Genomic DNA, 57,040 nt, shown 5'->3' on the forward strand with positions numbered 1-57,040 from the left:
CCGCTTCGGACAGACAGATCTCACTGTCCAGACCGATGATGTTGCTGTTGTCTATGGCTGCCATTATGCTGTCCTGACCTGTCATGTTCTCAACGCCGCAGCGGCTTCATCCACGGCGTTGATAGCTTTTTTTATGTCTATTTTATGCGGGGCAACTGTTCCCACTGATGGTATGGCGGCGGCGAAGACAGCTGCCATTCCAGTGTGGTCGCACCTTCACCCCAGGGGTTGTCGCCTGCCACCCGCTTCCGGGCGAAGGCCTCGAACACGCCGAACAGGAAGATCAGCACCGCGACGCCCGAAAGATAGGAGCCGTAGGATGAAATCCGGTTCCAGTCGGCAAAGGCATCCGGGTAATCAATATAGCGGCGCGGCATGCCGGCCAACCCAAGGAAGTGCTGCGGGAAGAACACCATGTTGACGCCGACGAACATGACCCAGAAATGCAGCTTGCCGATGAACTCGCTATACATATAGCCCGACATTTTCGGGAACCAATAATACCAGGCGGCGAAAATTGCAAACACGGCACCCAGCGACAGAACGTAGTGGAAATGGGCCACCACGTAATAGGTGTCATGCAGCGAACGGTCGAGACCGGCATTGGCCAGCTGCACGCCTGTCACACCGCCAACGGTGAACAGGAAGATGAAGCCGATGGCCCAGACCATGGGAGTGCGGAAGGACAGCGAGCCGCCCCACATGGTGGCGATCCACGAGAAGATCTTGATGCCGGTCGGCACCGCGATCACCATGGTTGCGAAAACGAAGTAGCGTTGGGCGGCCAACGACAGGCCGACCGTATACATGTGATGCGCCCAGACCACGAAACCGACGGCGCCGATGGCGACCATGGCATAGGCCATGCCGAGATAGCCGAAAACCGGCTTTTTCGAGAAGGTCGAGATGATGTGGCTGACGATGCCGAAACCGGGCAGGATCAGAATATAGACTTCCGGATGCCCGAAGAACCAGAACAGGTGCTGGTAGAGGATCGGATCACCACCGCCTTCTGGGGCAAAGAATGTCGTGCCGAAATTACGGTCGGTCAAGAGCATGGTGATGCCACCGGCCAGAACCGGCAGGGACAGAAGCAGCAGGAAAGCCGTGACCAGAACCGACCAGGCAAACAGCGGCATCTTGTGCAGGGTCATGCCCGGCGCGCGCATGTTGAGAATGGTGGTGATGAAGTTGATGGCACCAAGGATAGACGAGGCACCCGACACATGCAGAGCAAAGATCGCCAGATCCACCGCCGGGCCAGGCTGGCCGGAGGTCGACAAGGGTGGATACATCGTCCAGCCGCCGCCAACACCGTAAGCGCCCGCCGGGCCTTCAACAAACATCGACAGCAGGAGCAGCACGAAAGCCGGAACGATCAGCCAGAAGGAGATGTTGTTGAGACGCGGAAACGCCATATCCGGCGCGCCGATCATGATCGGGATCATCCAGTTGGCAAAACCGCCGATCAGCGCTGGCATGACCATGAAGAAGATCATGATCAACGCATGCGCGGTGGTGAAGACGTTATACATGTGCTTGCCGCCATCGATGGCGGCATCGCCCTCGAAGCCGTAAACCATGGCAGCCAGACCGTGGAAGATCTGGATGCCAGGCTCCTGCAATTCCATGCGCATGGCAACCGACAGCGCCCCGCCGATCACGCCCGCGATAATGGCGAAGATCAGGTAGAGCGTGCCGATGTCCTTATGATTGGTCGAAAACAGCCAGCGGGCGGCAAAGCCCGGCTTGTGATCATGTGAATGATCGTGTGAATGTTCGGGTGCATGAGCGCCCTCGCCGGTATGTCCAGCCATTGTCCTCACTCCCCTCAGTTCGAAACGGTCATTGTGGAAACGTTCTGAGCCAGCTGATTGACGGCCTTCGGGCCATCCGTCGCTGCCATCAGAGCCTTGTTGGCCGCGCCAAGATCGCTTGCGGCGGCCGTCATCCAGGCATTGTACTTGTCAGCCGAAACGACGCGGATGGCGATCGGCATATAAGCATGGTCCTTGCCGCAGAGTTCCGAGCACTGGCCGTAGAACAGGCCTTCGCGGTCAACGCGGAACCAGGTCTCGTTCAACCGGCCCGGCACGGCGTCGATCTTGACGCCGAAAGACGGCATGGCGAAGGAATGGATCACGTCGGAAGGCGCTGCCGTCACCAGCATGCGAACGGTCTTGCCGACCGGCAGGACCATTTCATTGTCGACGGCCAGAAGACGCGGATAGATCTTGTGATCCTCCTTGCCGGCGCTGGCGCGGTCCTGGTCCTTCAGCAGGTAGCTGTCGAAAGCCAGCTGCTTTTCGCCCTGATATTCATAGTTCCACTGCCATTGAGTGGCCGTGGCCTTGATGGTCAGGTCGGGCTTTTCCGGAATCGTCAATTCATAGGTGAGCAAATTGAAGGACGGGATGGCGAGAAAGAAAAGAATAAGCACCGGCCCGAGCGTCCAGATGATCTCGATCACGGTATTGTGGCTAGTGCGGGACGGCACCGGATTGGCGCTGGCCCTGAACCGCACGACCACGACGATCAGCAGAACGAGAACCAGCAGCGTCACCGGAACGATGAACCACAAGGTGTAATGGTTGAACCAGCGGATCTGCTCCATCACCGGGCTGGCATGGGGTTGCAGGTCCATCTGCCAGTCGGCCGGCTGGTCTGCCATCGCACCGACGGCACTCATCAGACAGAGAACCATGGCCCCCGCCAGACCTGCCATCAGACGTGCCGTCCCCGTGACCAGACCCGTGGCCAAACTTGCCACCACTTTTAAAAGAGTTTTTATCACGGTTGCCTCTCCCTCCCGCGTTTGACCCAAATCAATGGCAAACGCACAATCCCTGATATGATACTAATTTAAAATCACAATTTTGCCAATTTCGCAACAACCGTACGTCCATGCCGCTGCGGCATTTTTGCTCATCCCACAAAGATCCCATGGAGTTTAAAGCCGGACCGGCAGCAATTCCCGGTCCTGTGCCGCAAATACCCGCACGCGCATTGCGCGCAATCCAAGAGATCATTCCCCTGAAATCCGCCGTGACAGGCGCCTGTCTTGTCCCTGAACTGGCTCTGCCCTTGATCGCAACGCAGGCAAACACCCCAATTATGCCGCACTCGGCTGGAAAGGAGACTGTTGATGATCACACCCGTCTCCGGTTTTTCACTGGCCCGCTTTTCACTGGCCCCGTTTTTCACTGGCATGGGGCATGAACCGCAGATTGGATTTGTTTCGACGATCATCGCAGGTTACAGGAAGATGCGGCGCGGGAACGCAAAGATCGATGATGTCCAAGGCTTGGGCCTTGATCCTTTGTCCGGCGCAGGCGAGAATGACAAGATTGAACAGAATTCCAGAGGTATCCATGGGTTTCCAGAGAATGTTGCGGGCTAGACTTGTCGCGGCGGGGCTCGTTGCGGCAGGGTTTGCAACAGCATTGCAGGCGGGCGCGGCGTTGGCACAGCAGCCGCAAGCAGGCACGGTGCGCTCCAATCACGGCGCCTGGTCGATCATTTGCGATACGCCTGCCGGTACCTCGCAGGAACAATGCGCCCTGATGCAGAATGTGATTGCCGAGGACCGCCCCGAAGTGGGTCTTTCCGTGGTTGTGCTGAAGACCGCCGACCGCAAAGCCCGCATCCTGCGCATTCTGGCGCCGCTTGGCGTGTTGTTGAAGGACGGCATGGAGCTTTATGTCGACAATAACAATGTCGGTCGCGCCTTCTTCACCCGCTGCTTTGCCGAGGGCTGCTATGTTGAAGTGGAAATCGACGATCAGCTGATGAAAGTGCTGCGCTCGGGCAAAAGCGCTGTATTTGCGGTGCGCGAATCCTCCGATCAGGACCGGGTCGGCATTCCCGTCGAGCTGAACGGCTTTGGCGAAGGCTATGACGCCCTGCCTTAAGCGCTGGCCTCCTCGCTTGCTGACCTTGCCCTTGTTCGATGCGCAAAGCCCGATTACATGCTCAATGACATGGAATGGGTAAGCCAAGGAGACAATCATGACCACCGATCTCATCAGCCTGTTCGATTGTGACGAGCGTAGCCTGTCGAAAGCCGTCGCCTCGGCGCTGGAGGGATCGGATGACGGCGAATTGTACATTGAACATGCCCAGGCCGAATCACTTTCCTTCGACAATGGACGCTTGAAGGGCGGCAGCTTCAACACCGACCAGGGGTTTGGCCTGCGCTCGGTGGCTGGCGAAGCGGTGGGTTATGCCCATTCCGGCGAGTTGTCACTATCAGCGCTGTCCCGGGCCGCCGACGCCGTCAAGGCCGTTACTCATGGCTATAGCGGCTCCTATGCCAGCGCCCCGCAGCGCACCAATGTCCGGCTCTATGGCGACGAAAACCCGATTGGCAGCCCTACCTTTGAAGAAAAAGTAGCGCTTCTGTCGGAAATCGATGCCTATCTGCGCGCCAAGGACCCGAAAGTGCGCCAGGTCTCCGCCTCGATTGCCGCCAGCTGGCAGGTGGTGGAAATCCTGCGCGCCGATGGCCACCGGGTCCGCGATGTGCGTCCGATGACCCGCATGAATATTTCCGTGGTCACCGGCCAGGGCGAGCGGCAGGAATCCGGCTCCTTCGGCACGGGCGGGCGGATGTCCTTCGCCGACTTCCTCAACGACGAGAGCTGGAAGGCGGGCGCGGATGACGCGCTGCGTCAGGCGCTGGTCAATCTGGAAGCCATCGAGGCTCCGGCTGGCAGCATGGACGTCGTGCTCGGCAATGGCTGGCCGGGCGTGATGCTGCATGAAGCCGTCGGCCATGGGCTGGAAGGCGATTTCAACCGCAAGAAAACCTCGGCCTTCGCCGGACTGCTGGGCGAAATGGTCGCCGCGCCCGGCGTGACCGTGGTCGATGATGGCACGATCAACAACCGGCGCGGCTCGATCACTGTCGATGACGAAGGCACGCCGTCGGCCTATAACGTGCTGATCGAAAACGGCCGGCTGGTCGGCTATATGCAGGACCGCCAGAATGCCCGGTTGATGGGCATGACACCAACCGGCAATGGCCGCCGCCAGGGCTATGCCCACCAGCCAATGCCGCGCATGACCAATACCTACATGCTGTCAGGCGACAAGAGCCCGGAAGAAATCATCGCGTCGGTCAAGAAGGGCATCTATGCCGTATCCTTCGGCGGCGGTCAGGTGGATATCACCTCGGGCAAATTCGTGTTCGGCTGCACGGAGGCCTATATGATCGAGGATGGCAAGATCGGCGCGCCGGTCAAGGGCGCCATGCTGATCGGCAATGGGCCGGAAGCGATGAAGCGGGTATCGATGATCGGCAACGACATGAAACTCGACACCGGCATCGGCAATTGCGGCAAGGCCGGCCAATGGGTCCCGGTCGGCGTTGGCCAGCCGCATCTGCGGATGGACCAGATCACGGTTGGCGGCACGCGGGCGTAATGTCGAACGCGCTGGTTCCAGAATTTGCAGTCACGGACTGGCATAAGAGCCGGGAGTTCTACACTCGACTGCTTGGCTTTTCGGTGCGTTACGAGCGGCCGGAAGAAGGGTTCAGCTACCTTGAACTGGATGGCGCGCAGTTGATGATCGATCAGATCGGGCTTGGCCGGACATTCGAGATTGACGACGCACCGCTGACAAGACCATTCGGACGCGGGCTGAACGCTCAGATCCGCGTCGATGATGTGCAGGCTATTCTCGACCGGCTCGAAGCAGCCGCCATTGCCCTTTATCTGCCGCTGGAAGACAAATGGTATCGCACAGGCAATATGGAGGGCGGCAACAGACAATTCGTCGTTGCCGATCCAGACGATTATCTGCTGCGCTTTTACCAGGATCTCGGCGAACGAGAACTCTCATTGGATCTATAGCGACACATGCTGCCCCGCATCCCCAAAGCCGTTATCTTCGACATGGATGGCCTCATCCTCGACAGCGAAATCCTCTATCGTAAATCGGTGATTTCGGCAGGTGAGCAAGCGGGGCTGCTTGTCGGGCCATCGGTCTATGAAGGCATGCTGGGCCGCCCCTGGGACGGGATCGTGCATTTGCTGAAGGACCATTATGGGCCGGATTTTGACGCTGAAGCCTTTCGGGCAGTCTGGGTGGACCATTTTGATCGGTTGACCGCCCTGGAACTGAAGCTAAAGGCGGGTGTGGTGGCCCTGCTCGATATGCTGGATACCAAGGCCATTCCACGGGCTATCTGCACATCTTCCGCACATTCCCAAGTCCAGCACCATCTTTCCGGCTTTGGCATTCGAGAGCGGTTCGATCACGTCATTGCTTTAGGCGACTACGCCAGGGGCAAGCCTGCGCCGGACCCTTATCTGACAGCAGCCGAGCGGCTTGGCATTGCACCAGGCGATTGTCTGGCATTGGAAGATTCCCACAACGGCATTCGCTCGGCCGCCTCGGCGGGTATGATGGCGGTGATGGTGCCCGATCTTCTGGCCCCGACCGATGAAATTCGGGCGCTGGCAACATTGGTCATCGATGATCTGCACCAATGCTGCGGCTTTTTTGCATAACGCGCTTTCGGAACGCCAAATACTATAACTTTGGTAGCATTCCACATTTGAGATATTTTCAAAGAAATACGAAGGGTCATTTCAATGAATCTTCGTATTATAACCTTCAAGCCACAGACAAGCTTCTGGCCTTAGACCTACGGCATACCATCGGGTTATCGCGCGGTGCAAACTGCGTCCGTATCTTGCCAGGAGTTCACAGGTGCACACACTCGTCATTGCCCGTTATGCGGAAGAGTTGGAATGGATCGCGCAGGTCCCCAGCAATTTCGAGATTTTTATCTATAACAAGGGCGAGGAGATTACCTCGCCGCAGGTGCTTGAGCGTGCCAATCACATCATTGCGCGCCCCAATGTTGGGCGGGAATCTGAGACCTACCTCCATCACATGATGGGTCAGCGCCAGCGCAATCACGATTTTACGGTCTTTGCTCAGGGTGACCCCTTCACGCACAGCCCTGACTTCCTGCAATTGCTGAACAATTGGACCGACTGGGAGAAAATCCAGACGCTCTCCTGGGCATGGGTCGAAGAGAAAAACGTACCGCCGCAGAAGTTTCTGGATGCCTATCGCCCGAAGCTGCGGGGCGGCCCGCGGGTCCGCGAAGAATATTTCTCGCTTTACACCTGGGGTCCGGTCGATTTCATCGACAATGGCGCCCTCGGCATGGGCACAGTCTACCGCCTGCTGAACGGTGGTATGGAAGCTTACATCAATATCGCCGCGCATATGTTGCGTCGCTGCCGCCTGGACCACATTGCCGACGAAGCCGACAAGCATCTGCTGGGGACGTTTTCCTACGGTGCAATTTTCGCGGTTCGCAACGATCTGGTCACAGCCGTTTCACCCGACAGCTATGCAAGGCTCTATGATTTCGCCAACGCGCCCGTGGTAGCGCATGGCTATATCCTGGAGCGCATGTGGCTGCATTTCTTCGGTGCGCCTTTTACGCTTCGCAGGCTCTGATACCAAGGCGAAGGTCTCCCATACATCGAAGCCTTGAGATCTTCGCAACTGGCAAGGCAAGGCAAGGCGCGGGGCGGATTTTCAGTCCGCTGCCGCAACCTTGGGGTCAAACCGCCATTTACGCCGGATGGCGCTTTCCAGATCCAGCCGGTGATGACGGGCAAAAAGCAGAATATGTCCGAAAAGATCGGCAGTTTCATCGGCGAGCAGTTGGCGCAATTCGTCTTCGCTCATGCCCTTTTGGCGACTGCGGCCGCTGACCCGGTTTGCCGCTTGAACCAATTCCCCGGCTTCTTCCATTAATTTCAGCAGGAACCAGGTCTCGTCCCGTTCGACACCATTGACCGCCGCATAGGTGGCCGACGCCTTTTCAAAACGCTCCATCAGATCAGACAGCATATCGTTCTCCTTTTGTTCTTGACTTTATCGCGCACTTCCGCAAGATTGTCGAGAGTGCAAAACAGAGCGGTTAAGGAGATTGGACAGCCTTGGATATGGCACCGAAACTCGACAGAAAATTCGGGTGCCCTTCATCTGATAGCAAGGCGTCGAAGATGCTGGTGGGAGAATAACCGAAAACCATCCATCGGCTACAAAATGATAGCGCCGTCTATCGATAAGATAGACGGCACGACGGATACAGATAGGAGATTGCAGCAGTCGTTGGAAACGCTTAGCCGCGGGCCGGCATCAGCACGCAATCATAGCTGCTTTTCACCAGTCGCTCACAGGCGCTTTGAGCATCGTCCTTGTTGGGAAAACCGGTGAAGCGGGCGCGGTACACGGTAGCACCATTGCGGGTGACGGCTTCGGTATAGATATCCCGGTCGGCCAGCGGTCCACCGATCTTGTCGCGGACCATTTGCAGCAGGCTCATGGCTTCCTCGGCGCTGGCGGCAGCCGCGATCTGGATCTGCCAGGTTCCGTCGCGATGCAGCGGAATGGGCTTCAGGGGACGCGGATGGGCACCCGCAATCAGGGCTTCCGTGGCTGCGGCGGCATTGTTGGCGCCACCACCGGCATAAGCATTGCCAAAGCGGGAGCCGAGAACCGGCGCATCTGCCTGCGCGCTGACCGAAGCAACCTCTCTGCGGTCGATTGGGGTGCTACGGTCAAGCGGCAGGGGAATGCTGCCAGTGGTCTGGGCGACGACAATGGGAGCGGTGGGAGCGGCGCTGGCGATCAGCGAATTGCCGTCGGAAGCCTTGCCGATATTCTTGGTGATCAGTTGCGCCATCAGATTATCGCGGCTGGCGCCGCTACGACCGCCCATGATCACGCCGATCACCCGGCGCTTGCCATCGGCCACGGCGCTGACCAGGTTATAGCCGGATGCGTTGGTGTAACCGGTCTTGATGCCGTCCATGCCCTTGTAGCGGTACATGAGATTGTTATGGCCGTTGATGGTGCGGCCACGAAAGGCAAAGCTGCGGGTGGAAAACAGCGCGTAGTCGCGGGGAAAGTCGCGCAGGAGTGCTACGCCGAGGGTGGACATGTCGCGGGCGGTGGTGATCTGCCGATCGTCGGGAAGGCCGGACGCATTGACGAATGTGGTATTGGGCATGCCGAGCTGGCGGGCCTTGGCGGTCATCATCGCCGCGAAATTCTCTTCCGTCCCGCCGAGCTTTTCGGCCATCGCGGCGGCGGCGTCGTTGGCCGACAGGGTCACCATGCCCAGCACGGCCTCGCGCACGGTAATTTCGTCACCCGGCTTAAGGCGAAGCTTGGTGGGGGGACGTGATGAGGCATATTTGGAAAACGGCACCGGGCTATCCCAGCTCAGCGTGCCACGGCGTATCGCATCGAAAACCATATAGATGGTCATCATCTTGGTCAGGGAGGCCGGGTGATTGGGCATATCCGCATTTTCCGAGGCGATCACCCTACCGGTGCGCGCATCCAGCAAAAGCTGGGCGCTGCCTGCAAAAACCGGGCTTGCCATCATGCTGATCGACACGAACAACGATAGCGCGATCAGGGTCCTGCTCATTCGGCCTCCAGACTGGTTACACTGCAAATACTTGGGCAAATTCATCGGCAAATTCACGAAAACGACCTCGAACACTTCACGGAACCGGCACGAGGACGGGCCGGCATTAGACCCAAAATGGGGCAGGAAATTGTGCAACGCCTTCATCTTGCCCAATATTGTTAATGAAGAGTTGCCCAATTATGGCAACTCTGTGGAATCTGCAGGGTTTCCCCCTTCGTTCCTATCAGAATCGAGAAGAAATACAGCCCCCTCGCCGCGCTCGCCCGCCATATCCTGGGGATTGAAGATGTTGCAATGCGTCATCGACAGGCACCCGCAGCCGATACAGCCGTCGAGGTCATTGCGCAATTTGCCGAGCATGGCGATGCGCCGGTCCAAACTATGCGCCCAACGTGTCGCAATCCGGCGCCAGTCCTCCCGGCCCGGCGTCTGGCCTTGCGGCAGATCTTCCATGATCGTCGCGACCTCCTTCAGGGGAATGCCGAGCGCCAGAGCGGCCCGGATGATCGCCACGCGGCGTAGCACGTCCCGGTCGTAGCGCCGCTGATTGCCACTGGTGCGCCGGGCGCGAATCAAACCCTTGCGCTCGTAAAAATGCAAAGCCGAAACCGCAACGCCGCTGCGCTCAGCCAATTCACCGACGCTCAAACCCTGCATCCGCATTTTTCCTCTTTACCTCAACTTAAGTTGAGGTTGTAGCGTGGCGATCATCAATTGACCAGAGCAGATGGCAAGGACTAAAAAATCATGGAAATTCAACAGACTAACGCCGAAGCCGCAAAGGCCGATGCGACGAGGCCAGAGAATGGTCATTGGCGCGATCTGTTTGCCCCCGGCCTCAGAGCGGCAACCGTCATGGTCAGCCTTGGAGTTGGCCTGCATGCCTTCAACGCTTTCCTTGTCTCGACCGCCCTGCCCTCGGCTATTGCCGAGCTTGGCGGCGCGCAGTGGTTGCCCTGGACCAGCACACTCTATCTGGCAGCGTCGATTATCGCTGGCGCAAGTTGCGCCAGCCTGAAGGCCCGGGTAGGCACCCGGGGCGCATTGGCTATCGTCACCTTGGTTTTCCTGTCGGGTACACTGACCGCCGGTCTGGCGGGATCGATGGCAGGCATCATCACCGGGCGCGTCTTGCAGGGGCTTGGAGAAGGCGCTGTCCTGGCTCTGTGCTATATGCTGATCTCGACGCTCTTCCCGCGCAGGTTGATCGCCCGTATTTTCGGTATCGAAGCCGCCGTCTGGGCGGTGTCGGCCTTTGGCGGGCCGGTGCTGGCCGGGCTGTTGACTGAGGCCATTTCGTGGCGTGCGGCCTTCCTCGTCAACGTTCCAGCCGGTGTCGTCTTTCTGATCCTGGCCAGGATTGCTGTTCCAAAAAGGGAAGAAAGTGGCAAAAACCCGGCCAGTCCGGGCGGCTTGCCGATAGGGCGACTGAGCCTGCTGCTGGTCGGGCTGGTGCTGCTGCTGGCGGCAAATCTGACGGAGCTGGAGATTTCCCGTAACACCATGATCGGCATGGCACTTGCGGCTTTCACGCTGTTCGTAGCGCTCGACAGAAACAGTCTTCAGCCGATCCTGCCCAACGGCGCCTTTCTGGCGTCAACACCCGTCGGGCTTGGCCTGTGGATCGTGTTGCTCATGCCCCTTTCCGAAGCAGTCTTGGCGTCTATCTCGTCTATACGCTGCAACATCTCTGGTCGATGGGGCCAATGGCAGCGGGGGCGTTGAGCGCGCTGATAGCTGTCAGCTGGAGCCTGACGGCAATTATCACCGCCAATATTTCCACCCAAAAAGCGAGAGAAAACCTGATCCTGCTGGGTGTCCTTACCGAGGCTTGTGGCCTTGGCGGCACCACGCTTGCCATTGTCACCGGTTATCTGCCGGGACTGATCCTGTCGCTCATCGCCGTGGGCATGGCCTTTGGCATGGCGTGGGCAGCGCTCAGCCAGACGATGATGGAGGCGAGCCCACCTGAAGACCGCGACCGGACCTCGGCGCTTTTGCCCACATTGCAAACCGCTGGCTATGCCATGGGGGCCGCACTGGCCGGTCTCATTACCAATCGCTCCGGCTTTTCCGGCACGGCATCGCCGGAGGTGCTGCGCCATGCGGTTGGCAATAGCGTCCTGTTTGGCCTGGCCTGCCTTGCTCCGGCAATTCTGCTGGCCCCCTGGATGGTGAGAAGCCTGAAGAACACCTGGTGAGGTCATCCGCAATCCAACAGCTTCATCGCCAGCGTCAGGCTTAAAAACGAAGCCAATGCATAATTCCTTAAATCGGTACCATTAATCTGGCAGGTATTGAAACGATAACCCTTTGGGCCGGATGGGACTGCCCATTCGATAAACCGATCCGGTCCATTCCGGGCACCAGTTATAGAGCAGCTTTTTTCAAAGACAGCGCAGCCGAGGCTGCCGGAACATCACGTATGGATGGTACTATCTTCAAGCATGGGCTGATCGCGGGCGGACTGGCCGCGGCGGGGATGGCGCGCAGGCTCGGTGCCTTGAAGGATGCTCGCGGGCTCGGCGCAATTTTCACCCTGCATCAGGTCCGCCCTTATCTTCCTTTGGTGCCCGATCCCAACCGACACCTGGAAATTACCCCGCAATTCCTGGATACCGCCCTTCGCGCCCTGTGGCGGGAAAATTACGAATTCATCCGCCTGGAAGAGGTGCCCGCACGGCTTGCTAGAGGGCCAGGTCAAAGGCCGTTTGCGGCCTTCACCCTGGATGATGCCTATTACAGCAGCCGTGACTTCGCCCTGCCGGTATTCGAGCGGTTCGATGCGCCCTTCACGGTTTTTGTCTGCCAGGGCCTCAGCGAGCGTAGCCATGGCCTCTGGTGGGAAACCCTTGCGGCCCTGACCCGCAAGGCTGAGCGGCTGAAATGGGATTTCGACGGCAGGAGGCGCATCCTTTCCACCGATACGCCATTGCGCAAAGCCGCAGCGTTCCGGCAGATCGCCAGCCAGATCTCGGGCTTGGACGAGGAAGACATGATCGGCAGGCTGAACCGGATGGCGGCAGAGGTCGGCATAGACAGCCGCGACATCGTTGCCAAAGCCGTCCTGCCTTCGGAGGCGCTGGCCGATTTTGCCGCCCATCCGCTGGTCAGCCTGGGCGCCCATTCGGTCAGCCATCGAGGCCTGACCGGGCTTGATGATGAAACGGTGCGGCAGGAATTGAACCGCTCAGCCGACTATCTCGAAACCCTGACCGGAATGCGTCCGGTCAGTTTCGCCTATCCCTATGGCGATGGCCGTAGCGTCGATCGGCGTACCATCGCTTTGGTGCGCGAGGCAGGCTTCAGTCTGGCCGTCACCACCCGGCCCGCGACACTGTTTGCGAGCGACGGAGCGCGCCTGCACGCCCTGCCGCGCATTTCACTCAATGGTCATTTCCAGACGCCAGCCACGGTCCGGACGCTGGCATCGGGCATTCCCTTTCGCCTGATGTCACGTAAACCCTCGGCGTGACATAGGAGAAAATACAGTCCTTGCGACATCAAGGATACATACGCACCTTGTTCCAGGGCTGGTCCAGCGCCTCGCGGCGAAACTCGATCCGGTCATGCAGCCGGAATTTACCGTCGCGCCAGAATTCGATGGTCAATGGCTTGATCCGGAAACCCGACCAATGGGCTGGACGCGGAATAGAGCCGAGCGCATAGCGCGCCGTATATTCGGCAACCGCTTTTTCCAGCGCGAACCGGCTCTCCAGCGGCCGCGACTGTTTCGAGGCCCAGGCGCCGATCCGGCTGCCGATCGGTCTTGTCTGGTAATAGGCATCGGCCTCGGCGTCGGACACGACCTCCACTTCGCCGCGCAACCGCACCTGACGTCGCAGAGATTTCCAATGAAAGCACATCGCGGCTTTCTTTTGGGAGAGAATCTCCGTACCCTTCTGGCTTTCGAAATTGGTATAGAAGACGAATCCAGCTTGATCGAAATCTTTCAAAAGCACCATACGCACATTTGGCAGGCCGCTTTCATCGACTGTCGCCAATGCGACAGCGTTGGGATCGTTGATCTCGGAGGCCTTTGCCTCTGCGAGCCACGTTTCGAACAAGCCAAAAGGCTCATGCTCCTCGGTAAAGTCACCGGTTGTTAACTCATTTTGCGACATATTATGTTAAATGCTCCGCATATGCCCGCGCCGCCACCGACGCATGAAGGACAGGACAGGTCTTGAGAGACATAGCAAAGCCGGATCGATGCAGAAAGGGACGCTGGGCCACCAGCAGTCGTTTTATGGCCATGGCGGCGCTTTGCCTCATGTTGGGCGGCTGTGTCGGCGGCGTCATGGACTTCGGAGGCGATACGCCAAAGGTCGATCGGTCGATTTCGACAGGCACCATTCCAAACGAACCGGAAAAACGATCGGACCAGGATACGGTGCGCAATGCGGTCTCTTCCGCCGATCTTGAAAAACTGGGTCCGAACCCGGTTCCCTGGGCCAATACCACAACGGGAAGCGCCGGTGTGATCAACTCGATTTCCGAGGATCGCAGCAACGGCGTGATCTGCCGGGTGTTCGTCACCAGCCGCCATGCCTATGACGGTATTGCCAAATTCTATGGCCGCACCTGCCTGGCTGGCGATGGCCAGTGGCAATTGGTGAATTTCGACAAGCAGTCCTGAAATCGGCAATTCCGTGCTCAAAAACCCCAAGGGAGCGGCGCATTGCGCCCGCTTTCGATGATTTGATAATGATCAAACCGGTTGACGACATCGCCCGTGTCATAAATTCCTCTGGGATCAAGCATCATCCAAGGAATTATTCCCCAACCGTAACCACTGGTTAGCATCTGCTTCCTAATATAACTGTGTCCCGTGGCGGAGCAAATAGAGACAATGCTTGCCACGTATGAGCGTGAATGATTCACCTTTCTGCGGGATTGCTGAGCAAAAAGCCTTTTGTTCTGGAATTTCCGCAACAGATTGAAAGTGTTACGGTACATCTTATTTCCCCTCACGGGTGCGATGTCGTGACCCGGACAGATCTCAATTGAACCGCTCTTGTATTTGGTTGGTGGTAAAATGCGTGATCCCTACTCCATTCTCGGCGTGCAGCGCGATGCGGGTACTGACGAGATCAAGGCTGCCTGGCGCTCGAAAGCCAAGACCTCTCATCCCGATCAAAACAGGGAGGATCCGACGGCAACCCAACGGTTTGCGGAGATCGGGCAGGCCTATGACGTTCTCAAGGACCCCGCCAAACGAAGCCGCTACGACCAGCAACGCTCGAAGATGGACGCCATGAAACGCGAACAGACGATCATGCAACAACGCGAGGAAGCCCGCGCCGCCGCAGAGCGCGCCCGCCAGGCCAAGGCCAATGCGGAGCGCATCATGGCCGATCTGGCACGCATCGAGGCAGAAAAGGCCAAGGCTGAAAAAGCCGCCGAAATGCTGAATGTCAAGGTCGAGGCCGCCCGCGCCCGCGCGCAATCCGCCGAAGCCCAGGCCGCCAATGCGTCGGCAGACGCAGCGGCAAGCGCCAACGCCTCGGCCAAGGCCCAAACGCAGGCTCAACCCCAGACCGCCGCAAAACCGGAGACCGCGAAAGCCGGTCCGGATGCAGCCGAAGCGACGACCGCCAGCCGCCCCGCCAGCCCGGATGCGGCAGACGATGCCGTCTCGAAGATTTTTGGTGCCGCCCAGACCGACCAGCGCCAGACCGAGCAGCGAAGAGGCGAAGACGAGCCAAGCGAAGACGGCAACCGGTCACGCGGCTTCGCACTTCCGGTTCTTGGTCTGATTTCGTCGCTGGTGCGCCGCATTCGCAAACCGGCGCCGCCGGTTCTGGAAAAGGCCCCCGACATCATGGTCGAGGCCACCATTGCCATTGACGACCTGTTGCAACACAACACCATTTCCATCCAGCTCAGCGATGGGCGCGAGTTGAGGCTGCCGCTGGAGGCCGGTTATACCGATGGCAGCATTGCCCGGCTGTCCGGCAAGGGGCTGAAAGTGCCGGGCATGTTAACAGGCGATGTGCTGGTGACGCTGCGGGTGTTGAAAAGCCCTGCCTTCAGCGTCGATGGCTATGACATTCACTGCGTGGTGCCGATCAAGCTTGAGGATGCCGTGCTGGGATGCGAGACGGTGATCGAAGGGCCGCAAGGACCGCTCGACATTACCGTTCCGGCCTGGAGCGGCTCGGACCAGAGCATTCGCATCGACGGCGAAGGCCTGCCCAGCGGGCCGGACGAACGGGGCGCATTGGTGGTTGAAATCAGGGTCGTGCTCTGGGAAAAACCGGACGAAAAAGTCACGGATCTGATGAAAGTGATGAAGCACGGGCTTTTCCTGTAGTTTCCGCCCCCCGGAAAAATGACGGGTTAAACCGAATTTCGCTGTAATCACACAGCGATAGCCACACCCTTTGTTACCGCTCCTTACAGTATTTGTTACCCCTCTCCCGTGAAGAGAGGTGAAGCACAGCTTGAACCACGCATCGGCCTATGCGATAGGCAGGTTCGATAGAAGTCTCAAGGAGCAAATAATGGCTCAAATTTCGGGCCTCATGGCAGGCAAACGTGGCATCATCATGGGTGTTGCCAATAATCGTTCCATCGCATGGGGCATAGCTAAGGCCTGCCGGGATGCGGGCGCGGAGATCGCGCTGACATGGCAGGGCGATGCGCTGAAGAAGCGCGTCGAGCCGCTGGCGCAGGAGCTTGATGGCTTCATGGCGGGCGATTGCGACGTGACCGATATGGAAAGTGTCGATGCCGTCTTCAAGAATGTCGAGGACAAGTGGGGCAAGATCGACTTCGTCGTGCATGCCATCGCCTTTTCCGACAAGGACGAGTTGACCGGTCGCTATCTGGATACCAGCCGCGAAAACTTCGCCCGCACCATGGATATTTCTGTTTATTCCTTTACCGCTGTCGCCAAGCGGGCAGAAGCCATCCTCAACGATGGCGGCGCATTGCTGACGCTGACCTATTACGGTGCGGAAAAAGTCATGCCGCATTATAATGTCATGGGCGTGGCCAAGGCCGCGCTGGAAGCCAGCGTCCGCTATCTCGCCGTCGACATGGGCAAGCGCGGCATTCGCGTCAACGCCATCTCGGCCGGTCCGATCAAGACTTTGGCGGCCTCCGGCATCGGCGATTTCCGCTATATCCTGAAGTGGAACGAATATAATTCGCCGCTGAAGCGCAATGTCACCACCGACGAAGTTGGCACATCCGGTCTCTATCTGCTGTCGGACCTGTCCAGCGGCGTCACCGGCGAAGTCCATCACGTCGATTGCGGTTATCACACGGTTGGTATGAAGGCCGTGGACGCGCCGGATATTTCGGTCGTCAAGGATTAAAACCCGGATAAAAAGGCCGGAAACAGGCTTGGAAGGTTCGTCTGCCGTGCTGCTTTACGTCATTCGCCACGGACAGACGGACTGGAACGCCGAAGGCCGGTTTCAGGGTCAGACGGATATTCCGCTGAACGCCACCGGCCGCGGCCAGGCGATGCGCAATGGTGAAAGCCTGCGCCATGTGCTGGGCGATACAGTCGATGCCTTCGATTTCGTCGCCTCCCCCCTTGGCCGCACTCGCGAGACCATGGAGAGGCTCCGCATCGAAATGGGGCTCGACGCCGTCCGCTACCGGCTCGACGACCGGCTGAAGGAAATCTGCTTTGGCGATTGGGAAGGTCATACGACCCGCGAATTGAAAGCGCTGTACCCGGAACGGGTCAAACAGCGCTCCCAGGGCAAATGGGACTTCATTGCCCCCGGTCAACGAGCTGAAAGCTATGAGATCCTGTCCTGGCGCACGGGTGCCTGGCTTGCCTCGGTCCGCCAGCCAACCGTGGCCGTGACCCATGGCGGCGTTATCCGCAGCCTGTTCCGGCTGATTGGCAATGTCGATGCCAACGAGGCCTGCGCCATGCCGATCCCTCAGGACAGAATTCTTCTGATCGACCTTGAAAACAATAGCCTGAATTGGTTGTGATAAATCGGCGTCAGTTGACGACCTGCAAATCGTCCACAACCCGCTTGCCATCGACCATGGTGTAATAAACCACAACCTTGACGCCGGTTGTCAGGCCGTCGAAGTTAAATTCCGCCGGCACCGAATAGGTTTTGCCATCCTCCAGCGTCAGAGTGAGCTTTTCGGTGCTGATCGACTTGATGGTCGATTCCACGTCATCGCTTTGCGCAAGCGCACCCATTGGCGCAAACAGACTGCCAGCCAGCAACAGCATAGCGATAAGGAAGCGCATGGTTTTTGCCCCTGCTTTCGTTCGAGAATCGTCACGTACTTGCAAATAAGCCTCCGAATGTGGCAGAATTTTCCCCTCGACGGCACTTATCCCCGGCACTCATCAGAGGAGTCCTTGAGGATGGCAGCTCGGATTCCGGTTTCGAATATCTCAAGCCGTTGCCGCATTTGAGATATTCGAAATTCTTGTCAGGTGAGGATGCACGGACATCTTCGATAACTTGGTATTAAAGCGTGGCGCGATATTCGAGGATAGCGTCACACCTAGAACTTTCATTGTATCGCAAGGCTCTACAGCATCGGGTAGAAAACCGGTATCCACTTTTCTTAACGCAAATTCTACTGCATACTTTTTTCGAAAAGACAAACGGCAAACAACAGATCAAGACCCATTCAAAAAGGCAGATGCAAGCATTGCCACCATTGAACACAGCAGACTGTCCTGCACCAATGTTCCAGTCATGAACAGGGCCATCCCTTCACTCAGGTTTTATTGACGATACCTATTAAATCCTGCTGATTTCAAATAATATAAATGCTAAATTAACAACCGTTACAATATCATATTGCCTAACATCAAAGCATAGCAACAGGTTTTCCCGGCAAAACATATGGCAAAGACCAACGCCTCTGCTGCCAAGGCCTTTGATGCCAGCGCCTTTGATGCCAACGCCTTTAATGAATGTGAGATATCAGAAATTCTTATCAGCCGAAAATGTGTGAGCATCTTCGATGCCTCGGTATAATGTGTATGGCAGGATAATGACAGAATTCGCAAATCCCGCCGACGTCCCAACACGCCGTTCCGGCAATGTGGCGATGCTGTTATTGGCCCTGACGTTTGTCCTGCTGACAGGCCTGCTTGCCTATATTGGCTATCTCAATATCGCCGATTACCGCAGCCAGTTGCGCGGGCAAGTCCAAGCCGACCTGCAGCGGGTCCGCGGGATGATGATCCAAAGAACCGAGGAAAATTTCTTCGCGCTACGAAATCTCGTCCATGCACTGTCACCGCTCAAAGGCACACTGGCCTCGCCACAAACCGAAGGGGTTGTTCGCGGTATTCTGCGGGAACGGCCGGAATTTCACGCTTTGGCGCTGGCCCGAGGCACTGTCGTGGAACAGGTGTGGACGCCGCAAGGGCTCTCCCTCAAACCCAGCATGACAATCGGCCCGGATTCGGGCACGGATATGCAATTGCAGGATGACGGGCAATTGCAACTGAATATCACCGCCGCCGATGCGACGCCCTCCCCCATCCATGTCCGTTCCATTCTGGATACCGCCAAATTCATCCAGTCCGCCATCGCCGATGGCGCCACCACTCCGAGCGGCAGCGGACCGGCTGTCGAGATTGCCGTCACGGTGCAGACCGCATCCGGTACGCGCACTGTTTTCGGTAGCCCGTCGCTGGCGATACAGGATTTGACCAAGCCGGATTCAGTCAGCCCGGATTCAGCCAGACACGACATCACCGAGCAGAACATGGCCGGGGAAACCCCGGAAATACTGACCATGGCGCTTCAGGGCGGGACGCTGCAGGTTTATGGCCGCCCCCGGGCAGGCTGGCAGCAGAAACCGAAGGATCACAGCAATTTCGTCATGGCGCTGGTTGCCGTCGATCTGGCTTTTGCAGCCCCGCTCTGCGGCATAGCTATGCTTGTCATCTCCCGCGCCAAACGCCGGCGCGCGCTAAAGCAGATGGAAGACAAATACCGGGCCTTGACCCGGCGCTTTGAACTGGCAATGGACAGTTCCAATATCGGCATGTGGGAACTTGCAGCCGGCAATCCGACCCTTCATCAGGACAGCCGTGCCGCACAATTGCATGGAGCAAACGGCGGCGGCGAACTCGATCAGGACATGGCCCGCTGGTTGGACACCGTCCATCCGGAAGACCGCGCCAAGGCGCAAGCCCATGTTCTGGCCTGCCAGCAAGGCGAAAACAGCCAGGACTACCGGGTCGTGCTGGAGGGCGGGGCGATCCGCACCTTGCGCTCTGTCGGCAGCCATGCGGATGCCTATGGCCATAACCGTGTGACCGGCCTCGTCTGGGACATTACCGCCGATGTCGCCATGCAGAATGACCTGCGGGCCGCCAAGGAGAGTTCAGACATCAAGAATGCGGGAGCTGGAACTGGCCCTGGACGAATTGTCCAGCCGCGAGCAGCAGTTGGAAAGCCTGTCCTACCGGTTTGAACTGGCGCTGGATTCCTATGGCTGCGGCGTCTGGGAGCATGATTTTTCCACGGGCCGCACGGTCTGGGACGAGCGCATGTGCTATCTCTATAATATTCCGGCCACCAGCAGTCATATCACCGACGCAATGTGGCTGAGCAAGATCCATAAAGACGACCACGAAATGCTGATGGAGGCCGCACGCAACGCGGTAAAGCAGCACACGCGCCTCAATACCAGCCAACGGGTATTGTTGGACCAGGGCGGCACACGCTGGGTGCGCTCGGTTGGTCAGGTGCATGTCGACCGCAACGGACGCAAGAAGCTGATCGGCATCAGTTTCGATGTGACAGCCGACGTGCTGCTGACCGAAGAATTGCGCACCGCAAAGGCCGAGGCCGAAGCACGCAATATCGAACTTGAACTGACCAAAAACCGGATCGAATTCAATGCCTTGCATGACCCGCTGACCGGCCTTGCCAATCGTCGCAAGCTGGATATCGCCCTGGACAGCCTGACGCGGCAGTCCCAGGCGAACAGAAGCCGCTTCACCATCCTCCATCTCGATCTGGATCGGTTCAAGGAGATCAACGACACGCTGGGCCATGCCGCTGGCGATGCCATGCTGGTCAATGCGGCACGGGTTCTGTCACGCCACATGAACAGCGGCGATCTGGTGGCGCGGATTGGCGGAGACGAATTCGTGGTGCTGCTGCATGGGCCAATCGATGCCAAGTCCGCCGCCGAGCTTGCTGAGCGCATCATCCAGGACATCAACGTTCCCGTGGATTTCGAGGGCTTCATCTGTCGCTGCGGCGTTTCCATCGGCATTGCCGAAGCCAAGGGACTACGCACCGATGCCCGCAAGATCCTGATCAATGCCGACCTGGCGCTTTATGAAGCCAAGCGGCAAGGCCGCAACTGTTTCGAATTCTTCACGGAAAATCTACAGGCCAATATTGTCAGCTCGAAGCGCATTGCCGATGAATTGCTGCATGCGCTGGAAAACGATGAGATCACCGCCTGGTATCAACCACAATTCTGCGCCAACAGTATGGAACTGGTCGGCGCCGAGGCGCTGGTCCGCTGGCAGCATCCGACCCGCGGCATCCTGCCCAGCAACAGCTTCCTGAAAGTGGCGGAAGACCTGAATGTCATGGCGCGTATCGACCAGATCGTGCTGGAACTGGCCCTGAAGGACAAGATGCGCTGGGCTGCCATGGGCGTGAAACTGCCCAAGATTTCCGTCAATGTCTCTTCCCGCCGGCTGCATGATGCCGGGCTGATCGAGACGCTGGAAGGCCTCAGCATTTTGCCCGGCGAAATTTCCTTCGAACTGGTCGAATCGATCTTTCTCGATGAAAGCGAGGATATTGCCACCACCAATATCGAGCGGATCAAGGCTTTGGGCATCGACATTGAAATCGACGATTTCGGCACTGGCCACACGTCGATCATCAGCCTTTTGAAACTGCAACCCAAGCGGCTGAAAATTGACCGGCAACTTGTGATGCCCCTGCTCAACTCCAGCCGGGAACGGGCCATGGTGCGCTCGATCATCGATATTGCCCGCTCTCTGGGGGTTGCAACCGTGGCCGAGGGCGTCGAAAGCATTGCCCATGCGCAGATCCTGCGCGAACTGGGCTGCGACCTCCTGCAAGGCTACGCTTTTGCAAAACCGCTGCCCTTCGAGGAATTCGGCCGTTTCGCCTTGCAGACAGACCGTCAGATGGCATCATAAATCCCACCTCGCGCAAAGCTTTTCCGGTTTTTGCACCATTGCCGCAAAGAAAGCCTTTTCACGCTTGAGGCTTTTCTACTAAGAGTGGGGCCTTGTAAAAAACAGGGTTTACCCCTGGCAAAGCGGACCCGGTTTCAGCATATGTCGCATAATAGTTTCGGCCATCTTTTCCGCGTCACCACTTGGGGCGAAAGCCACGGCCCGGCGCTGGGCGCCGTGGTGGATGGTTGCCCGCCCGGTCTGAGGTTCACGCTCGAAGACCTGCAGGTCTGGCTCGACAAGCGCAAGCCCGGCCAGTCGCGGTTCGTCACCCAGCGGCGCGAGGACGATCTGGTCAAGGTGCTCTCCGGCGTCATGCCGCAGGACGATGGCTCGATGATCACCACCGGCACGCCGATTTCGCTGATGATCGAAAACACCGATCAACGCTCCAAGGATTACGGCGAAATCGCTCAGCAATATCGCCCGGGCCATGCCGATTATACGTACGACCTGAAATACGGCATCCGCGATTATCGCGGTGGCGGGCGCTCCTCGGCGCGCGAAACGGCAGCGCGGGTGGCAGCGGGCGGCATTGCCCGCCTGGTTCTGCCCGGTGTCACCATTCGCGGCGCGCTGGTGCAGATCGGCACGCATAAGATCGATCGCGCCAATTGGGATTGGGCCGAGGTCGACAATAATCCGTTCTTTGCACCAGACCCGAAGATCGTTCCCGTCTGGGAAGACTATCTCGACCAGATCCGCAAGCAGGGCTCCTCGGTGGGGGCCGTGGTGGAGGTGGTGGCCGAAGGCGTGCCGGCCGGGCTGGGCGCGCCGATCTATGCCAAGCTGGACCAGGATATTACCGCCCTGCTGATGTCGATCAATGCCGTCAAGGGTGTTGAAATCGGCAATGGCTTTGGCGCCGCCGAAATCACCGGCGAGGAAAACGCCGATCAGATGCGCATGGGCAATGACGGGCAGCCGATTTTCCTGTCCAACCATGCCGGCGGCATTCTCGGCGGAATTTCCACCGGCGAACCCATTGTGGCGCGGTTTGCCATCAAGCCGACCTCGTCCATCCTCACCGAGCGCCAGTCCATCGATTCACAAGGCCGCAATGTCGATATTCGCACCAAGGGCCGCCACGATCCCTGCGTCGGTATCCGGGCGGTGCCGGTTGGCGAGGCAATGATGGCTTGCGCCCTGGCGGATCATTATCTGCGCGACCGCGGCCAGACCGGTCGTTTGAAGTAAGGAACTCGACATGACCTATGATCAGACCCGTGTCGTTGACGCTATCAGGGCTTTTGAGGCCGGTGAGATCGTCATCGTCACCGATGACGACGACCGCGAGAACGAAGGTGACCTGATTGTTGCCGCCGTGCACTGTACCTCGGACAAAATGGCCTTCATCATCCGCCACACGTCCGGTATCGTCTGCACGCCAATGCCGAAGGAAGAAGCCAAGCGGCTGAATCTGTCAGCCATGGTCGCCGAAAACGACAGCGCCCATACGACAGCCTTTACAGTCAGCGTCGATTTCAAGCATGGCACCACGACCGGGATTTCCTCCGACGACCGAACGTTGACGGTGCGCAATCTGGCCAATCCCAATGTGGGCGCCGCCGATTTTGTCCGCCCCGGCCATATTTTCCCGTTGGTGGCGCGCGAAGGTGGCGTGTTGATGCGGTCCGGCCATACGGAGGCCGCCGTCGATCTCTGCCGGCTGGCCAACCTGCCGCCGATCGGCGTGATCTCGGAAATGGTCAATGACGATGGCACGGTGATGCGTGGCCCGCAGGTCGCGGCCTTTGCCGAAAAGCACAAGCTGAAACAGATTTCGGTCGCCGACCTGATTGCCTATCGCCAGCGCAAGGAAACCCTGATCCAGCTGATGTCGACCTTCGATATCCAGACAGCTTATGGCCCGGCCAAAGCCCATGCCTATTCCCTGCCCTGGGACCCGATGCAGCATCTGGCCGTCGTGTTCGGCGATATCCGCGACGGCGTCGATATTCCAGTGCGTCTGCATCTGGAAAATGTCGGTGCCGATGTGTTCGGCGGTGCCCGCCAGATCGATACCATGTTGAAACGCATCGTCGAAAAAGGCCGCGGCATTATCGTTTATCTGCGCGAAGGCTCCGTCGGGGTTGGCGCCTCGACTACGGCCAGGGCTGGCATGCATGACCGCGAGGCTCATCAGGAAGCCCAGACCCGTGACAGCGAATGGCTGGAAATCGGCCTCGGCGCCCAGATCCTGAAAGACCTCGGCGTCACCTCGATCCGGCTGATGGCCTCGCGTGAGCGCCATTACGTCGGCCTGGAGGGTTTTGGCATCAAGATCTCGGAAACCGAGATCGCCTGAAGCCTGCCTATACACATGATTTCACACTGCTCATAAGGCCTCGCAGACCAGGGTTGCGCGGAGAAATGAGTTTTGCAGGAACCCAATCCATGTCACTCAAGCTTTATCTCGCCGGTCCCGAAGTGTTTCTCGCTGATGCCCGCGAGGTGCTCGATGCCAAGGCGGCGATGACACGGGCCTATGGGTTCGAGCCGATCTGTCCCGGCGATATTTCCATAGAACCGGCCCCGACCTTGCATGAGTTCGGATTGAAAATCAGTGCCGTCGATGAGGATATGATGAACCGGGCTGATGGGGTGATTGCCAATCTCACCCCGTTCCGTGGCATTGCCGCCGATCCCGGCACCGCTTTCGAGCTGGGCTATATGTGCGCGCAGGGCAAGTTGGTTGCTGCCTATACCAATATCATCGACAATCACTATGCCCGCACCGCCGGATTTTATCAGGGCAAGGTGACGCTCGGTCCTGATCAGCGCAAGCGCGGGCCGGATGGCCTGTCACTGGAGGATTTCGATATGATCGAAAATCTCATGCTGCATGGCGGGATCGAACGTCGGGGCGGGCCGATTTTTACCCATCAGGCCCAAGCAGACCAGCTCTATAGCGATCTGACGGCTTTCGAGCTTTGCCTGAAGGCATTGTCGGCGAAGCTTCCCACCGCAGTATAGTTCAAATCTTGCCGGTTTCGAACGCCGAATAGTTGTATAATTTGAATTGATCTTTACAAATTCTAACAAAATTGGCGGAAAATTCCTATTTTCTTCAGTAGAAAATGTTGATAAAACTAGATCTAGTGCAAATGCCTACCGGCTCCACAATTTCTCGGAAAAACCGGATGTGACGCAAGCCTCGCGCAAGCTTCGATCGTTAATAAAGGGTTAACGAAGCGAACAGAAAGGGCCTGCGATGAGGATCGACAGCAGCCTTGGCAATTCACAGTATCAGAGCCGCTACATTCATGGCGCGTCAAGCGTTGAGGATGTTGCCGTAGAGTCTGCGACCACGCCCCGCTCGCGCTCTGCCGGTGGAAACTCCACCAGCACACTGTTATCCGCCTCCCTGGCCAACGCGCTCTGGAGTCTGGATTCAAGCAAGAAAACAGCTGGCGTAAAAACCAGCGCCTCGACGGCCATCGACGAGGCAAAAGCAGCGTCTCCGATCCAACAGATCGAAGCGCATTATATGGAATATATGGATACGGACGAGGAGTAGCCACGGCTCTGCCATGGCTGCGCGAAAGAGGGGTGTGTGGCGGCACGCCCCTTTTTGCGTTCTCTACAGGATCTTGCAGAAAATCGGATCACGGTGCGCAACACCAACGTTTTCAGTTTTGGCTCACCCCCCTCTGGCTTGCCAGCCATCTCCCCCTCAAGGAGGGAGATCGGATGGGTTCAACCGCCCACATCGACATTTACGAGTGCGCGTTCCGAAATCTGAACATGACAGCATAAGACCGAAAACCGGTACCCACTTTTCTGAACGATGCTCTATTGGTGTGGAGCAATTGCAAAACCGTTGAGGAAACCATGCCTGTAGTCAAAGCCGAAAATGCGCCATTGGATATCGGCACCGCCGAGGGCATGAACACTGAACTTGGGCCCTATAGCGCAAGGCGCTTAAGCGATGCAGGCGGCCTGACACAATTTGGCGTGCTGCTGGAAACATTGCCACCCGGCTCCCGCTCGTCTCACAAGCACTGGCATGAACAGGAAGACGAATTCCTCTATATGCTCAAGGGAACTGTCACCTTGATTGAAGGCGACGCGGTGACCGAGATGATGCCCGGCGATGCCGCAACCTTCAAGGCCGGTGTTCCCCTTGGCCATTGCCTGGAAAACCGCTCCAATGCGGACTGCGTCTATCTGGTGGTCGGCACTCGCTCCGCCAACGAAATCGTCCATTACAGCGACAAAGACATGGTGATGACCAAGGTGAATTTCGTCAAAACCCTCACGGATCGTGCAGGTAAGCCATTCAAGAACTGAGCCAGCCATCACCATACACGACCGCCTCCACCCCGGTAAATCGCGCAAGCCGGGTCAATTCCTGGTCAAGCTTTTCCAGCCGTCCGGTCGAGGGCCTGATGCCCGGCTCCAGCCATAGCCGCTTCACGTCCAGTGTACCGGCCTTGCGGTTGGCTTTCATGTCGATCCGGCCGATCAGTCGGTCATTTTCCAGCAGCGGAAAGACATAATAGCCATATTGCCGTTTCGGTTCGGGCACGAAGACTTCGATCCGGTAGAAGAAGCCGAATAGCCGCTCGGTGCGGGCCCGATCGCGGATCAGCGGGTCGAAAGGGCTGAGCACCCGGATACGGGCGGGAGGCTCCGGGGCCACGAGCAGGGTGGGCACGCGGTCTGCCAGTGCCAGCGAGGGGCGCGGCTTTCCGCCATCGGCGGGCGCGATCTCGATCTCCTCAAGCTCGGCGCGATGGGTCTCCAGCCAGAATTTTGCCTCCTGCGGGCTGACCAGATTCCAGAAGGCGGCGATTTCGCCCGACGTGGCAAAACCCAGCCGGATCAGCGCTTCGCGGCAGGCCCAATCGATGAAAGCGTCATGCGTCACCTCGGCCTGCAAATGGTCCTGAAGAATGCAGCGCTCCGTCAGATCATAGATCTTCTGGAAGTTCTCCCGGCCGGAAATCGACAGTTTGCCGGTGCGCCAGAGAAATTCCAGCGCGGTTTTCGACGGATGCCAGTTCCACCAGCCGCCGGATTTATGGTCGCCCTCCTTCATGTCCCGCGACAAGGCCGGGCCGCCCTCGGTGATCCGCCGGTAGGTTTCCTCGAAAGCCGCTTCAAAGCCCGGCTCGCGCCAGGTGCGCCAGCGCTCCAGAATCCGGCTTTCCTCGCGCCGGAACCGATGTTTCCAATAGGGAAAGAAAGCCGAAGGCAGGATTGAAGCATCATGGGTCCAATGCTCGAACAGCAGCCGGTCCTGCTCCAGCAAAGCGGTCAGATCTTCGCGCCTGTAAGTCTGGTGGCGCGAAAACAGGATCTGGTGATGCGCCCGCTCCACCGTGCCGATACTATCGACCTGCACAAAGCCGAGATCGGTAATCAGCGCCAGCAGGCCCTGACGGCTCAACGCCCGCCCCGGTGGCCGGGAAAGCCCCTGCCGCTCCAGAAAACTCCGCCGCGCTGTCCTGTTGTCTATCCCTATCGCCATAAGCTGACGATAAGGTATGTTCTCTTTTTGTTCAAGGTGGTTTTCGCTGCAATACAGGCTTTCAACGCCGATCCGCCACCGCCTTGGCCATGATGCAGAGCAATTCGAACATCATGGTGGCGCCGGCCAGTGCCGTCATACCGCCGACATCGAAGGGGGGCGCGACTTCCACCACATCGGCACCGACAATGTTGACGCCCTCCAGCAGCCGCACCATGGCCTGCACTTCGCGTGTCAGAAAGCCGCCAATTTCCGGCGTGCCGGTTCCAGGCGCCATCGAGGGGTCGATACAGTCGATATCGAAGCTGACATAGGTCGGGCCATCACCGGCAATGGCGCGGGCTTCCGCCATCACGTCTGCCACGCTGCGGGCGACGAATTCCTCCATATAGATAATGCGAATGCCCTGGTCCTTGGCCCATTGATGCTCATCGACTTCGTAATTGGAGCTGCGAATGCCGATCTGCACCATGCGTTTCGGATCGAGCAGCCCCTCCTCAATGGCGCGGCGAAAGGGCGTGCCATGGGTAAAGCGCTGGCCGCCGAAATAGCTGTCATTGGTATCGGAATGGGCATCGAAATGAATGAGCCCGACAGGCCGCGATTTCGCCACCGCCCGCAGCACCGGCAGTGTGGTCAGATGATCGCCCCCGGCGCAGAGCGGCAGGGCACCGGCAGCGACAACTGCCGCAATGCCCTCTTCTATCTGTTGCAGCGCCAGCATCAGGTCGATGGGGTTGACGCTCACATCCCCCGCATCGGCAATATTGGCAAGGCTGAACGGCTCGATTTTCGAGACGTGATGCACCCGACGCATCAGGCTGGACTGGTTGCGCACCTCGCGCGGCCCATGGCGAGCGCCGGCCCGGTTGGTTGTGCCGCCATCCCAGGGAATACCGATCAGCGCGATATCAAGCCCTTCCGCCGAGGTAACGGCAGGCAGACGCATGAAGGTGGCATGTCCAGCAAAGCGCGGCACTTCAGCGGCATCGACGGGCTGATGAAAGGATGAGGTCACGTGGCGGGGTCCTTGGGTGCAGGTCGGATAGCCCATCCGAGCAAATCTCAAGGCGGCTGTAAATGGGGAAAACCCGGATTTGCCTTTGCCCGGGACCGGGCTATAGAACAGGGCAGCAATGATAGGGTATCGACATCGTGCAGATCCATTTCGACCAAGCTGGCGCCAGTTTTGATGGCCATGTGGCGCTGGAGCCGCTGACCATCACCTTCGACGAACAGCGGATCGGGGTGATTGGCCTGAATGGATCGGGCAAGTCCACCTTTGCCCGGCTGGTCAATGGCCTCGTCAAGCCGAGCAGCGGCCATGTAACGCTGGACGGGCTGGATACGGTGAAAGATGCGAAGGCCGTGCAGGCGCGGACCGGCTTTATCTTCCAGAACCCGGCCAACCAGATCATCCTGCCGCTGATCGGCGAAGATATTGCCATGGGGCCGAAATCCCGCGGCCTTAAAGGCAAGGCGCTGGACGAGGCCGTGGACAGCGTTGCCGCCCGGCTTGGCATATCGCATCTGCTGCGCCGTCGCCCGCATGAACTATCCGGTGGCGAACTGCAATTGGCAGCCCTGGCCGCCGTTCTGGTCAACCGGCCCGATCTGGTGATTTTCGATGAACCGACCAACCAGCTCGATTTGAAAAACCGGGCGCTGGTGGCTGGCACCATCGAGGCGCTGGAGGAACAGGCGCTGGTGATCAGCCATGATCTCGATCTGATTGCCGGGTTTTCGCGGGTGCTGGTGTTTCACCGCGCCAAGCTTGCCTTCGATGGTTCGGCCAGCGACGCCATTGCCTACTACCGCGAGATCGCCGCATGTTGAACAGCCTGCATGTCGAGGGCAATAGCTGGCTGCACCGGATGCCGGTTGGGGCGAAACTGGCTATTCTGCTGGTGTTTGGCCTTGGCCTGGCGTTCAGCCTGTCCATGCCGCTCCAGGCCATAGCAGCCTGCGCCACCGGCGCGCTCTATTTCAGCCTCGGACTTGGCGCGCGGGCGGCCTTGCGGCGCATCCGCCCGATGCTGATCAGTATTGCCGTGCTTGGCCTGTTCAACATCTATGCGCTTGATCTCACCACCTCGGCAACGCTGACGCTCCGGCTGCTCGCCATCCTGTTTCTCGCCTCCGCCATTACCGCGACCACCTCGCTTGGCGCCTTCATGGAGACGCTTGACCGGTTGCTGGCCCCGCTCGACCGGCTGGGTCTGGTACGGTCCGCCGATATCAGCCTGGCGCTGGGACTGACCCTGCGCTTCGTGCCTGACATCGCGGACCGATATGAGGCGCTGAAGGCGGCGCATCAGGCGCGTGGCATTCCTGTGAGACTGCACCGGATGCTGGGACCGCTGTTTATTCTGGCCTTGAAAGAGGCCGATTCCATCGCCGAGGCCATTGACGCCCGCGGCATTCGCCGTCACGAAAAGAGAAAAGATTGATGAGGAGATCACCATGACCACGCGAGACCTGGTTCTGATCGCGCTGTTTGCCGCTATCGTCGTTGTCCTCGGGCTTATTCCGCCCGTGCCTCTCGGCTTCATTCCGGTACCGATCACCGCCCAATCGATGGGCGTGATGCTGGCTGGCTGCATCCTCGGCGCCAAGCGCGGGGCCTTGGCCTATGCACTGTTCGTGCTGCTGGTCGCCATGGGTCTGCCGGTGCTGTCGGGCGGCCACGGCGGCCTGAACGCGCTGTTTGGGGCCACCGGCGGCTATATTTTCGGCTGGATTCTCGGTGCTTTCGTCACCGGCCTTGCTGCTGAACGTTTTGCCCGCGCCTCGTCCACGGCCAGCGGCCAGACAATCGGCTTCTTTGCCGCCAGCATTCTCGGCGGTATCGGCGTAGTCTATGCCTGCGGCATGCCCTGGTGGAGCTTTGTGGCTGGCACCCCGATCGACAAGGTGCTGATCGGCTCACTGGCCTTCCTGCCCGGCGACCTGATCAAGGCCGCCATCGCAGCGCTCGCCGCCCGCGCCGTGATGGTCGGCTATCCGCTGCTGCCGAAGCGGGCGTAAATTTCTGTCATCTTTCCCGACTATAGCATCCGCAAAGCAAAACGGCGGTTCCGGTTATGGATGACAGGCTGATAATTTCAGTGGAATTGGTGCAGCGTTTGATCGCTGACCAATTCCCGCAATTTTCATTGCTGGCCATCCAGCCGATCATACCAGGCGGCTGGAACAATCGCAGTTTCCGCCTTGGCTCCGAGATGATCATTCGCATGCCGAGCGCGCAGCGCTATGAACAGCAAGTGGAAAAGGAGCAACGCTTCTTGCCAATGCTGGCGCCGCATCTGCCGCTTCCCATTACCGAACCAGTCGCAATGGGCTGTGCGGATCATTCCTACCCTTTCTCCTGGGGCATCTATCGATGGATTGACGGCGAAACGCCTTTGCCGACATGGATCGCAAACAGCGAGCAATTTGCGGTCGATCTCGGTGAATTTCTAAGAACACTTCATGGTCTTGACGGAGCCAACGGCCCGCTGGCCGGACCTCATAATTTCTATCGCGGCGGATCCCTCACAACCTATGAGGAAGAAACCCGCACGGCCATAGCCAAGCTCGGCACCGGCATCGATACGTCCCGCGCGACCGCGCTATGGGACCGGGCGCTTGCCAGCCGTTGGCTAAAACCGCCGGTCTGGCTGCACGGCGATATCGCTCCTGGAAACCTGTTGATCAAACACGACCGGCTCTCCGCAGTTATCGATTTCGGCTCCTGCGGCACCGGTGATCCGGCCTGCGATCTTGCCATCGCCTGGACCTCGATGAATTCCGTCACTGCCAGGGTCTTTCGTGCAACCCTTGACCATGATGAGGCGACATGGGACCGAGCCTGTGGCTGGGCCTTATGGAAAACACTGATTACCTTGCAAAAACAAATAGAAACGCGTGAGGCGGCAGTAACGGAAACCCAAGCTATGCTTGACCGCATCCTTGGGCCAGGTTTTCACGGCAACCACTGATACAGCCAATCCCTCAGCGCTTCCGATAGTGCGACCGGTTCGGCACTGTCTTTGTTCACAGCCGTCCAGGTGATCTCGACATCGGCGGCGCGGGTTTTGCCGCTTTCGACGGCAATGGCGAAGCCGACGGATTTGCCGCCGATCTTGTCCACCTGCACAGTGAAACGCAGCGCATCGCCCGGTCCCAGCATCTCAAAGAGCCGCGCCTCGAATTTGGTGGCGCGAAACTCCGGCTCCTGATCTTCTGTAGGCCGAGCCTGCCAGAAGCGGTGGAGCGCTTCTTCGCACAGCGCCAGCAGCGCGCTGTTGTTCAGCCCTCCGCTCAAGCCGACATCGCGCAGGCCGATGATCGTTTCGGTCACGTCCAGCCGTTCTCTTTTCGCCATTGCCCTTGCCCTCCATGCCGTGATCGCTCATGTAATGGAAAAGAGATTGGTCGCGCAAGTTTGGTGCGACAGGAGGATGCGTCATGACAACCCGGCTCTATGAAAACCCGATCTTTCTGGAACACAACACGCCGGAGGGCCACCCTGAACGGGCTGATCGGCTGCGCTCGCTGAATATCGCCCTGGAGCATCCGAATTTTTCCGCCCTGGAGCGCCATCAGGCCCCGCAAGCCAATGAGGATGCTGTCATGCTGGCCCATCCTGAGGAGCATTTCATCGCCGTCATGCGGCAGGTGCCGGAGGAAGAGGACCGGATCAACCAGCTGGAAGCCGATACCTATGCCTCGCAGAAAAGTCTGCAATGCGCCCTGACCGCCATCGGCGGGGCGATGGCCGCCGTGGATGATGTGATGACCGGCGCCGCCGACAATGTGTTCGTGGCGGGCCGTCCGCCCGGCCATCATGCGGAAAAAACCAAGGCGATGGGCTTTTGCCTGTTCAACACGGTGGCGATTGCCGCCCGCCATGCCCAGCAGGTCTATGGTGTCGAGCGGGTCGCCATCGTCGATTGGGATGTGCATCACGGCAATGGCACACAGGATATTTTCTGGGATGATCCATCCGTGCTGTTCTGTTCCACCCACCAGATGCCGCTTTATCCCTGGACGGGAAAAAAGGATGAGGTTGGGCCGCACAACACCATCGTCAACGCGCCGCTGTCGGCCAATAGTGGCTCGGACCATTTCCGCGAGGCGTTCAAATCACGGGTGCTGACGGCACTCAACGATTTTTCCCCGGATCTCATCCTGATTTCCGCCGGGTTTGATGCCCATCACCGCGACCCGCTGGCGCAGATCAATCTGGTTGGCGAGGACTTCGACTGGGCAACCGGACGGCTGATGGAAGTGGCCGACCGCTTTGCCAAAAACCGGGTCGTCAGCCTGCTGGAAGGCGGCTATGATCTGGAAGGCTTGGCCGAATCGGCTGGCATGCATATTTCGAGATTGATGAAGGGTTGAGTATGACCGACGTTGCCGCCACCGATATTGCCGCTTATTCCTTCGAGAAAGCCGTGGCCGAGCTGGAAAGCATCGTGGCGCGGCTGGAGCGCGGTGATGTGGCGCTCGACGAATCCATCTCGATTTACGAGCGCGGCGAGTTGCTGAAGAAACATTGCGAGGCATTGCTGTCGGCGGCTGAAAACCGCATCGAGAAAATCCGGCTGGACCGGGCCGGCAAGCCTGTTGGTGCCGAGCCGCTGGACAAGGAATAGGCCTGATCCTGGCAGGCTCACCGCAAGGAAGATGCGTTTCTCCCTTTGCCGAAGGACATTTAAGTCCTATATGCATCAATAGCGCAGTTTTGCTGGATCTGCCCAATCATGACCTTGACCTCCTGTTTGACAGTGGCGCTCAGCGCCTGGGAAACGAACGGGGGTTGCGGGAAATGACATTGAATACTGTATGATTTCCCCCATTCATGGACCATTCAGGCCGTGCAGTGCATTCGGGAGGAAACTTGTGCAGCCGATAGACCGAGTGATGAGAAAAAGAGGCTGGAGCCTGTGACATCGAAGCCAAACACGCCGTTGCTGGATCAGGTCGTGTTTCCGTCCGACCTTCGCAAGATCGAAGACAAGGACATGCCGCAAGTGGCGCGTGAACTGCGCGACGAGATGATCGATGCCGTGTCGGTGACCGGTGGACATCTGGGCGCCGGGCTTGGCGTGGTGGAACTGACGCTCGCCATCCACAAGGTTTTCAACACCCCGGAAGACCGGCTGATCTTCGATGTCGGACATCAATGCTATCCGCACAAGATCCTGACCGGGCGTCGGGCGCGCATCCGCACGCTGCGCCAGGAACATGGACTTTCCGGCTTCACCAAGCGCAATGAGAGCGAATACGATCCGTTTGGCGCCGCGCATTCCTCCACCTCTATTTCGGCAGGCCTCGGCATGGCTGTGGCCGCCGAGCTTGGCCAGACCGACCGCAAGGTCATCGCTGTGATCGGCGACGGCGCCATGTCGGCGGGCATGGCCTTTGAGGCGCTGAACAATGCCGGTGCGCTGGACGCGCGGCTGATCGTCATTCTCAATGATAACGACATGTCGATTGCGCCACCAACAGGCGCGATGAGCGCCTATCTGGCGCGGCTTGCCTCCGGGCGTACCTATATGGGCATGCGCGAGATCGGCAAGAAACTCACCGCCTATCTCGGCAAGAATATCGACCGGGCCATTACCCGCGCCGTTGAACATGCACGCGGCTATGTGACCGGCGGCACGATGTTTGAGGAAATGGGCTTTTACCATATCGGCCCGATCGACGGCCATTCCTTCGATCACCTTCTGCCGGTGCTGCGCAATGTGCGCGACAACGCCAAGGGGCCGGTGCTGATCCATGTGGTGACGCAGAAGGGCAAGGGCTATGCGCCTGCCGAGGCCGCTGCCGACAAATATCACGGCGTCAACACGTTCGACGTGATCACCGGCACCCAGGCCAAGGCCAAGCCGAATGCGCCGAGCTATACCGCCGTGTTTGCCGACGCGCTGGTGGAAGAGGCCCGCCATGACGAGAAGATCGTCGGCATTACCGCCGCCATGCCATCCGGCACCGGGCTGGACAAGCTGAAAACCCTGTTCCCGGAACGGACCTTCGATGTCGGCATTGCCGAACAGCATGCCGTGACCTTTGCCGCTGGCCTTGCTGCCGAAGGCTATAAGCCATTCTGCGCGCTCTATTCGACCTTCCTGCAACGCGGCTACGATCAGGTCGTGCATGACGTTGCCATCCAGGGTCTACCGGTACGTTTTCCCATCGACCGCGCCGGTTTCGTCGGTGCCGATGGTCCGACCCATGCCGGATCGTTCGATACCGGTTTTCTGGCCAGCCTGCCCGGTTTCGTGGTGATGGCGGCAGCGGATGAAGCAGAGCTGAAGCACATGGTGCGCACCGCCGCCGCTTATGATGAGGGTCCGATTTCCTTCCGCTATCCACGCGGCGAAGGCGTTGGCATTCAGATGCCGGAGCGTGGCGAGATTTTGCAAATCGGCAAGGGCCGGATCATCAAGGAAGGCTCGAAAGTGGCGCTGCTGTCCTTCGGGACGCGGCTGGCTGAATGTCTTGTCGCAGCCGAAGATCTCGATGCCGCTGGCCTGCCGACGACTGTGGCCGATGCCCGTTTTGCCAAACCGCTCGATCTCGACCTGATCCGCCAGCTTGCCCGCCATCATGCCGTGCTGATCACGGTCGAGGAAGGTGCGGTCGGCGGTTTCGGATCTCAGGTTCTGCATATGCTGGCCAATGAGGGCCTGCTTGACCACGGCCTCAAAGTTCGCAGCCTGGTTCTGCCCGATCTGTGGATGGATCAGGCCAAGCCTGAGGTCATGTATGAAAAGGCAGGCCTCGACGCAAAGGGCATTGTTTCAACGGTGTTCACGGCCCTGTCGCGTGATGCCCTGGCCCAGGATAGCCTGGCTTAAAGATAGAGCATCGGACCGAAAAGTGGGAACCGGTTTTCGGATAATCCGATGTGCAAACAAAAACCTAGAGTCTGTCAGGTTCAGATTGAACCAGACAGACTCTAGGCTTTCTTGTTTTCGTTTGTCTTTTCGGGAAAACCGGGTTCCACTTTTCCCTGACAAACTCTAGAGCATCGTGCTGATTCCAATTTTCTGCACGATGCTCTAGCATCGGCGGCCCTTTAGCGGACGATAATCCGGACAGCCTTAAACACCAAAACGCCGCTGGCCAGAAAGCCAGCGGCGTTTTTTTGCATACACCACCAAGTATGGTGGATATTTCGATCAGAATTCCGACCATTCCTGTTTCACGGCGGCGGACGATGCACCTCCGCCGAAGGCCTTGCCGATCTTGGAGGCAAGAGCACGGGCGGGAGAAGCAACCGGACGCTGCGATGGGCTGGCAACTGCCGGATGTCCGGCAAATGACCTCCGACCCGCAAGCTGGAACTGGCTGACAAGCGTCTTCAGACGGTTGGCTTCGGTGGCAAGAGCGGCAGCGGCGGCGGTCGATTGCTCGACCATGGCGGCATTCTGCTGCGTCGTCTGGTCCATCTGGTTGACCGCCGAATTGACTTCGGCAAGACCGGTGGACTGTTCCCTTGCCGATGTGGCGATTGCCTCCATCAACTGGTTGATCTAAACCACGTGATCACCGATCGACTTCAGGGCAACACCGGTTTCACGCACCAGCTTGACGCCGCTATCGACTTCCGCAGAGGAGTTCTGGATCAGGCCTTTGATTTCCTTGGCAGCCTGGGCAGACCGTTGCGCCAGCTCACGCACTTCCTGGGCAACCACCGCAAAACCCTTACCGGCTTCACCGGCACGCGCTGCTTCGACACCGGCATTGAGCGCCAGAAGGTTGGTCTGGAAGGCAATTTCATCGATCACGCCGATGATGTTGGAAATCTGCTGCGAGCTTTCCTCGATCCGCTTCATGGCGTTTTCGGCCTGATTGACGACTTCTGACGAGCGCACTGCGTTCTGGTTGGCGGTAATCGCCACAGAGCGGGCTTCTTCTGTGCGCTGCGAGGAATTGGTCACATTGACGGTGATCTGGTCGAGCGCCGCCGCTGTTTCTTCCAGGGCTGCGGCCTGCTGCTCGGTCCGCTTGGACAGATCGTTGGTGCCATCGGCAATTTCGCGGGTGCCGTTTTCCATGCCTTCGACGGTCTGGAGGACGGAGCCGAGCGTCGTTCCAAGCTGCTCAAGCGAAGCATTGAAATCCTGGCGCAGCGATTCATATTCAGCTGCGAAAGCATCGTTGAGCTTGAAGGATACGTCGCCCTGCGCCAGACGCTTCAGGCCTTCGCCAAGGGTTTGCGTTGCAAATCGCAGATTGGCCGCTTCCTGCTCCGCGCGCTGTTGATGGGCAGCCTGGGTCTGTGCCGTTTGCTGGCGGTTGACCGTTGCCTGCTCTTCCAGTTCGCGATTGGCAATGGCGTTCTTGCGGAACACTTCAACCGCATCGGCCATATGACCGACTTCGTCGCGGCGGCCAATGCCGGGGATGTCAATTGCCGTCTCGCCGGTCGCCAGTGCACGCATCGAAGCCGTGATCCGGGTCAGCGGTGCAATCATGCCCTTGTTGAGGAGCAGAAGTGAGAGACCGATCAACACGACAAGCGTTGCGCTGCCCAGCAGGATATTGCGGCGGGCATCATAGGCGGCTTCCTCGGCAGCTTTCTGGCGCACGCTGAGAAGCGCGCTTTCCTCATCGGCAATCTCCTTGGCCTTGGCGCGAATGCCATCCATATAGGTCTTGCCCGCACCGGAAATTTCCAGCTGGCGGCCCTGCTCCCGGGTGGCCGGGTCCTTCATCAGGGAAAGCTCCTTTGACACGACCTTGGTCTGCCATTCCTGAACGAACGCATCGAGATCGGCGAGACGCTTCTGCTGGACCGGATTATCGGATGTCAGGCCGCGAACCTCCGCATAGGCCTCGGCGTAGCTCTTCAAGCCAGCCTTTTGCGGCTCAAGGAATTTTTCATCCGCTTCCGACAGAAGGTAAGCCCGAATACCAGTTTCCTGATTGACCATGGACGCAACGATGGCATCCATCTTCTGCAACACCACGTAGGTATGCACGGTCCAGCCGGACGACCGCTCCTGGTTAGAGAGAGAACCCCAGCTCACAACGTTTACGACAAGGCTAACCGCCAGCAATATCGCAAAGGTCAATCCGATTTTTGCGACGATGCGTATGTTATCAAGTATTGTCATTTCTCTGCTCTGAATAATGTGAACTCCCAAGAACAGATTCTACCAGGAGGTCAGCCGCTACTATTACGAAATACAACCAATGGACGCAGATCTCTTATTCACGATAGCGAATATACAATATGAGCCGAGACACGACATTTTAGTTGTGCTTCTATTCGATGGTTGCATCTATATTATATTCACATTAAAAATATCATAATAAATTAGAAATATTCGTCCTTTTTTGGGTTTATATTTTAAAATTTATTATAATTTCTTGGAATTGATCCAATAACTAAAATTATCATTTTATCTATATTTAAAAAATTCCCCTTAATGCGGAATATGATAAACTATATTTAAGATTATATTCATAAATATTGCCACAAACAACAAATTTACATAATACTTATATTAATAAAACCATTTTGTTTATTTCAATACTCCAAATAAAATTTTATAAAATCAGAAAATAAAAAAATCTATATGTTAAAATTGAATTTATATTTTTCATTAGCGCGCCAATACACTCAAAGGCGCGAAAAAAGATTCGCACGCGATGAATATTCCCGTAAAAATCAATGGGAAATCCTTGGGTATTTTCAGATGTTCGCGGATCAATATTTTCAAGATTATCAATTTTTGGAAACTACATAAAATCATACTGCTCAATTTCTTTGATCAAAGTTATTTTGTAAAATTATAAGGCAAACAGACAAGGGAATGACGAACTCTCGATAAACGATGCCATGGAGATGATGCAGCTCGCCTCCACCTCTCCCCAATCGGCACCTCTACCCAATCAGCAGATCGGTGATGAGCCGCGGATCAACGGCCACAGCGCATTGCTTGTGCAGGTAATCAGAATGCCAGGCGGGTGAACATGCGCATGCATCTCAACCTTAAAAACACCAATAGATTTCAAATATTCAAAATGCATAAATAGAGTGTGTCTTTACACGAAAATGCCAACCGCCATTGTTCATGGCAGTTGGCATTCATCACGATAACAGTGCCCTACAGCCGACAGGATGCAAGGGCGCTATGATGACCAGGTATCAGGACGCCATCGCACGGTGGTGAGTGGCGTGGGTGTGAGAACCATGTGCCAAAGAGGCGCTTCTGGCCGTTTCAGCACCGTTTTCCAACTTGAACTGTCGCAACAGATCCATCAGCGCATCGGCTTCCGAGGCGAGCGTATGGCTGGCTGCGGTCTGCTCTTCCACCATGGCGGCGTTTTGCTGTGTGCCCTTGTCCATGTCGGTAACGGCCGTGTTGATCTCCGAGAGGCCAGTCGATTGCTCCCGCGAAGCGGTGACGATGGCGGCAACGTTTTCGCTGATCTGCTGGACCGCCGTAACGATCTGTTCCAGTTCGCGGCCCGTCTCGCCGACCAGCGACACCCCTGCCCCAACCTGGGTGGAGGACGCACTGATCAGCACCTTGATTTCCTTGGCGGCATTGGCGGAGCGCTCGGCCAAGGCCCGCACTTCCTGGGCCACCACGGCAAATCCCTTGCCTGCATCGCCGGCGCGGGCCGCTTCCACACCGGCATTGAGCGCCAGGAGATTGGTCTGGAAGGCAATATCCTCGATGACGCCGATGATATTGCCTATTTCGCCGGAGGATTTCTCGATCTGGGTCATGGCGGCCACGGCGTTTCTCACCACTTGGCCGGAGCGCTCGGCACCGGTGCGGGTGGAGGCCACCAACTGGCCGACATCTTCGGCGCGGCGTGCGCTGTCTTTCACGGTGCGGGTTACCTGCTCGAGAGCGGCTGCGGTTTCTTCCACAGAGGCCGCCTGCTGTTCGGTCCGCTTGGCGAGATCGTCTGCCGAGGCGCGAATTTCCGCCGCCCCGGCGTTGATCGCCTGGGCATTGGCGCCCACCGTTTTCAATGCGGCCTGCAACTTGGCAAGGGATTCGTTGAAATTCACCCGCAACCCATCCAGCCGCTCGACAAAGGGCATGGTGAGGCGATGGGCGACATTGCCGTTGGCGAGCGCCGAAAGCCCTTCGGCCAATTGCACGACAACGAAGGAAATCTCGTCGGATTCCTGCTGCTTCTGGGCGTGGGCAGCCTGCTGCTCATCTTCGGAGCGGCGACGCATGGTGTCGGCTTCCTGGGTCAGACGCAGTTTTTCAATCGCCGCATCCTTGAAAACCAAAACGGCCTTTGCCATCCGGCCAACCTCATCGCCCCTGTTAATGGCGGGAACATCGACGCCGTGGTCGCCGGAGGCCAGCTTGCTCATCGCGACAGTCATACCGGTGATCGGGTTGACGATGGAGCGCGCCAGAAGCCAGATCAGCAGGACCGCCAAGCCACCGGCCAGCGCACAACCGGCCAGCAGCGCCAACTCAAGACGCGACTGCGCATCGCGCTGGATTTCCCGTTGCTCGTTGCCCATCGCCACAACTGCGGCCTTTGCCTTGGCGGAAGCATCGCGGAACGCATCCAGTTCGCCTTTCGACGCATAGAGACGGGTGATTTCCTCCACCGTCTTCCCGCTCTTGCGGGCTTCCAGTTGCGGCAAGACCAATTGCGTGTGAAATCTGTCGGCCGCCGTCTTGATATCGTCCAGCATGGATAGAACGGCCTGATGACCGGCAGCGGCAGTGCGGGCCTCGTCCATGGATTTCAGCATTTTATCGCGGCTGTCGAAAACGGCCTTATAGGTGCTGTCGGACCCCAGCAGCAGATAGCCTCGTTGATTGACGGCTTCTTCCAGCATCGCCTGGAGCGTCAAATCCAGCGCATAACCGACCTGTTCGATCTGGGCGTGTTCCTCAAGCGCCGCCTTGACCTGCCGGCCCTGGAGAAACACCACGGCAGAAGCAATGAAGCACCCCGCCATGATCGCGACGAAGGTCAGGTAGAGTTTTTTGCTGAGGGACAAATCCTGAAAAGACATGGGGGCCTGCTTCCTATTCTCACTGCATTTGGGCGGCGGCGATTGCCGCGCGCCATATGAAAGCCCGGTAACCAGACACGAAGCGTCTCAGTCCCTGAAGAGTGGCTTTCATTCGAGGCGAATATTGCCGCAGCCGGTCTAAAAAAGCGTTACACCTGTACCGTGAATAAGCACATCTACACATTTGATGATCAATTCTGGACAACAGGCCTCTATGGATTTGATGAGTGTCAAAAATACCTGTCCGAAAGTATAGATCCTGCGTCCTGCTCTTATCCGGTTGCCGCAGTTTTGCTCTGATGGAACCTAGAAATCGCAACCGTTGGCGGATGCGGCCCGGCCTCAAGGGCAAGAGGCTTGCAAGTCGCCCCGGAAACCGTCATTGACGGGGGCATGACCCAATCGCCAAACCTTCAATCGCCAAACCTTCAATCGTCGGAACCCCAACGTCTCGACCAGTTGCTGGTTGCTCTCAATCTTTTCGCCAGCCGCTCGCGCGCCCGCGACGCCGTGCAGCGTGGCGGCGTCAAGGTGAATGGCCGCATAGTGACAAAGCCGAGCCTGACCTTCTCCCCTGATGTGACGATCGAAATCGACGATCCGGCCCAGGACTATGTGTCGCGCGCCGCGCTGAAGCTGGTGGCTGGCCTCGATCACTTCAAGCTCGACCCCAAGGACCATGTCTGTCTCGACGTCGGTGCCTCCACCGGTGGCTTTACCGAAGTGCTGCTGCATCGCGGCGCGGCCCATGTGATTGCCATTGATGTCGGCCATGAACAGTTTCATCCCCGGCTGGAAAGCGATCCCCGCACCACCAATATCGAAGGGCTGAATGCCCGCTATCTGGAGCCGGAGGATATCGGCAATCAGGAGTTTACCTTCCTGGTCTCCGACGTCTCTTTCATTTCGCTGAAACTGGCCCTGGTGCCAGCGCTGGAAATGGCCGAGCCGGGCAGCCATTGCCTGCTGTTGGTCAAGCCCCAATTTGAGGCGGGCCGTGAGGCCATCAGCAAGGCAGGCCTCCTGAAGGAACCGGAAACCGCACCGCTGGTGGCCGCCGAGCTGGAACGCTGGTTGAGCGAAGACATGGGCTGGACAAGCCTTGGCCTGATCCCCTCGCCGATTGCCGGTGGCGATGGCAATGTGGAATTCCTGCTGGCAGGGCGAAAGCCTGAAGAACAGCCTGAGGATGCAGAATGAGCACCGAAACCCTGACGATCAACAGCCTCGGCGCCCAGGGCGATGGCATTGCCAATGGTGCGGACGGCCCGGTCTATGTGCCGTTTTCCCTGCCCGGCGAGCGGGTGGCTATCGCCCGTGTCAAGGACCAGGGCACGATCATGTCGATTGCTTCTGCCTCGCCGGAGCGGATCGAGCCGGTCTGTCGGCATTTCGGCCCTGACGGGGTCGGCGGAACCTGCGGCGGCTGTTCGCTCCAGCACATGGAAAAATCTGCCTATAATGAATTCAAGCGTTCGACACTGATCGCAGCGCTGAAATCCAAGGGCATCGAGACCGAGGTAAACCCTTTGGTCGAGGCCTTCCCAGGCGAACGGCGGCGGCTGGTGTTTACAGCCCGCAAGCGGGAAAAGGGCCTGTTGATCGGCTTCAACCAGGCCGCATCCCGCCATATCGTCGAATTGGAGGAATGTCCCGTCACATCCGCGGGCATTCTCGCCCGGCTGGATGACCTGCGCGCCATTGGAGCGGCGATTGCCACCGGATCGGATCATTTCCGCATGACGGTGACGGAAACCACCACCGGGCTGGACGTGTCGCTTGACGGCGTGCGGGGCGGCCTGCCGGACCGCGAACGTCGGGCGATTACCGAAGTCGTGTTGAAAATGCGCGGCGTGGCCCGCGTGTCCGTCAATGGCGAAATCGTCATCGAACCGCATAAGCCGATGCTGGATTTCGGCGGGGCGCTGGTCGCCATGCCGCCCGGCACATTTACCCAGGCAACCCGCCAGGCCGAAGACGCCATGACTGCCTTGGTCCTCGACCATGTCGGCAAGGCCAAGCGGGTGGCGGATCTGTTTTGCGGGATCGGCACATTTGCACTGAGACTGGCCCGCCAGGCCCAGGTTCTTGCGGTCGAATCCGACGAAAAGGCAGTGAAGGCCCTGGATTTGGCCGCCCGCAACACCAAGGGCCTGAAGCCGATCAAGGCCGAAAAGCGCGACCTGTTCCGCCGCCCGCTGATGGTTTCGGAACTGAAGGGGCTGGACGCCGTGGTCTTTGACCCACCACGGGCTGGTGCCGAGGAACAATGCGCGGAACTTGCCCGCTCGCAGGTGAAAACCATCGTCGCCGTCAGCTGCAATGCGCTGACACTGGCCCGCGACCTATCGATCCTGATGGCTGGCGGCTACCGCATCACCGCCGTCACGCCCATCGACCAGTTCCTCTGGTCGCCGCATGTCGAGGTGGTGGTGGCCCTGACGAAGGCCTGACAGTCTGTTCAAGAATTGCGGCTGGTCTGGCGAAAATGGTGATTTCGAGAACCGGAACGGAGCGTACTTAACGTACGTGAGTACCGGAAGCGCAGAAATTGCCATTTGCAGACGGCCGGCAGCGATTATTGGATAGACTGTGAGACGAAGGCCTGAGATCAATACTGCCGCAGCTTGCCGCTACCAACCGCATTGGCGCAGCGGCAGCTTTCCCCGACCCGGCCCGGACTGGCCGGGCAGGAATACCGCCCCGCACCCGCATCGCTGGCCGGTGGCTTGATAATGCAGACATAGCGCGGCGGACGGATATTGCCGCCCTGCTGTGGGCCGCCCTGCTGCGGAATGTTGCGGTTGATCGTATCCGGCTGCGCCTGGGCAAGCTGGACGAGAGGGGTTCCGTAAAGCCGGTCATCGGCAGAGGCTTGCGGAACGGCTGCGCTGGTCGCCATCAGCAACAGAATGGTCACTGCCGGGATCATCATTGCGAAACGCATTGTCTTTATCCTTCCCACATCCGTAGCGATGACCTTTTATATGAAGGTCATTGAAAATGCGTTGATGCGGGATTTTTTCCCGACAATCACTTGCGCGCCAGAAATGCCTCGAAAGCAGCCCGCGCCTCGGCGCTTTTCAGTTGCGCGGCAAAATGGGCCAGTTCTTCGTCCAGACGGGCGAGAATGAGGCTTCGGTCGCCGCGCAGCAGATCCCTGGCGATTTTCAGGGCCTGGGGCGGTTTTTTGGCAAGGCTTGCGGCAAGCGCCAGGGTTTCGCGCTCCACCGCATCCGGCTCGACCACTTTCCAGATCAAACCTGCCTCGCGCGCTTGCTCGGCTGAAAATCCTTCCCCCAGCGCCAGAAGCGCGAAGGCGCGCTGGTGGCCCATGGCAAGCGGTGCAAGCAGGCTGGAGGCCGCTTCCGGCACCAGCGCCAGATCGACGAACGGCGTCTTGAACAGGCTGCGGCTGGAGGCAATCGTCAGGTCGCAATGCATGTTGAGGGTCGTACCAATGCCGATCGCCAGACCATCGACACCGGAGACCAGCGGCTTTTCCGTCGCGACCAAGGCCCGCAGCACCAGGGCCGCAGCCGGAAGCTTACTTCCGTCAGACAGGGCATAGGCCAGGAAATCACCCATGTCATTGCCTGCGGTAAAACAACCTTCGGTGCCAAGGAAAGCGACAGCGCGCACCGCGTCATCGGCCTGCGCCTCATTCAGGGCGGCGGTGATGCGGTGATACATTGCCTCGGTAATGGCATTCTTCTTATCCGGCCGATTGAAGCGGATGACCAGCACGCCGGGATGGGTTTCAGGCCGCTCGACAAGGATATGCTCGCTCATGATTTAGGCCTCCAGCACGGTACGGGCAGCGGCAAGGCTTGGCCCTCCGCCGACCACGGCCTGTTTCAGGCCGAAGCTCTCAGCCAGCAGGTTTTCCGCTACGAACCGGCAAAGCGCCACGCGCTTGCTGTCTTCCGCCTCGGCTAAGGCCCCTTTAGCCAGATAGGCGCCGGTCAGGGTCAGGCCGAACAGGCGCAGATAGGGCGTCGCGCCCGCAAGGGTTTCGGCTTGCGCGCCTTCAGCAAGTTGAGCCAGCAGGTATTCTGTCGCATCCTCGAGATCGCGGATCGAGGCAAGCAGCCGGGTCGCCGTTTCGCCGAAGCCGGGCCGGTTGCTGGCGTCAACAGCCACGGCAAGGGCTTTCAACTCGTTCAGGAAGCCTCGCACATGCGCGCCCTCAGTCAGCGGCAGCTTGCGCACCACGAGATCGATCGCCTGGATACCGTTGGTACCCTCATAGATGGGCGCGATGCGGGCGTCGCGCAGCAGACGGGCAGCGCCCGTCTCTTCGATAAAGCCCATGCCGCCATGCACCTGAATGCCCATGGAAGCGACATCGACGCCGATATCGGTGGCAAAGCTCTTGGCAATCGGCGTCAAAAACGCAGCGCGCGCCTGCCAGTGGCGGGCCTCATCGCCTTCGCTATGATGGCTCATGTCGATGGCGTGGGCGCAGGAATAGCAGATGGCCCGCGCCCCTTGGGTCAGCGCCTTCATGGTCAAAAGCGTGCGTGCCACATCTGGATGCTCGATGATCGGGCTCATGCCCGCGCCGGTCCAGCCCGGTGCCTTGCCCTGGGTGCGCTCTCTCGCATAGGCGGTGGCAAGCTGGGTGGCGGCTTCGGCAATCGCCACGCCCTGCATGCCGACGGCCAGCCGCGCATTGTTCATCATCGTGAACATGCAGGCGAGGCCCTTGTTTTCCTCGCCGATCAGATAGCCGATGGCGCCTGGCTCCGAGCCGAACTTGCCATCGCCATAGATCATCGTGCAGGTCGGCGAGCCGTGAATGCCGAGCTTATGCTCCAGCGAATGGCAATGGAGATCGTTGCGGGCGCCCAGCGACCCGTCATCGCCCACCAGGAATTTCGGCACCAGAAACAGAGAAATGCCGCGCGTCCCCGCCGGTGCATCCGGCAGCCGGGCCAGAACCAGATGAATGATATTACCGGTCGCCTCGTGCTCGCCCCAGGTGATGTAGATTTTCTGGCCGAAAATCCGGTAGCTGCCGTCATCGCGGCGCTCAGCGCGGGTTTTCATCACCCCCAGATCCGAACCGGCATGTGGCTCGGTCAGATTCATGGTCGCCATCCACTCGCCGGAAACGATCCGGTGCAGGAATTTTTCCTTCAGCGCGTCACTGCCATGCGCCGTCAGCGATTCGGCCGCGCCCATGGTCAAGGTCGGCCCCAGTGCAAAGCCCATGGAGCCGGAATTCCACATTTCCAGCGCCGCGACATTAAGAAGATGCGGCAGGCCCTGGCCGCCATAGCGCTCCTCGGCCACCAGCCCGTTCCAACCACCTTCGGCCCAGCGGCGATAAAGATCGGCCCAACCATCCGGCAATTGTACCTTGCCATCCACCAGTTTCGCGCCCTGCCGGTCACCATTTGCGGCCAGCGGCGCGATCTCGTTGGCGGCAAACCGGCCAGCCTCTTCCAGAATGGCATCGGTCAAATCCTCGGAAAGATCGCCAAACCGGCCCTCTTCCAACGCCTGCGCCATGCCGGCAACCTGTTTCAGGGTAAAGGCAATTTCCTCCACGGGGGCCTTGTACATCGCATTCTCCTCCGCCAAATCCCGGCTTGCAGCGGGCCACTCCCGACCCGGACAGTTCCTGACACTCCAGCTAATTGATTTTTACGTAAACGTCAATAAATCGCAAGCGCATTCGGGTATTCCCGACAGTTGATCCAGGCGTCACAATCGGAGCATATAGGGTAGACCGCCACCAGTGCTGCCCGGCAGTGCCAGAAGTCTATGAGACGTGATGCGAGGAAGTTCGGTATCCATGCTGACAGCGACCACCCCTATTCCCGGTCTGGTTTGGGCCTATCATATCGACGCCCGCCACCAGCGTGCGACCCGCCTGCCGATGGATGCGACACTGACGGGCCTGATGCCGGAACAGGGGTTTCTCTGGCTGCACCTCAACCTTGCCGATGTGCGGGTACCAGGCTTTATCGAACAGTTTGCGGGCCTGAGCGAAGCGGCCCGCGCCGCCCTGATCAATCACGAGCATCACGCGGCGCTCTCAGTGGATGAGCAGTTGATCTTTGGCACACTGGTGGATTTCCAGCGCGAATTTGCCGCCGCCACCCGGGACATTGGCTGGCTGCACTTTGCGCTGTCCGACCGGTTCATCATCACCACAAGGCTGCAACCGATCCGCTCGGTGGATATTCTGCGGGGCGCCATCGAGAAGAATCCAGCGAAATTTTCCTCACCCATGCAGGTCTATGAAGTGCTGGTGGCGGAGTTTCAGCGCGGCATCATGGCGCTGGTGCTGGAGCTGATGGAAGAGATCAACCGCATTGAGGATGTCGTCTACGATGAGGACATGCGTGACGAACGCACCCAGCTTGCGCCGCTGCGCCGGGTCATCGTCCGGCTGCATCGCCATTTGCGCGGCATGCTCAGCATGATGCGGCGCGCCAATGCCGTGGATGAGGATGAAATGCCCGCTGGTTTTGAAGATGTGGCGAGCCGCCTGACCAACCGGCTGGAAGCCGCCGACCACGATGTCTACGCGCTGCATGAGCGCGCCCGGCTGCTGCATGAAGAGATCGACAGCAAGCTCTCTTCCGAGACCAACCGCCACCTCTACATCCTGTCGCTGATGACGGCCTTTTTGCTGCCGCCCTCGCTGGTCACAGGCTTTTTCGGAATGAACACCTCGCATCTACCCTTTACCAGCGGGCCGGAAGGATCGGCCTATGCGATTGCCTTCATCCTCGGGTCGATCTTCCTCGCCTGGTTTATCCTGAAACGCGCCAGAATTCTCTGAACACGCAAAACGCCCGGCGCAATCAGCACCGGGCGTTTTATCATTGAAGAATTTCGCTTAATAGTAAGGCGAATAGCACTGCTGGCGCACGCCGCTATAGGTCACGAACGTATTGCTGTAGGAATCGTAGCTGCGGTAGCGACCAGCGCACCAATCATAATGGCGTGGATTGACGCCATTGCTATAGGCAGGTGCCACAGGCGCCGGGCGTGGCTGCGAGGCGATGGCGCCACCAATCAGAGCACCGGCGGCAAAGGCTGCCAGCGGGTACCAGTGTCCGTCATGATGACGGCGATAGCCGGGGCGCGGACCATCGTAACCCCGGTAGCCACGGTAATAGCCGGGGCCTGGGCGGTAGCCATCGTCATAGCCGCGCCACTGAACCTGTTCCACCGGCACCGCAGATTGCGCCACTGGCTGCAAAGTGTTCAGAGGCATGGCATCTGCGGATATAAAAGATGTTGCCAGAACAGCCAATGCCGTACCGGCCACTGCAACGCGCTTGATGAAGGTCATGATCGTCGTCTCCATATGATCAATAGAGATAGGGAGGGTAAGCTCGCCTGTCCAGATCACGCCTCATCACAGTTGTTAGACGCATGATACGGAACGGCAATACTTGCCCTTATTGCCCCCACCCTAATCAGGTGCGGATGAACCGGCGATTAATACATCTGCCACTCGCCTGTCCGCGGCCAGACAAGCCTCGCGAAACGCAGCCGGCCTAAAGCTTGGGAAAGTTTCTTTTAACAAGCATCCGGTAATTTACGTGTATCGGTCATTCACTTGGACGACAGCCAATGCGGCAGCTCGTCATCCTTTGTGTGGAGAGTGCGTTCGATGTCCAAACTGAGATATTATGCCGCCCCCAAAACGACGGCTCTGGAAAACAAGCGGCCCAAGGCCGCCCACAGCGAATTTCTGCGGACCGGCAAGATCATCCGCGACGAGGACGACTGGCTGGCCGACGAAAAGCGCTATCTGACCCACGAGGAAGTGGCCGAGCGCACGGCCAAGCGTCTGGAAGCGGCGGCAGAGACCACCCATCAGCGCATCAACGGCTTTCACAAATCCATCCGCTTTCCCAAACTGCTGTTTCACCAGACCCTTCAGGATATTCCGCATCTGGGTTACTGTCATGTCACGGCCTCGCGGTCGAATTTCGCCCAATATGCCGATGTGAAATGGGCTTTCTACTTCGCCAATTTCAATGCCGAGGTCGGCGGCGAGGACAGTTTCTTCCAGAAGATCACCCCGCAATATGGCCGGATGTATTTTGCCGTGGCGCTGAAACCCGACAAGGCCAAACGCGAAATGACCGTGGATCGCTCGATCCGCGAAGACGGCCTGCTGTTTCGCACCAGCGATCCGAAAGTGGCGCTGAAAAACGTGCTGCTCTTGGGCGCGCGCACCTCGGCACTGCGCAAGATCATCGCCAGCATGTGACAGTCTATCCAATAATCGCCGCTGGCCGTCTGCAAATGGCAATTTCTGCGCTTGAATGATGCAATCGCATTTCCAAACGAAAAACCGCTTCGCACTTTTTCTGAAATGCTTGTACTCACGTACATTCAGTACGCTCCGTTCCGGTTCTCGAAATCACCATTTTCGCCAGGCCAGCAGCAATTCTTGAACAGACTGTAAGACAAGCCAGGTCTGATCCTTCGGATCAGACCTCGATTTCGACATCGCCTGTCGGACGGGAGCAGCAGGCGAGGATATAGCCTTCCTCGATTTCGTCATCGAGAATGCCGCCATTGTGGTTCATTTCCACGTCGCCCGACAACTTCATCACCCGGCAGGTGCCACAGAGACCGGATTCGCAGGCAGCGCCGATGCGCACGCCGATGGAGCGAGCGGCTTGCAGCACGGTAAATCCCGGCTCACACAGCGCTTCCTTGCCAGCCAGCGTGAAGGCGACCTTATGCGGCTTCACCTCACCCGTGGGATCGGCCACCACGACCATCGGCTCGGCGGCGACCGGCTGGAAGGTTTCCTCGTGGTAACGGCTCATGTCGAACCCGGCACCGGCCAGCGATTCCCTGACCGTCGCCATAAACGGCTCAGGCCCGCAGCAAAACACCGTGCGATCCAGAAAATCCGGTGCCAACAGGCCGATTTTCGCCTTGTCGATAAAGCCGCGCAGGCCCGACCAGAGCTGCGAGCGCTGCAATTGCTCAACGATGAAACCAAGCTGGAAGAAGGGCAGATAACGGGCCTTATATTCCAGTTCCCAGCGGAAAATGATGTCATCAGGCGAGCGGGCGCAGTGGATGAAGGCAATGTCGCTATCGGGCTGGCGGTCGGCCATGTCACGGGTCATCGACATCATCGGGGTAATGCCGGAGCCCGCCGAGATGAACAGATATTTCTCGCCTGGATGCTTCACATAGGAAAAATCGCCGAGCGGTCCAAACGCCTTGATCTTCATGCCCGGCTTGAGGTTTTCAAACATCCAGCGGGTGCCGATACTGTCCTTCTGCGCCTTGACCGTGACAGCCACCGTATAGGGCCGCGACGGGCTGGAGGACAGCGTGTAGGTACGCATCACAGGCTCCGGTCCAACCGGCAGTTCCAGGGTCACGAACTGGCCGGGCAGATAGCGGAACCAATGGCCCGGCCGGTCCGGCTTGAACGTGAAGGTCATCACGTCAGGCGCTTCCGGCGTCCAGGCCACGCATTCCAGCAAATGCTCCCGGTCCGACCAGGGCCGCATCTCATCGACATGCCGATAGATCTTATCCACCGCCATGATCAGGCCACGACCGACAGGGGAGATTTCCGCGAGGCTGTTTCGCCGTCCAGACGGTCGACCATGAAATTGGCATACCATTCGACGAACTGCATCACACCACCTTCATGATCGGGCGAATAGGGACCGGGCTCGTAAGCGGGCGACCGAATGCCGAAGGCATTTTCCTCGACAATCGAGCGGTCCTGATCGTTGGTCATGTTCCAGACATGGGTCAGGTCGTGGAGATTGTAATCCACGCCTTCCACCGCATCCTTATGCACCAGCCAGGTGGTGGTGACGGCGGTTTCCTCGGCGCTCAGCGGCAGCACCCGGAACGTGATGGCGTGGTCGCCGAGAAGATGGTTCCAGGTGGTCGGATAGTGGAACATCAGCATCGTGCCGATATGAGAAATGGTCACATCATCCGACAGCGGGTGCTTGACGGCCCGTTTGCCGTCCATCGTATAGCTCTCGGCATCCTGAACCAACGGCATGCGGGCGACGCGGAACTGGCCGCTCTGGTGCATGGTAAAGGTGCTGGGCAGACCGGCGGCCTCGCAACGCTGCCAGTGCTCGGTAATCACAGGATCGTCCCCTGCGCCCTGGACGCCGGTGGCGCTTGGCGCTTCCGGATAGGTGCGGCACAGTTCCGGGTGATTGCCGGCGCAATGGTAGCATTCCCTGTTGTTTTCCCAGACCAGCTTCCAATTGCCCTTTTCGACAATGGTATTGCGATGGGCGATTTTCGCCTCTTTCAACCGATGCGGCAGGATATAAGGCTCGACCATGCCGCGCACGGTGGAAAAATCCATCGGCTCTGCGGCAAGACAGACGAAGATATAGCCGCCAACCGTTTCGCAGGCGACTGGCTTCATGCCATGCTGGCTCTTGTCGAAATCCTCGCCCATCTGGCGGGCAAACACCAGCGAGCCATCGAGATCATAGGTCCACTGGTGATAGGGACAGACGAGCTTTGCCGACGCGCCACGCTCCTGGGTGCAGACCCGGTGGCCGCGATGGCGACAGGTATTGTGGAAGGCACGGATCACCCCGTCTCGCCCGCGCACCACGACGACAGGATAATCGCCGATCTGCACGGTAAAATAATTGCCAGCTCTCGGAATTTCGCAATCATGGCCCATGAACAGCCAATCGCGATACCAGATCAACTCCATATCGAGCTTGAAGTAATCTTTGTCGATATAAAAGGGCTGCTCCAGACTATAGCCTTCGCGGCGATTTTTCAGCTGGCGCAGAACGGTGCTGTGAATATCCATGATACCCTCGTTTTCCAACCGGCGCGGGAGCATCGAAAGAAAGGGGACACATCCGCCTACCTGCGACAGCACAGCGCGACCTATGCCTCATAACCCGCCCATACCTTCAAAACTCGATTCTAACCCATCTAGCGGTTCAGAACCATTATTTTTCAGAGTATTTGAGCTTTTCACCATCTAGCCACAAGCGCGCCACCCACGCCGTCTTGGCCTACGACATCGCAGATATGGATTGCGACATGAGGTGATTTGGATAGTAGCGATTGCACGGCTGTTCGTCAGACTGCAAAACACGGGGTCATGAGATTGCGGCCGCCGTAACGATCCGCAGGATAGGCATCGAGAGACCTGCGACTATCAGCAGGGGATCGGCAACGGCAAGACCCGCCAACCCGATAGCATCGGATGGCGGGTCAATTGGTGCCATTTTGGGGGACGTCATCCTCGCATTATAATCGCATCAAAAAAACGCCCCGACGTTTTCACCCTTCACACAGCCCTCACGCCGCGTAGGACATGCCAGACCTCCCCGCACTCCGGCCAATCTGGAACTGGCCCAGCAATTGGCGAAGCTTGTTGACCTCGCCTGCCAGCGAGGCGCTGGCGGCGGTGGTTTCCTCAACCATCGCGGCGTTTTGCTGGGTCATCTGGTCCATATGGTTGACAGCGCTGTTGACCTGGGTGAGGCCCACGGATTGTTCCTGCGCCGAGGTGGCGATTGCATCCATATGGCCGTTGGCGGTCGATACATAATCCTCAATGGTTTTGAGGACATTGCCGGTATCACGCACGAGCGTGACACCATTGCTCACTTCCTCCGAGGAATTGCGGATCAGTTCCTTGATTTCCTTGGCGGCCTGCGCCGAGCGTTGCGCCAGTTCGCGCACTTCCTGTGCCACCACCGCAAAGCCCTTGCCCGCCTCGCCTGCACGGGCGGCTTCAACGCCTGCGTTCAGGGCCAGAAGGTTGGTCTGGAAGGCAATTTCGTCGATCACGCCGATAATGTTGGAGATCTGGCTGGAGGATGCCTCGATGCGCTGCATGGCATCCACTGCGCTCGCCACCACCTGGCCGGATTGACGGGCCGCTTTATTGGCTTCGATCACCACAGCGCGGGCTTCCTGGGTACGCTTGGCAGAATTGGAGACGTTGACCGTGATTTCATCCAGAGCGGCGGAGGTTTCCTCAAGTGAAGCCGCCTGCTGTTCGGTGCGCTTTGAAAGATCACCCGCCCCAGAGGCAATTTCGGTGGAACCATTGTTGATATTGGAAACCGATTCCAGGATGGCACCCATGGTCTGGCCAAGCGTGCGCACCGATTGATTGAAATCGTGGCGAAGGCCTTCAAACTCCTCGGAAAATGCATCGCGCAGCTCAATGGTCAGATCGCCATCCGCCAGACGCTTCAAGCCAGCGGCCAGGCCGGAGGTTGCAATCATCAAGCGCTCCCGCGCATCTTCCTCGGCTTTCAACTGAGCCTGCTTGCGCTGCTCCTCAAGGCGCAACCGCCCCGCCTCCGCATCAGCTTCCAGCTGACGCTTTGCCACGGCATCCTCCCGGAAAACCTCAACGGCATCGCACATCAGGCCGATTTCATCGCGCCGCGGCCCAAAATCCGTGGCTCGTGATGTATCCCCGGATGAAAGCCGGTGCATCGCCTCGACCAGCAATTTGATTGGCAAAACCACGGTGCTGCGCAGCACGAAAGCCGTAGCGATCAACACCAGCACGATCAAAATCTGGATCGTACCGTTGATCGTCGCGGAGCGCGCTTCCGTCGCTTGAAGAGAGTTGCGGGCATCGGTCGTTACTTTGCGGGATGCCGCAACCGCGCTTTGAATGGACTCGTTGAGTTTCGAGGTGATCGGTCTGGTATACTGGTCACGGCGGGCGGTCAGCGCGATGAGGTCCTGACTTTGTTGAGCCCGCTGCTCTTTGACGAAATCCTTGATCTTGATGGAAGCCGTTGCGTAATCCCCAAGGCCTGTCGAAATGGCCTGCAACGCATTCGGATTTTCAGCAACGCGCATCGCCTCTTTCAGACTGTTTTGACCGTTGAGGGCTGATTTATTCACCGCGGCCAGCTCGTCATCAACCTCCTTGACAGTGGGTGCGAGCATGATGTTGCGCACGCCGCTCTTCATTTCGACAAACGCTTTCTCGCTGGCCGAGATACCGTCAAGAACTGTCTGCTCACGCAAAACGATGTCCTGCGCTGCCTTGATCGTGCTGTTCGTCCACTGCTGGTTGGCAACCATGCCCACAACCATGATAACGCCAAGCCCTGAGGCAATGTAGATCTTCTTTGCGATGGTGATATTTGATAAAAACGACATTGTCTCTCCCCGTATAGGGCTGACCGCCCCCACCCATGATGACAAAAGCTACCCCCCGCGACTGCGACCGCAGACGAACGGTGCTATGTGTGAAAGACCCGCAAAATCAGACAAATCACAGCATAGAGATATCCGCTGGGCCCCAGCCAAACGGATCATCAAACGCACATGATGGTTCAAGGCCGATAGAGCCTCTTTGCCGATTTGCCGTTGCGGGTTGGCTATCATTCCATCCGGACAACAGGGTGCCTGCATTGTCATAAAGCAGACCACTCAATTTCATAAAACTCTCAAAACGTGCAGATACGCCTGCAACAACCCAATATTGGAAACATTAACTTAAGCATCTCTTAATTTAATGCACCCAAAACAGGAGATGCTAAATTATTTTGCACTTATAGCGTTATTTACTGCGGGAGCGTTGCGCAGCAAACTGAATGCCCCTTGAAAGGGACGTATCGCGATACAGAAGAAACAAGCCGCAAATATGCGAGCGAATAGAGTTTCGCCGGGAAAAATTGGAAACCGGTCTTCTCAAAAAGACAACCGAAAACAAAGAGGCCTACAGTACCCTGCGCCATATATGGCGCAGGGTACTGTCGATCATGTCCTGGGTCGCGCGTTCACCTGACGCGCCGCTAGCGCCTAGCGCACCGCGAAACTGGACAGCGAGGAGCGCCACGGCCTTGATGTGAATTCACGCTGAAGCGCGAATTTCGGCGCTCGACTGAAATGCCCCTCTGGAATGGCGCCGCAACCGAACAAATGCGAGCGCCCTCCGCGAGAAGGTCCTATTTCATGATTGTGTACGTTCTGGATTGTGTTTTGGGTCGCGCCGTTTAACAGCTCCCCCATGCTGGCGTTATGAACATCATACCAGAAAATGATCGAAAACTCCTTGAGACGCTCAAGTCGCTTTCACTTGAGCCCTCGCTTCAAACGCAAGAGTCGCCGGACAAAAGGTCGCGGCGCCTTTTATATGGTGCTGGTTTTATCGCACTGCTGATCAGCGCCGTAGGCGCTGGAACCTTCATTTGGCCCGATGGTATCAAGCGCGTCAAAGAGGGATTGTCGCAACGATGGCTGAGCCAAAAGTCAGAGCCAATTTTAGCCGTGGAAGCGGCGAGGAGTGCTGCTTCCTCATCCATACCGGTCAAGCCTAGTCCTGTTGCGGCCAGAGAAATAACCGGTTCCGGATATGTCGTGGCTTCAAACGCTGTCTCGGTCTATTCAAAATACGAAGGCCAGATTCGGTCTGTCAGCGTAGAAATAGGCCAGCGTGTAGAGGCTGGTCAGACGCTTATCGTTCTTGATGACTCGACCAGCCACCTCGAACTCGAGCAGGCACAATCAGACAAAATTTCTGCTCGCCTGACACTCGAAGCCAAGAGAATTGAACTCAACCAAGCAGAGGCCAATTTTCTGCGTTCTGAGACACTTGCCGATAAACAGGCTGTTTCCAAGGAAGACCTGTTACACGCCAGCACCACCTATAACAGCGCAAGGAATGCACTTGCTCAGGCGCAGCAAAAGCTGGCCAAGGCCGATCTTGACGTTAAAATTGCGCAAGATAAAGTTGACGATTTCGTGTTGAGAGCGCCAATTTCCGGGACGGTTACGGAACTGAATGCTCATACAGGCGATATGGTTCTCTCCCGCTCGGATAGTGTGCGTGAAAATCAAAAACTTCTGGCGATTACCGACACCACGACGCTGGTGATCGATGCGGATGTGGCAGAAACCAATATAGGGGCGATTACCATTGGTCTCGCTGGAGAAGCGGTGCTTGACGGACTTCCCGATCGGCCATTCGCTGTGGACATACAGCGGATCGCGCCTGTTGCCTCCCTTGAAAAAGGCACTGTTACCTTGCGCCTCAAACTTCGGGATCCGCCAGGCGGCATCCGGCCAAACATGGCGGCGCGCATTCGCTTAGCTCAGAGCGCTGGAGAAAAATCCCAATGAGTCATCAAGAAGCTTACATTTCGCTCAGTGACGTCAAAAAAGGGTATAAAATCAGTGGAGAGATCATCCCGATATTCTCAAACCTCAACCTTGACATTCCCGGCGGAGATTTTGTTGCGATCATGGGGCCGTCAGGCTCTGGTAAATCCACCCTCCTCAACATGTTGGCGGGCATAGAACGACCTGACTTCGGCTCTTTGCGAATAGGCACAAGCCGCCTCGATCAAATGGGGGAGGCAGCGCGCGCGTCTTGGCGCGCCAATGGTATGGGTATCGTATTTCAATTTTACAATCTGTTACCCATGCTGAGTGTCGCAGAGAACATCGAACTGCCGCTGCTACTCAAGCCTTTGTCGGCAAAAGACCGGCGGAGTCGCGTGCAGAAAGTGCTCGAACTCGTCGGCCTTGGAGACCGCTCCAAGCAATATCCCACGCTGATGTCAGGTGGTCAGCAACAACGGGTCGGCATCGCTCGAGCTATTGTTGCCGATCCGGCGTTACTGCTGTGCGACGAACCGACCGGCGATCTGGACCGAAAGTCTGCCGATGAGGTTCTCGAAATATTGCGTTTTCTGAACCGCGAGTTCGGGAAAACGATTGTCATGGTAACCCACGATCCCCAAGCGGCACTCTATGCTAAACGGACTCTCCATCTGGACAAGGGTTCGTTCATGGAAGAGCAGAGGGCTTCTCAATGACCTTCTTTGACCTGGCCAGAAAAAATGCCTTGCGCAAGCCTTTTCGAACGATATTGCTCATTATCTATGTAACGGTCGCTTTCCTTATTTACGGCCTTACGGCAAGTTTCGTGAACGGCAGCCAAGGCGCATCGGGAGCAAGCGACGACATCCTGGGTGTTATGAGTGCCGCTGGCCGTACCCAGCCGCTTCCGATGTCTTACATGAACCGCCTCATCGCAGATCCGGACGTCTCAGCGTTAAACTTTATGATCCGCCTGCGAGGATTTGTTGTCACCGAAAAAAACGTGATGAGCGTTAGTGCGGTCGATCCACAGCATCTCATCGACACAAATGGTAAAGAGCTCGCGCTAACGAAGGAACTCGTTAACGGACTCAGCCAGCAGCGTAACAGAGTTCTTGTTGGCCGGGCGCTTGCCGAAGCCCAGGGATGGCAGATCGGGCAGACCATTACGGTCACAAGTTTCGACATCGCCAAACAAGATGGAAGCCGCGACTGGTCCTTCACGATTGCAGGCATTTTCGACGGCGAGACCGCCGCCACAGATACATATTTTATACTTGCTCAATATGACTATTTAAACGCATTGCGCGCGCATAATAAAGATACGGTCGATGTTTTCGTTGTTCGTCCCAAAGCAAATGCTTCGGCCAGTGAACTTGCGGTGCGTATAGACGAGATGTTTTCGAACTCCGCAGCACCCACCCGCACACAATCGGAGAAGCAGTTTCTCGAGGCGTTCCTGCGCCAATATGCCGATGTCGGTCTCATCGTCAACCTCGTCGTGAGTGCTGCTTTTGTCACCCTGCTGATGATCGCCGTGAATACGATGGTGTTTTCGGTACGTGAGCGAACGTTTGAAATCGGCGTGCTAAAAACGTTGGGCTTCTCCGGCATGCAGGTCATGCTGCTGATCCTCGGGGAAACATTATTCATTTTCGCGGTCGGAGGAAGTATCGGCCTTTTATTCGCAAAGCTGGCCGTGGCTATGAGCGATCCGGCACTCGGCCTGGTATTTTCCACGGCAATCCTTGCAAAGTCTGTGGTGATGATCGCAGCCCTCGGATTGGCAACCGGCGC

55 protein-coding genes and 1 pseudogene (2 of these 56 only partly in view) are annotated in these 57,040 nt (G+C 58.0%); 34 read left to right on the forward strand and 22 right to left on the reverse strand.

Annotated features, from left to right (window positions below):
* The 4 genes from cyoE to V6582_RS06425 form a co-directional block, all read right to left on the reverse strand.
* Positions 1-64 carry the 5' portion of a heme o synthase gene (gene cyoE / locus V6582_RS06410; protein ID WP_156632882.1) on the reverse strand. 893 nt of this gene lie to the left of the window's left edge, so the window shows 64 of its 957 coding nt (coding positions 1-64); its start codon is at positions 62-64; its stop codon lies beyond the left edge, outside the window.
* Positions 65-137: 73 nt separating this feature from the next.
* Positions 138-1,817 (reverse strand): cytochrome c oxidase subunit I, encoded by a 1,680-nt coding sequence (gene ctaD, locus V6582_RS06415; protein ID WP_156632883.1) that lies wholly within the window; start codon positions 1,815-1,817, stop codon positions 138-140.
* A 14-nt stretch (positions 1,818-1,831) separates the two neighbouring features.
* Positions 1,832-2,725, reverse strand: a complete 894-nt coding sequence (gene coxB / locus V6582_RS06420) for a cytochrome c oxidase subunit II (RefSeq protein WP_156632964.1) — start codon at positions 2,723-2,725, stop codon at positions 1,832-1,834.
* 459 nt (positions 2,726-3,184) lie between these two features.
* Entirely contained in the window at positions 3,185-3,373 is a 189-nt protein-coding gene (locus V6582_RS06425; RefSeq protein WP_197434436.1) for a hypothetical protein, read from the reverse strand.
* Here V6582_RS06425 and V6582_RS06430 point away from each other — a divergent pair.
* The 5 genes from V6582_RS06430 (at position 3,372) to V6582_RS06450 (ending at position 7,482) form a co-directional block, all read left to right on the forward strand.
* Positions 3,372-3,911: an invasion associated locus B family protein gene (locus V6582_RS06430; RefSeq protein WP_197434179.1), complete on the forward strand. Its 540-nt coding sequence runs from the start codon at positions 3,372-3,374 to the stop codon at positions 3,909-3,911. The two genes, V6582_RS06425 and V6582_RS06430, sit on opposite strands and share 2 nt — an antisense overlap.
* A 97-nt stretch (positions 3,912-4,008) precedes the next feature.
* Entirely contained in the window at positions 4,009-5,424 is a 1,416-nt protein-coding gene (gene tldD, locus V6582_RS06435) for a metalloprotease TldD (RefSeq protein ID WP_156632885.1), read from the forward strand.
* Positions 5,424-5,855: a bleomycin resistance protein gene (locus V6582_RS06440; RefSeq protein ID WP_156632886.1), complete on the forward strand. Its 432-nt coding sequence runs from the start codon at positions 5,424-5,426 to the stop codon at positions 5,853-5,855. The genes tldD and V6582_RS06440 overlap by 1 nt, the downstream gene beginning before the upstream one ends.
* 6 nt (positions 5,856-5,861) lie before the next feature.
* The gene (locus V6582_RS06445) at positions 5,862-6,515 is read left to right on the forward strand and encodes an HAD family hydrolase (protein ID WP_156632887.1); all 654 of its coding nucleotides are present in this window, start codon (positions 5,862-5,864) and stop codon (positions 6,513-6,515) included.
* A gap of 202 nt (positions 6,516-6,717) precedes the next feature.
* Positions 6,718-7,482, forward strand: a complete 765-nt coding sequence (locus V6582_RS06450; RefSeq protein ID WP_156632888.1) for a hypothetical protein — start codon at positions 6,718-6,720, stop codon at positions 7,480-7,482.
* Between the two features lie 81 nt (positions 7,483-7,563).
* On the opposite strand, the gene V6582_RS06455 is transcribed toward V6582_RS06450, so the two are convergent.
* From V6582_RS06455 to soxR, 3 genes are all read right to left on the reverse strand, one after another.
* Positions 7,564-7,881 (reverse strand): MazG nucleotide pyrophosphohydrolase domain-containing protein, encoded by a 318-nt coding sequence (locus tag V6582_RS06455; protein WP_156632889.1) that lies wholly within the window; start codon positions 7,879-7,881, stop codon positions 7,564-7,566.
* Positions 7,882-8,155: 274 nt separating this feature from the next.
* Positions 8,156-9,472 (reverse strand): D-alanyl-D-alanine carboxypeptidase, encoded by a 1,317-nt coding sequence (locus V6582_RS06460; RefSeq protein ID WP_156632890.1) that lies wholly within the window; start codon positions 9,470-9,472, stop codon positions 8,156-8,158.
* A gap of 180 nt (positions 9,473-9,652) precedes the next feature.
* Positions 9,653-10,138, reverse strand: a complete 486-nt coding sequence (soxR, locus tag V6582_RS06465) for a redox-sensitive transcriptional activator SoxR (RefSeq protein ID WP_156632891.1) — start codon at positions 10,136-10,138, stop codon at positions 9,653-9,655.
* 84 nt (positions 10,139-10,222) lie between these two features.
* Here soxR and V6582_RS06470 point away from each other — a divergent pair, with 84 nt between their 5' ends.
* The 3 genes from V6582_RS06470 to V6582_RS06480 all read left to right on the forward strand — a co-directional run bounded on the left by V6582_RS06470 (position 10,223) and on the right by V6582_RS06480 (position 12,950).
* Entirely contained in the window at positions 10,223-11,200 is a 978-nt protein-coding gene (locus tag V6582_RS06470) for an MFS transporter (RefSeq protein ID WP_349508932.1), read from the forward strand.
* Entirely contained in the window at positions 11,197-11,676 is a 480-nt protein-coding gene (locus V6582_RS06475) for a hypothetical protein (RefSeq protein ID WP_349508933.1), read from the forward strand. Before V6582_RS06470 ends, V6582_RS06475 begins: the two co-directional genes overlap by 4 nt.
* Positions 11,677-11,900: 224 nt before the next feature.
* Positions 11,901-12,950: a polysaccharide deacetylase family protein gene (locus tag V6582_RS06480; protein WP_156632893.1), complete on the forward strand. Its 1,050-nt coding sequence runs from the start codon at positions 11,901-11,903 to the stop codon at positions 12,948-12,950.
* Between the two features lie 28 nt (positions 12,951-12,978).
* Here V6582_RS06480 and pdxH read toward each other — a convergent pair whose 3' ends face one another.
* Positions 12,979-13,599 (reverse strand): pyridoxamine 5'-phosphate oxidase, encoded by a 621-nt coding sequence (gene pdxH, locus V6582_RS06485; protein WP_156632894.1) that lies wholly within the window; start codon positions 13,597-13,599, stop codon positions 12,979-12,981.
* Between the two features lie 62 nt (positions 13,600-13,661).
* Here pdxH and V6582_RS06490 point away from each other — a divergent pair, with 62 nt between their 5' ends.
* A complete protein-coding gene (locus V6582_RS06490) occupies positions 13,662-14,114 on the forward strand; it encodes an RT0821/Lpp0805 family surface protein (protein WP_234889763.1) in 453 nt (150 codons plus the stop codon).
* Positions 14,115-14,131: 17 nt separating this feature from the next.
* On the opposite strand, the gene V6582_RS06495 is transcribed toward V6582_RS06490, so the two are convergent.
* The gene (locus V6582_RS06495; protein WP_156632895.1) at positions 14,132-14,434 is read right to left on the reverse strand and encodes a hypothetical protein; all 303 of its coding nucleotides are present in this window, start codon (positions 14,432-14,434) and stop codon (positions 14,132-14,134) included.
* 79 nt (positions 14,435-14,513) lie between these two features.
* Here V6582_RS06495 and V6582_RS06500 point away from each other — a divergent pair, with 79 nt between their 5' ends.
* The 3 genes from V6582_RS06500 (at position 14,514) to V6582_RS06510 (ending at position 17,437) form a co-directional block, all read left to right on the forward strand.
* Positions 14,514-15,791 carry a DnaJ C-terminal domain-containing protein gene (locus V6582_RS06500; RefSeq protein WP_156632896.1) on the forward strand — a complete coding sequence of 426 codons (1,278 nt, stop codon included), beginning with the start codon at positions 14,514-14,516 and terminating at the stop codon, positions 15,789-15,791.
* 190 nt (positions 15,792-15,981) lie between these two features.
* Entirely contained in the window at positions 15,982-16,800 is an 819-nt protein-coding gene (gene fabI / locus V6582_RS06505; RefSeq protein WP_156632897.1) for an enoyl-ACP reductase FabI, read from the forward strand.
* A 46-nt stretch (positions 16,801-16,846) separates the two neighbouring features.
* Positions 16,847-17,437 (forward strand): histidine phosphatase family protein, encoded by a 591-nt coding sequence (locus V6582_RS06510; RefSeq protein ID WP_337739330.1) that lies wholly within the window; start codon positions 16,847-16,849, stop codon positions 17,435-17,437.
* A 10-nt stretch (positions 17,438-17,447) separates the two neighbouring features.
* Here the strand turns inward: V6582_RS06510 and V6582_RS06515 are convergent, their stop codons facing one another.
* Positions 17,448-17,708, reverse strand: coding sequence for a DUF1344 domain-containing protein (locus tag V6582_RS06515; protein ID WP_070167640.1), 261 nt, complete (start codon positions 17,706-17,708; stop codon positions 17,448-17,450).
* Positions 17,709-18,318: 610 nt separating this feature from the next.
* On the opposite strand from V6582_RS06515, the gene V6582_RS06520 reads away from it, so the two are divergent.
* The 8 genes from V6582_RS06520 to V6582_RS06555 all read left to right on the forward strand — a co-directional run bounded on the left by V6582_RS06520 (position 18,319) and on the right by V6582_RS06555 (position 25,958).
* Positions 18,319-18,453, forward strand: coding sequence for a hypothetical protein (locus V6582_RS06520; protein WP_272950792.1), 135 nt, complete (start codon positions 18,319-18,321; stop codon positions 18,451-18,453).
* A gap of 16 nt (positions 18,454-18,469) precedes the next feature.
* A complete protein-coding gene (locus V6582_RS06525) occupies positions 18,470-19,906 on the forward strand; it encodes a PAS domain-containing protein (protein WP_349508934.1) in 1,437 nt (478 codons plus the stop codon).
* Positions 19,830-21,626 (forward strand): bifunctional diguanylate cyclase/phosphodiesterase, encoded by a 1,797-nt coding sequence (locus V6582_RS06530; RefSeq protein WP_349508935.1) that lies wholly within the window; start codon positions 19,830-19,832, stop codon positions 21,624-21,626. The genes V6582_RS06525 and V6582_RS06530 overlap by 77 nt, the downstream gene beginning before the upstream one ends.
* Positions 21,627-21,767: 141 nt before the next feature.
* Complete coding sequence (aroC, locus tag V6582_RS06535; protein ID WP_156632900.1) at positions 21,768-22,862, forward strand: chorismate synthase; 1,095 nt, start codon at positions 21,768-21,770, stop codon at positions 22,860-22,862.
* A gap of 10 nt (positions 22,863-22,872) precedes the next feature.
* The gene (gene ribB / locus V6582_RS06540; protein ID WP_156632901.1) at positions 22,873-23,973 is read left to right on the forward strand and encodes a 3,4-dihydroxy-2-butanone-4-phosphate synthase; all 1,101 of its coding nucleotides are present in this window, start codon (positions 22,873-22,875) and stop codon (positions 23,971-23,973) included.
* Positions 23,974-24,062: 89 nt separating this feature from the next.
* Positions 24,063-24,641, forward strand: coding sequence for a nucleoside 2-deoxyribosyltransferase (locus V6582_RS06545; protein WP_156632902.1), 579 nt, complete (start codon positions 24,063-24,065; stop codon positions 24,639-24,641).
* A gap of 238 nt (positions 24,642-24,879) precedes the next feature.
* The gene (locus V6582_RS06550) at positions 24,880-25,185 is read left to right on the forward strand and encodes a hypothetical protein (protein WP_156632903.1); all 306 of its coding nucleotides are present in this window, start codon (positions 24,880-24,882) and stop codon (positions 25,183-25,185) included.
* A 314-nt stretch (positions 25,186-25,499) separates the two neighbouring features.
* On the forward strand, positions 25,500-25,958 hold the full coding sequence (locus tag V6582_RS06555) for a cupin domain-containing protein (protein ID WP_156632904.1): 459 nt from the start codon (positions 25,500-25,502) through the stop codon (positions 25,956-25,958).
* On the opposite strand, the gene V6582_RS06560 is transcribed toward V6582_RS06555, so the two are convergent.
* Positions 25,948-27,141, reverse strand: a complete 1,194-nt coding sequence (locus tag V6582_RS06560) for a winged helix-turn-helix domain-containing protein (protein ID WP_156632905.1) — start codon at positions 27,139-27,141, stop codon at positions 25,948-25,950. The genes V6582_RS06555 and V6582_RS06560 overlap by 11 nt on opposite strands.
* A 61-nt stretch (positions 27,142-27,202) precedes the next feature.
* Positions 27,203-28,159, reverse strand: coding sequence for an agmatinase (speB, locus tag V6582_RS06565; RefSeq protein WP_337739325.1), 957 nt, complete (start codon positions 28,157-28,159; stop codon positions 27,203-27,205).
* 137 nt (positions 28,160-28,296) lie between these two features.
* Between speB and V6582_RS06570 the strand changes: the two genes are divergently transcribed.
* From V6582_RS06570 to V6582_RS06585, 4 genes are all read left to right on the forward strand, one after another.
* Positions 28,297-28,977: an energy-coupling factor ABC transporter ATP-binding protein gene (locus V6582_RS06570; protein ID WP_337739326.1), complete on the forward strand. Its 681-nt coding sequence runs from the start codon at positions 28,297-28,299 to the stop codon at positions 28,975-28,977.
* Positions 28,971-29,591: an energy-coupling factor transporter transmembrane component T family protein gene (locus tag V6582_RS06575; RefSeq protein ID WP_156632907.1), complete on the forward strand. Its 621-nt coding sequence runs from the start codon at positions 28,971-28,973 to the stop codon at positions 29,589-29,591. Before V6582_RS06570 ends, V6582_RS06575 begins: the two co-directional genes overlap by 7 nt.
* A gap of 13 nt (positions 29,592-29,604) precedes the next feature.
* A complete protein-coding gene (locus V6582_RS06580) occupies positions 29,605-30,168 on the forward strand; it encodes a biotin transporter BioY (RefSeq protein WP_156632908.1) in 564 nt (187 codons plus the stop codon).
* A gap of 89 nt (positions 30,169-30,257) precedes the next feature.
* Positions 30,258-31,121 (forward strand): aminoglycoside phosphotransferase family protein, encoded by an 864-nt coding sequence (locus tag V6582_RS06585; RefSeq protein WP_337739327.1) that lies wholly within the window; start codon positions 30,258-30,260, stop codon positions 31,119-31,121.
* On the opposite strand, the gene V6582_RS06590 is transcribed toward V6582_RS06585, so the two are convergent.
* Positions 31,106-31,507 (reverse strand): acyl-CoA thioesterase, encoded by a 402-nt coding sequence (locus V6582_RS06590; RefSeq protein WP_156632910.1) that lies wholly within the window; start codon positions 31,505-31,507, stop codon positions 31,106-31,108. The genes V6582_RS06585 and V6582_RS06590 overlap by 16 nt on opposite strands.
* A gap of 83 nt (positions 31,508-31,590) precedes the next feature.
* Between V6582_RS06590 and V6582_RS06595 the strand changes: the two genes are divergently transcribed.
* From V6582_RS06595 to dxs, 3 genes are all read left to right on the forward strand, one after another.
* Positions 31,591-32,526: a histone deacetylase family protein gene (locus tag V6582_RS06595; RefSeq protein WP_156632911.1), complete on the forward strand. Its 936-nt coding sequence runs from the start codon at positions 31,591-31,593 to the stop codon at positions 32,524-32,526.
* A gap of 2 nt (positions 32,527-32,528) precedes the next feature.
* A complete protein-coding gene (locus tag V6582_RS06600; RefSeq protein ID WP_156548406.1) occupies positions 32,529-32,780 on the forward strand; it encodes an exodeoxyribonuclease VII small subunit in 252 nt (83 codons plus the stop codon).
* 291 nt (positions 32,781-33,071) lie between these two features.
* The gene (gene dxs, locus V6582_RS06605) at positions 33,072-34,991 is read left to right on the forward strand and encodes a 1-deoxy-D-xylulose-5-phosphate synthase (protein ID WP_337739328.1); all 1,920 of its coding nucleotides are present in this window, start codon (positions 33,072-33,074) and stop codon (positions 34,989-34,991) included.
* 324 nt (positions 34,992-35,315) lie between these two features.
* Here dxs and V6582_RS06610 read toward each other — a convergent pair.
* Together V6582_RS06610 and V6582_RS06615 are read right to left on the reverse strand one after the other, a co-directional pair.
* Positions 35,316-37,256, reverse strand: a pseudogene (locus tag V6582_RS06610) (methyl-accepting chemotaxis protein).
* Positions 37,257-38,293: 1,037 nt separating this feature from the next.
* Positions 38,294-40,150 (reverse strand): methyl-accepting chemotaxis protein, encoded by a 1,857-nt coding sequence (locus V6582_RS06615; RefSeq protein ID WP_234889766.1) that lies wholly within the window; start codon positions 40,148-40,150, stop codon positions 38,294-38,296.
* A gap of 393 nt (positions 40,151-40,543) precedes the next feature.
* Between V6582_RS06615 and V6582_RS06620 the strand changes: the two genes are divergently transcribed.
* Both V6582_RS06620 and V6582_RS06625 read left to right on the forward strand, forming a co-directional pair.
* Complete coding sequence (locus tag V6582_RS06620) at positions 40,544-41,350, forward strand: TlyA family RNA methyltransferase (RefSeq protein ID WP_156632912.1); 807 nt, start codon at positions 40,544-40,546, stop codon at positions 41,348-41,350.
* A complete protein-coding gene (locus tag V6582_RS06625) occupies positions 41,347-42,603 on the forward strand; it encodes a class I SAM-dependent RNA methyltransferase (RefSeq protein WP_156632913.1) in 1,257 nt (418 codons plus the stop codon). The genes V6582_RS06620 and V6582_RS06625 overlap by 4 nt, the downstream gene beginning before the upstream one ends.
* A 158-nt stretch (positions 42,604-42,761) precedes the next feature.
* On the opposite strand, the gene V6582_RS06630 is transcribed toward V6582_RS06625, so the two are convergent.
* The 3 genes from V6582_RS06630 to V6582_RS06640 all read right to left on the reverse strand — a co-directional run bounded on the left by V6582_RS06630 (position 42,762) and on the right by V6582_RS06640 (position 45,721).
* A complete protein-coding gene (locus V6582_RS06630; RefSeq protein WP_156632914.1) occupies positions 42,762-43,097 on the reverse strand; it encodes a hypothetical protein in 336 nt (111 codons plus the stop codon).
* Between the two features lie 86 nt (positions 43,098-43,183).
* Entirely contained in the window at positions 43,184-43,942 is a 759-nt protein-coding gene (locus tag V6582_RS06635; RefSeq protein ID WP_156632915.1) for a crotonase/enoyl-CoA hydratase family protein, read from the reverse strand.
* 3 nt (positions 43,943-43,945) lie between these two features.
* A complete protein-coding gene (locus V6582_RS06640) occupies positions 43,946-45,721 on the reverse strand; it encodes an acyl-CoA dehydrogenase (RefSeq protein ID WP_156632916.1) in 1,776 nt (591 codons plus the stop codon).
* Between the two features lie 232 nt (positions 45,722-45,953).
* On the opposite strand from V6582_RS06640, the gene V6582_RS06645 reads away from it, so the two are divergent.
* On the forward strand, positions 45,954-46,949 hold the full coding sequence (locus V6582_RS06645; protein ID WP_156632917.1) for a transporter: 996 nt from the start codon (positions 45,954-45,956) through the stop codon (positions 46,947-46,949).
* A gap of 57 nt (positions 46,950-47,006) precedes the next feature.
* Here the strand turns inward: V6582_RS06645 and V6582_RS06650 are convergent, their stop codons facing one another.
* Positions 47,007-47,465 (reverse strand): BA14K family protein, encoded by a 459-nt coding sequence (locus tag V6582_RS06650; protein ID WP_156632918.1) that lies wholly within the window; start codon positions 47,463-47,465, stop codon positions 47,007-47,009.
* 324 nt (positions 47,466-47,789) lie between these two features.
* On the opposite strand from V6582_RS06650, the gene V6582_RS06655 reads away from it, so the two are divergent.
* Positions 47,790-48,395, forward strand: a complete 606-nt coding sequence (locus tag V6582_RS06655) for a DUF6656 family protein (RefSeq protein ID WP_156632919.1) — start codon at positions 47,790-47,792, stop codon at positions 48,393-48,395.
* 223 nt (positions 48,396-48,618) lie between these two features.
* On the opposite strand, the gene V6582_RS06660 is transcribed toward V6582_RS06655, so the two are convergent.
* The 3 genes from V6582_RS06660 to V6582_RS06670 all read right to left on the reverse strand — a co-directional run bounded on the left by V6582_RS06660 (position 48,619) and on the right by V6582_RS06670 (position 53,296).
* Complete coding sequence (locus tag V6582_RS06660; protein ID WP_156632920.1) at positions 48,619-49,701, reverse strand: 2Fe-2S iron-sulfur cluster-binding protein; 1,083 nt, start codon at positions 49,699-49,701, stop codon at positions 48,619-48,621.
* 2 nt (positions 49,702-49,703) lie between these two features.
* Complete coding sequence (locus tag V6582_RS06665; protein ID WP_156632921.1) at positions 49,704-50,960, reverse strand: aromatic ring-hydroxylating oxygenase subunit alpha; 1,257 nt, start codon at positions 50,958-50,960, stop codon at positions 49,704-49,706.
* Positions 50,961-51,460: 500 nt separating this feature from the next.
* Positions 51,461-53,296, reverse strand: coding sequence for a methyl-accepting chemotaxis protein (locus V6582_RS06670; RefSeq protein WP_156632922.1), 1,836 nt, complete (start codon positions 53,294-53,296; stop codon positions 51,461-51,463).
* Between the two features lie 864 nt (positions 53,297-54,160).
* On the opposite strand from V6582_RS06670, the gene V6582_RS06675 reads away from it, so the two are divergent.
* The 3 genes in view from V6582_RS06675 to V6582_RS06685 are tightly spaced (each overlapping or abutting the next) and all read left to right on the forward strand, a layout consistent with a single transcriptional unit that may run on beyond the window.
* Positions 54,161-55,261 (forward strand): efflux RND transporter periplasmic adaptor subunit, encoded by a 1,101-nt coding sequence (locus V6582_RS06675; RefSeq protein ID WP_156632923.1) that lies wholly within the window; start codon positions 54,161-54,163, stop codon positions 55,259-55,261.
* Complete coding sequence (locus V6582_RS06680) at positions 55,258-55,959, forward strand: ABC transporter ATP-binding protein (RefSeq protein ID WP_156632924.1); 702 nt, start codon at positions 55,258-55,260, stop codon at positions 55,957-55,959. Before V6582_RS06675 ends, V6582_RS06680 begins: the two co-directional genes overlap by 4 nt.
* Positions 55,956-57,040: the 5' portion of an ABC transporter permease gene (locus V6582_RS06685; protein ID WP_156632925.1), read on the forward strand. Its footprint extends 58 nt past the window's final position; the window shows 1,085 of its 1,143 coding nt (coding positions 1-1,085); its start codon is at positions 55,956-55,958; its stop codon lies beyond the right edge, outside the window. Before V6582_RS06680 ends, V6582_RS06685 begins: the two co-directional genes overlap by 4 nt.

It is taken from the genome of Agrobacterium vitis (assembly GCF_037039395.1).
GTDB lineage: Bacteria > Pseudomonadota > Alphaproteobacteria > Rhizobiales > Rhizobiaceae > Allorhizobium > Allorhizobium vitis_E.

Bases quoted from the DNA above. Each gene is read 5' to 3' on its own strand.
- ctaD (WP_156632883.1), bottom strand. From the start codon at position 1,817: ATGGCTGGACATACCGGCGAGGGCGCTCATGCACCCGAACATTCACAC.
- coxB (WP_156632964.1), bottom strand. From the start codon at position 2,725: ATGGCAGGTCTGGCGGGGGCCATGGTTCTCTGTCTGATGAGTGCCGTC.
- V6582_RS06430 (WP_197434179.1), top strand. From the start codon at position 3,372: ATGGGTTTCCAGAGAATGTTGCGGGCTAGACTTGTCGCGGCGGGGCTC.
- V6582_RS06425 (WP_197434436.1), bottom strand. From the start codon at position 3,373: ATGGATACCTCTGGAATTCTGTTCAATCTTGTCATTCTCGCCTGCGCC.
- tldD (WP_156632885.1), top strand. From the start codon at position 4,009: ATGACCACCGATCTCATCAGCCTGTTCGATTGTGACGAGCGTAGCCTG.
- V6582_RS06440 (WP_156632886.1), top strand. From the start codon at position 5,424: ATGTCGAACGCGCTGGTTCCAGAATTTGCAGTCACGGACTGGCATAAG.
- V6582_RS06445 (WP_156632887.1), top strand. From the start codon at position 5,862: ATGCTGCCCCGCATCCCCAAAGCCGTTATCTTCGACATGGATGGCCTC.
- V6582_RS06455 (WP_156632889.1), bottom strand. From the start codon at position 7,881: ATGCTGTCTGATCTGATGGAGCGTTTTGAAAAGGCGTCGGCCACCTAT.
- V6582_RS06460 (WP_156632890.1), bottom strand. From the start codon at position 9,472: ATGAGCAGGACCCTGATCGCGCTATCGTTGTTCGTGTCGATCAGCATG.
- soxR (WP_156632891.1), bottom strand. From the start codon at position 10,138: ATGCGGATGCAGGGTTTGAGCGTCGGTGAATTGGCTGAGCGCAGCGGC.
- V6582_RS06470 (WP_349508932.1), top strand. From the start codon at position 10,223: ATGGAAATTCAACAGACTAACGCCGAAGCCGCAAAGGCCGATGCGACG.
- V6582_RS06480 (WP_156632893.1), top strand. From the start codon at position 11,901: ATGGATGGTACTATCTTCAAGCATGGGCTGATCGCGGGCGGACTGGCC.
- pdxH (WP_156632894.1), bottom strand. From the start codon at position 13,599: ATGTCGCAAAATGAGTTAACAACCGGTGACTTTACCGAGGAGCATGAG.
- V6582_RS06495 (WP_156632895.1), bottom strand. From the start codon at position 14,434: ATGTACCGTAACACTTTCAATCTGTTGCGGAAATTCCAGAACAAAAGG.
- V6582_RS06500 (WP_156632896.1), top strand. From the start codon at position 14,514: ATGCGTGATCCCTACTCCATTCTCGGCGTGCAGCGCGATGCGGGTACT.
- fabI (WP_156632897.1), top strand. From the start codon at position 15,982: ATGGCTCAAATTTCGGGCCTCATGGCAGGCAAACGTGGCATCATCATG.
- V6582_RS06515 (WP_070167640.1), bottom strand. From the start codon at position 17,708: ATGCGCTTCCTTATCGCTATGCTGTTGCTGGCTGGCAGTCTGTTTGCG.
- V6582_RS06520 (WP_272950792.1), top strand. From the start codon at position 18,319: ATGGCAAAGACCAACGCCTCTGCTGCCAAGGCCTTTGATGCCAGCGCC.
- V6582_RS06525 (WP_349508934.1), top strand. From the start codon at position 18,470: ATGACAGAATTCGCAAATCCCGCCGACGTCCCAACACGCCGTTCCGGC.
- V6582_RS06530 (WP_349508935.1), top strand. From the start codon at position 19,830: ATGCGGGAGCTGGAACTGGCCCTGGACGAATTGTCCAGCCGCGAGCAG.
- aroC (WP_156632900.1), top strand. From the start codon at position 21,768: ATGTCGCATAATAGTTTCGGCCATCTTTTCCGCGTCACCACTTGGGGC.
- ribB (WP_156632901.1), top strand. From the start codon at position 22,873: ATGACCTATGATCAGACCCGTGTCGTTGACGCTATCAGGGCTTTTGAG.
- V6582_RS06545 (WP_156632902.1), top strand. From the start codon at position 24,063: ATGTCACTCAAGCTTTATCTCGCCGGTCCCGAAGTGTTTCTCGCTGAT.
- V6582_RS06550 (WP_156632903.1), top strand. From the start codon at position 24,880: ATGAGGATCGACAGCAGCCTTGGCAATTCACAGTATCAGAGCCGCTAC.
- V6582_RS06555 (WP_156632904.1), top strand. From the start codon at position 25,500: ATGCCTGTAGTCAAAGCCGAAAATGCGCCATTGGATATCGGCACCGCC.
- V6582_RS06560 (WP_156632905.1), bottom strand. From the start codon at position 27,141: ATGGCGATAGGGATAGACAACAGGACAGCGCGGCGGAGTTTTCTGGAG.
- V6582_RS06575 (WP_156632907.1), top strand. From the start codon at position 28,971: ATGTTGAACAGCCTGCATGTCGAGGGCAATAGCTGGCTGCACCGGATG.
- V6582_RS06580 (WP_156632908.1), top strand. From the start codon at position 29,605: ATGACCACGCGAGACCTGGTTCTGATCGCGCTGTTTGCCGCTATCGTC.
- V6582_RS06590 (WP_156632910.1), bottom strand. From the start codon at position 31,507: ATGGCGAAAAGAGAACGGCTGGACGTGACCGAAACGATCATCGGCCTG.
- V6582_RS06595 (WP_156632911.1), top strand. From the start codon at position 31,591: ATGACAACCCGGCTCTATGAAAACCCGATCTTTCTGGAACACAACACG.
- V6582_RS06600 (WP_156548406.1), top strand. From the start codon at position 32,529: ATGACCGACGTTGCCGCCACCGATATTGCCGCTTATTCCTTCGAGAAA.
- V6582_RS06615 (WP_234889766.1), bottom strand. From the start codon at position 40,150: ATGTCTTTTCAGGATTTGTCCCTCAGCAAAAAACTCTACCTGACCTTC.
- V6582_RS06620 (WP_156632912.1), top strand. From the start codon at position 40,544: ATGACCCAATCGCCAAACCTTCAATCGCCAAACCTTCAATCGTCGGAA.
- V6582_RS06625 (WP_156632913.1), top strand. From the start codon at position 41,347: ATGAGCACCGAAACCCTGACGATCAACAGCCTCGGCGCCCAGGGCGAT.
- V6582_RS06630 (WP_156632914.1), bottom strand. From the start codon at position 43,097: ATGCGTTTCGCAATGATGATCCCGGCAGTGACCATTCTGTTGCTGATG.
- V6582_RS06635 (WP_156632915.1), bottom strand. From the start codon at position 43,942: ATGAGCGAGCATATCCTTGTCGAGCGGCCTGAAACCCATCCCGGCGTG.
- V6582_RS06640 (WP_156632916.1), bottom strand. From the start codon at position 45,721: ATGTACAAGGCCCCCGTGGAGGAAATTGCCTTTACCCTGAAACAGGTT.
- V6582_RS06645 (WP_156632917.1), top strand. From the start codon at position 45,954: ATGCTGACAGCGACCACCCCTATTCCCGGTCTGGTTTGGGCCTATCAT.
- V6582_RS06650 (WP_156632918.1), bottom strand. From the start codon at position 47,465: ATGACCTTCATCAAGCGCGTTGCAGTGGCCGGTACGGCATTGGCTGTT.
- V6582_RS06655 (WP_156632919.1), top strand. From the start codon at position 47,790: ATGTCCAAACTGAGATATTATGCCGCCCCCAAAACGACGGCTCTGGAA.
- V6582_RS06660 (WP_156632920.1), bottom strand. From the start codon at position 49,701: ATGGCGGTGGATAAGATCTATCGGCATGTCGATGAGATGCGGCCCTGG.
- V6582_RS06665 (WP_156632921.1), bottom strand. From the start codon at position 50,960: ATGGATATTCACAGCACCGTTCTGCGCCAGCTGAAAAATCGCCGCGAA.
- V6582_RS06670 (WP_156632922.1), bottom strand. From the start codon at position 53,296: ATGTCGTTTTTATCAAATATCACCATCGCAAAGAAGATCTACATTGCC.
- V6582_RS06675 (WP_156632923.1), top strand. From the start codon at position 54,161: ATGAACATCATACCAGAAAATGATCGAAAACTCCTTGAGACGCTCAAG.
- V6582_RS06680 (WP_156632924.1), top strand. From the start codon at position 55,258: ATGAGTCATCAAGAAGCTTACATTTCGCTCAGTGACGTCAAAAAAGGG.